Genomic DNA, 57,671 nt, shown 5'->3' on the forward strand with positions numbered 1-57,671 from the left:
TAAAAACTAAGTAGCCACCTAAAAGGCCCACTACCAGTGCAACAGCTGCTATCAAAATTGATTCTTTTTTCAATGTGCGTTACTCCTTCATTCTGATATGGAGGCGATCACGCCTTGGCACCCTTAAGTGCCCGGTTCTCAAGTAGCACAACGATGGGACTAGCGACAAACACAGAGGAATATGTCCCCACAGCTATACCAACGAGAAGAGCCAGAGAAAAATCGTGAATTACCTCTCCGCCGAAGAAAAAGAGAGAAGCAGCCGCTATGAATGTAGTCAGGGAAGTTATTATGGTTCGAGATAAAACCTCATTTATACTGGCATTAAAGATGTTATCCATGGCGCCTTTGAGATTTTTGTGAAGATTTTCACGTATTCGGTCAAACACAACCACTGTATCAGTCAAAGAGTAACCGGCTATTGTTAGAACCGCAGTAATGAAAAGAAGGTTGATCTCCTTGTTCAGCAAGAAAAAAACTGCAAACATTGCAAGAACATCATGAGTTGTAGCAGCTATGGCACCAATACCGAATTTGAAATCGAAACGCCATGCGATGTAGAGGATGATTCCCAGCAAGGAAATCAACACCGCTACGAGAGTATCCTTACGCAGTTTTTCTCCAATGGACGGACCAATTTCAGTAGAGCTTTCCACGGTAAAAGCATTGTCAGGAAAACCTTTTTTAAAAGCTACCTGAACCGCCTCAGCAGCTTTACCAAGAGCCACAGTTGTGTTTTTATCAATTTTCACCAGCAGTTTATTACTATCCTTGATCTCCTGCAGATCAACCTTGGCAATGCCATTTTTGTGCAGGGCAACTCGTGCTTCTGAGATCGGCACAGGTTTACTGAATCTGACCTGCATCGACGTCCCACCTGAGAAATCTATGCCCATATTGGCCGCACCACGCGTTATCTGAATAACTCCGATAATGCCGATAATGGAAATTATGGCCGAAATTATGAATGATATGTTGCGCTGTCCTATAAAATCTATGTTTGTCTTACCCAGAAGTTCCATAATCCCCCCTATATACTCAATTTTTTGACAGTTCCTTTATGCAGAAACATGTCGAAAATCACTTTTGTACCAATTAGTGAGGTAAACAGGTTGATGATGACACCCAAACTAAGGGAAACAGCGAATCCCTTGACTGGCCCTGTTCCGAACTGAAATAGCACGGCTGCGGTAATCAGCGTAGTGACATGAGAGTCCATGACTGTCAGAAAAGCTTTGTCGTAACCAGCATCCAGGGCTGCTCCCGGGCTCTTTCCGAGTTTGAGCTCCTCGCGGATTCGTTCAAAAATGATGACATTTGAATCAACTGACATCCCAACCAGCAGAACAATAGCTGCAATACCGGGTAGTGTCAGTGTAGCACCCAAAGCTGCAAGAGCCCCCATCAGGAACAGTATGTTCAAGACCATCCCGAAATCGGCGATCAATCCTGATAATTTGTAATAGATAGCCATAAAACCGATTACCAGAAGCACACCGATCATACCGGCCATCAAGCCTTTACTGATGGAATCCTGTCCAAGGGAGGGGCCGACGGTTTCGTTCTGAATAATTTTTACCGGTGCAGGAAGAGCTCCGGCTCTGAGTACGATGGCGAGGTCAGCAGCAGTTTTTTCGGTAAAGTTTCCTGATATCTGGGCGCTGCCGCCGGAAATGCGCTCCCGAATAACCGGTGCGGAATAGATGTTGTTGTCAAGTACTATGGCGAAACGCTTGCCAACATTTGCAGCTGTTACCTGATCAAACAGTTTGGCGCCAAGTGAACTGAAATCTATGGCAACGTAAGGCTGGTTGAACTGAGAATCAATCCGCACCTGGGCATCTGTCAGCAGGTCACCGGTGATGAGTGCTTTTTTCTGCAGCACCAAGGGTATCTCGTTTACAGCGCCAGTGGTGGGATCAACTGTTTTTTCCTTCAGGAGTTCAGCATCATCAGGAATGGTTGTTGAAGATGGAGGAATATCCTCCCTCACCATCTTGAATTCCAGACGTGCCGTCTTGCCAATCAGATCAATAGCACGTTGAGGGTCTTTGATACCGGGAAGTTGAACAACAATGTGATTGATCCCTTCACGTTGAATAACCGGTTCGGAAACACCAAATTGGTCAATCCTGTTGCGAATTGTCTCAAGTGCCTGGGCCACAGATTTGTCTTTGCGGTCCTGGGCATCTTTCTCATTTATGCGAAGATTAAAAGCAACGAAGCCTCCCTCATCAAAAACAGGGCTTTGTTCATAATCAGGATACTTTTCTTTGACCAGCTTTTGTACAGCATCAGCGGTACCTTTTTCGTATACCACCAAAGTGACTTTATCGCTGCCTGTGCGGGAGATGCGCTTAAAATGAAGATTTTTACCCGTCAAGGTATCTTCGAGATCGGTTGCGACAATATCCAGTGAGCCTTCTACAGCTTTCTGTGTATCAACTTCCAACACAAGATGGGTTCCACCCTGTAGATCAAGACCAAGGTGAATCTTGTCCTTAGGCAGAAGTCCTCCCCACCATGATGGTAGTTTAGTCGCGAGTGTGGGGGTCAGGTAAAGAAACGACAGCAGCACAAAGATACATATCAGACTGATACGCCAGCCAATTCCTTTCGGCATGGAATTCGACCTCCCTTCAAAGATGATTGCATACAATTTGTAATAGATTTTTTGCGATAACGGGACTGATGATCAATCTTTTTTTACGGAAGCGATGTATGGCTTGTTGATTTTCACCACCACACCAGTGGCAATTTCAAGATTTACTATACTATCTTCAACGGCAATTACCTTACCGTGAACACCGCCTGCAGTAATGACATTATCTCCTTTTTTAATGGCATCTAGCAGCGCCTTATGTTCTTTTGCTTTTTTCTGCTGTGGGCGGATCAGCAGGAAATAAAATATAGCAAACATGAATACCAGCGGTATGATCTGCCCGAAAGCTGCCATTCCCCCAGCAGGTCCACCTGCTCCTCCAGGAGCACCTGCCATTGCAAACGCTACTCCAAACATGATTAATCCTCCTTCAGTTTTTTTGATTATACACGCTTTTTTCAAAAAACGAGTGTCGGAAAGCGGTAAAGCTATTTTCCAGGATCGATTCTCTAATTCGTCGCATCAGATCAAGATAGAAATACAGGTTGTGATAGGTGTTTAGATTTGATGCTAGTATTTCTCCGCTACGGTAAAGATGACGCAAATATGCCCGTGAATAGGTGCGACAGACATGGCACCCACACTCAGGATCAAGTGGCCGTTCATCTTCCTCGTATATTTTTGCCTTTATGTTGATACGTCCCTGACTTGTAAACAGCATGCCGTTGCGTGCATTCCGGGTGGGCATGACACAATCGAACATATCATAACCATGCCAGACAGCTTCGACCAGATCTTCCGGAGCACCGATTCCCATGATGTAGCGAGGTTTATCCTTCGGCATCATCGAAGCACAGGCTTCCATCACGCCGTACATCTGTTCTTTGGTCTCACCAACGGAAAGTCCACCCAATGCGTAACCGTCAAACCCGATGGAACATATATCAGCAAGGCTGCGTGCCCTCAGATCATGATGCATTCCGCCTTGAATTATGCCAAAAAGCAGTTGGTCCTGGCGGGTGTGTGCATCTTTGCAGCGGCGCGCCCAGCGGGTGGTCATCTCAAGAGAGCGCACAACATAATTGTAATCAGCTGTGGCAGGCGGGCATTCATCAAAGCACATGATGATATCTGCACCAAGATCTTCCTGAATTTCAATGGCAAGTTCCGGTGTCAAAACATGGTATGACCCATCCAGGTGTGACTGAAACTTAACCCCATGCTCGCTGATTTTACGAAGATCTCCGAGGCTGAACACCTGAAAACCACCGCTATCGGTCAACATCGGCCGCTGCCAGTTCATAAAATTGTGCAGTCCACCCAGTTTCTTGACCAGCTTGTGGCCGGGCCTCAGATAGAGATGATAGGTATTGGCCAGTATAATTTGGGCATTTATTGCCAGTAGATCTTCAGGAGTCATGGCCTTGACCGTGGCATTGGTGCCAACTGGCATGAAGATAGGGGTTTCTATCATTCCATGGGCTGTTTTCAAAGAACCGAGACGCGCTCCGCAAGAGGTATCGCGATGTATGAGCGTAAAATGATCAGCAGACAAATTTCACCTTAATGTAGAACGTCGTATAATTCAAACAATCAGCATGGCATCGCCGTAGCTGTAAAACCGATAATGATCCTGGATTGCTTTACGATAGGCATCAAATACAAAATCTTTTCCTGCAAAGGCGGCTACCATCATAAGCAGTGTCGACTCGGGCAGGTGAAAGTTGGTTATCAGGGCATCTATTAATTTAAAACGGTAGCCGGGATAAATAAAGATATCTGCTTCGCCGCTGCCAGCCTTGACGTTACCTTCATTATCAGCTGCAAATTCCAAGGTGCGTGCGGTGGTAGTTCCCACTGCAACAACCCTTCCCCCTCGACTTTTGGTAGCACGTATGGCATCCGCAGTAGATTGAGGGACTGAATAACGTTCAACATGAATACGATGTTCCTGCACCTGTTCGACCCGCACCGGCTGAAATGTTCCTAACCCTGTGTGCAGTGTTAGGCGAGCCGTTTTAATACCTGCATTTTCTAATTCTGCCAAAAGAGAATGAGTGAAATGCAAACCAGCAGTTGGTGCGGCGACAGCGCCCGGTACGTTGGCAAAAACTGTTTGGTATCGCTCCCGGTCCATGTTACCTGCTGGCCGTTGAAAATAGGGAGGAAGCGGCATCTCTCCTTCCCTCTCCAGCCACTCTGCAAAAGGTTCTTTTCCGCTGAATTCAATTTCCCAGGTTTCAGAATCCTTCCTGCCACGAACCAGGGCTGTTATGCCCTCGGTAAGTGAGATCAGCATCCCTTCACGGATGCCCTTCGAACCTTTTATCAGACAGGACCAAATTTCTTTATCATCACCGGTGCGTCGAACGAGAAAAATTTCAATTTTTCCACCTGTGGGTTTCCGTCCAAAAAGCCTGGCCGGAATAACCCGCGTATCATTCATCACCAGCAGATCCAAAGGGGAAAGAAATTGGATGATATTCTTGAAAAGATGATCTCTAATCGTACTTTCCTGGCGATTCAGCACCATAAGCCTTGATGAATCTCGTTCCTGGGCAGGGAATCGGGCAATAAGATCTACCGGAAGAACATAATCAAAGTCTTTGACAAGCATTTAGCGTAACTCAGAATTTTTTTTCAACTCTGTTCCTGGATAGTAATAGGCGAGAATCTCCGTATACCCAAAACCGTCAAGCGCACGCTGTTTGGCTCCCCACTGACAGAGACCAACTCCATGACCATTGCCTGACCCGGAAAATAATGCTTCTCCGTTACCAATTTTGACAACGAAATTGGTACTTTTTATGATGCCGTAACCAATAATTTTACGGAATTGATCACCTGTTACAGAGACATCTCCCTTTGAAGATACAACTACAATATTTTTCCAGCGCCCGCGATCATTACGCGTTCCACCGTTGATATCTGTTATTCCTGCGATTTTGATGCCTGCAGCACGAAATTTTTCTTCGATTTCCCTGAGCCCAAGTTTCTGTTCCCATGCAGTTGAAGTAGCGGTAAGGCAGTACTTGCATTCCACCCCTTTCAGATATTGAAGTGAAGCTCCCCAGACGTTTTCTGCGGCTTCCGTTTTACCGCCACAACTCGAATGGTAGAAGGCCTGGATGATCCTGCGGTTATAGGTAAGTACTTCACCGGCAGTTTCCGAAACAGCACGTTTAGCACGACTGTCCTCGATCAGACAGCCATCATAAACCTGGTCCATTACCGAAGATTCCAAATGATAGAGAGCATTTTTTTTCGCTTCCTTGCGTATCAATGCGTAAGTTCTCGCAATTACGGCCTGGGCTTTAACACTCTCAATGGGCCATGCCGATGAAATCTCACAATTTATCAAACCAACCAGATAATCTTCCAACGGAAGCGAATTAACAACGAGCAAACCCTTATCAGCATAAAATATATCGGCAGCACCTCGGTAAGGTTTGCCGTTTACAATCACAGCCGTTGAAGCAGCAAAAGAAAGCCTGGTGTAGCCGACTCCGTTGACCAATAGACAGTCCTTCCCTGCCTTTACACTTACCGGAGAACTGAAAAGAACCGGTTCGCCGTTATCCCTGGTTGCCAATAAGCCATCTCCGTCAATCGTGACCGACGGACTATTTTTTAAAATGGCAATTCTTATGGTTTCATCGGGAGCAGCAGCGCCGGTTTCAACATGAGCCCATGAAAAAATAAGAAAAATTACCAGCAAAATCGGAATCAATATGTGAGTGTGTAATAGTCGCAAAACCTAGAGATAGAACCACAACTATTGATGATCTGTCAATTCATTTTGAAATTGTTCGATGGTTTAAAATTCGATGGCGATCCGATTTTGGCACGCTTACTGTATGATGAATACCTGTAAGACCCCTACCTGCAGCAAACCGCGTTATTAGATTACAATGTGATAAGACTAAGATGATTGGCGTTACAACTTAAATGCTTGAACAGCAGCGTTTTTATTAATGTAGCATTTCACTGAAAAGACCATGTTAAGAGAAAGTCGATTCATGCTTTAGAAACTTTTTACTTTTCAAATTCGTTATTTAACGTAATTGATCCCGGCAGACAGCGCAATTTCCAATGAAGTACATTCAATCGATGAAAAGGTTACTGTGATTTTAAATTCTCTAAAAATAAAGATAGTCGGAATGGTCGCTATCATTGTAATAGCAATGGTATCAATTACATTCATATATACTTTTCAGCATAAGAAGAAACTCATTGAAGATGTGGCCCTGCAGACCTCTGGAATACTAGTTGAGAGCATCGTCAGAAGCATTAACAATTCGATGAAATACGGCCATACATCAGGAATTAATGGAATTCTTTCCGGAGTTAAAAATCAGGAATATATAAAAGCAATACGTATCATAGACGACTCCGGAGTCGTACTTCACTCAGCAAATTCCGCAGAAGTCGGGATGACGATTTCCTCTGCCGAACTTCAGTCACTGGCAAAACAAAAGGAAGACAGGATTACTCTTTCTGCCGGATCTGACTTTTTTCACTCGTTTTCAAAAATCCCGAATACAAGCGAATGCAACGGCTGCCATTCCGCCTCATCTCCTAATATTGCGACACTTGAAACAGAACTTTCCCTCGTTCACCTCAATGCCCATATAAAAGATGATCAGCGCAGCTCCATTGTTTCTGCTGCAGTGCTCATACTGCTCATCATTGGCGTTACACTTGCGCTTCTGATCATGTACGTCGACAATCCGATTCGTATGCTGATTCAATCAATGCAGCAGATAGAACAAGGCAACTTTGATCTCGCCGTCCATATCGACAGCACCAACGAAATGAGCCTGCTTTCAAAGCAGTTCAACATGATGACCTGCAAGCTCAAAGATCTAATGTCAACGACCGTTATACACGAGCGTGAACTCGCGCGAGCCCAGGAGAAACTTGCTCACCACCACGAAACTCATCTAATGAATCAAAGGCTCGAGGAGCAACTCAAAGAAATCGAAAATCTTAATATTTCCCTTGAAGAGCGGATTGAAGAAGTAGAGCAGGCCAACTATACCATTGCCGATCTGGCCAGTGAACTTGAGCAGAAAAATATTAATCTTGGAAATGCAGTTTCTCGTCTATCCACACTTTACAAGGTTGGCTTGGCAATCAACTCAACCATGAACATAGACCGGCTTTTCAATTTGATTGTCCGTACAACCTCAACAACTCTCAAAGCCCACATTGGATACATAATCCTCTACGACGCCCACAACAACTGCATGAATGTAACCAACCTGATCGGGAATGGCAAACTCCTGTATGCCAAAACAATGATTCCCATGCAAGATTCAAGTGTATCATCTTGGGTGATCAGAAATCACCAACCGCTCCTAATAGCTGATATTAGCCAATCTCCCCAGTTCGCCCGGTTTAGCGACCTGGGATATGAAAGAAAAACTTTGATTTGCGTGCCTCTCATGGTTAAAGACGAGGTCATTGGCACTCTTAACGTAGTCAATAAATTAGATGACTCTCATTTCAATGCCGATGAGTTGGAAATGCTGACTACTATTGCTGCCCAGGCAGCGATAGCTATAAAAAATGCTACTCTCTATGAAGAACAGCAGCAAACATACCTGAACACCATTCAGGCCCTGGTATCCGCTATTGAAGCCAGCGATAGTTATACCAAAGGCCACTCAGAACGAGTTACCCGCTACAGCCTTGAAATCGGACGTCGCCTCAACCTGCCCCCTGACAGAATGCAAATCCTTGAAAGGGCCGCAATCCTTCATGATATCGGCAAAATAGGCATCGATTTAACCCTCCTGCACAAGGAAGGAAAATTGACTCCGGAAGATATCCGTGAATTGCAGCAACACCCGGTGATCGGCATGAAAATTCTGGAGCCAATAGATTTTCTTCAGGATGTACGCATTTGTATAGGACAACATCATGAGCGCTATGATGGTTTTGGTTATCCCAATAAAGCGAAAAAAGAGGACCTGCTGCTTGAATCCCGTATTCTTGCAGTGGCCGATTCTTTCGATGCCATGACTTCTGACCGGCCGTACCGGAAGGCTCTTGTCCTTGATAATGCACTCAGGGAGCTGTATGATAACAGCGGATCACAATTTGATCCCGCAATTGTATCAGCGTTCTCCGAGATTATTGAGGAAGGTATGTTCTCAAGAGTTCACGGTGCGGTACCAATCTACGCCGCCGCAGCTCCGCTCTGACACTTCCCGCCAGTATACAGCTATGAGGTCTTTTCGTGCCCCCTCTTCTGACCATAGATCGACTGCATACCTGTTTCCCTTTTCAGGATGGCGTTCAATGCGCTGTCAATGATCTTAGCCTCTCAATACACAAGGGGTCAACCGTTGCCCTGGTAGGAGAATCCGGATCAGGAAAGTCAATGACCGCCCTTTCAATAATGCGATTGGTGCCTTCACCAGGTTTTATTCGAGAGGGCAGCATCGTTCTTGATGGCACTGATCTTCTCGGCCTTTCTGAAGAATCAATGCGCAAAATTCGCGGCAGCCGGATATCAATGGTCTTTCAGGAACCTATGACATCACTCAACCCGGTCTTACGGATTGGGGATCAGATCATGGAACCGCTGATGTTGCACCGTAAGTTGCCCCGTAAGGATGCTGCTGAACGTGCGGCTGAACTTCTGCGTACTGTCGGCATGCCGGCGGCAGGAGACCGGCTGCGCGACTATCCTCACCAGTTGAGTGGCGGCATGCGCCAACGGGTGGTGATTGCCATGGCCCTGGCGTGCAATCCGGATCTGTTGATTGCCGACGAGCCAACTACCGCCCTGGATGTAACCATCCAGGCTCAGATACTTGAACTGATAGATTCGCTTCGTCGTAATAGTGACATGGGGATTTTGTTGGTCACCCATGACTTGGGAATCATAGCAGAACGATCGGATGTTACCTGCGTCATGTACGCAGGACGCATTGTTGAATCTGCCGCCAGCCCTGAATTGTTACATAATCCTGGTCATCCCTATACCAAAGCCCTGCTTGCCTCACTTCCTCAAAACGCGGAGCCGGGGAAACCACTGAATGCACTTACCGGACAACCTCCCGGACTGAACAGCAACCTGACAGGCTGCGGATTCTGCGAGCGTTGTCCAATTCCTCTGCCGGAATGCCGTCAGCAGGTTCCACCATTGACAGAAACGACTCCAGGACATTACGTACGCTGCTGGAACCGGATATGAAAGATACTACCGTCATTCTTAGCGCACATAATCTCTACAAGAGATTCACTCAGAAACGTTCCCCCACAAGTCCTTCAGGAGTGCTCACCGCTGTTGATAATGTAAACCTGGAGCTGGCGATAGGTGAAACAATGGGGATTGCCGGTGAGTCCGGCTGCGGAAAAACTACACTGGGCAAACTGATGGCGGGACTGATACAACCGGATGATGGAGAGATATGTTTTTCAGGTGAAAATATATCCGGCCTTTCACCGGATAGGTACAAAAAGTTTCGTCGCCAGACACAGATGATTTTTCAGGATCCTTTTTCTTCTCTCAATCCTCGCATGCGTATCGGCGACATCATAAGCGAACCACTTCTCATTTCCCAGGCAGGCTCTGCAGCTAATAGACGCAGTACGGTAGAAGCACTCATGGCAACAGTCGGGCTTCGTCCGGAGTTCTTCAATCGTTTTCCTCATGAATTTTCAGGAGGACAGCGTCAGCGTATCGGCATTGCCCGAGCTCTGGCCACAGCACCGGCAGTCATTGTTGCCGATGAGCCGGTTTCCGCACTGGACGTTTCAATCCAGGCCCAGATCATTAATCTGCTTCTGGAAATGAAGGCGACCTATAACCTTTCGCTGGTGTTCATCTCCCACGATCTCTCTGTATTGAAACATGTCTGCGACCGGGTCAGCATCATGTATCTTGGCAGCATTGTTGAAAGCGCCCCGGCACAACAACTGTTTCAGCGCTGCCTGCACCCGTATACCGAGGCTCTACTTGCCGCTGTTCCTCGCATCACCAACGATGCCGGGCCACGACCGATTGTCCTGAAAGATGATATACCCTCTCCCTTCGCCATTCCCTCCGGCTGTCGATTCCATACCCGCTGTCGTTATGCACGGGAAAAATGCATACATGAAGTGCCGGAACTGGAACTAAAGCATTCCGACCACCGCGCTGCGTGTCACTTCAGTGAAGAACTTTTTCTCTCCTGAAAAAAAGGATCATTACTACCTAATGGCGATTGCGGGCGCCTGGCGATGATATAAAAAACTTCATAGGTTGCGGGAATCTTCCCGTCATCCTGGAACCTGGAACTGTAAATACGCTGCATATTATGCAGAAAACCACGCCACCCCAACCCTCCGCCACTGTCGTTCACGGCAGCCGTAGCAGCCCCTACTCCCTTGATTGATCGCAGCAGATGTGAAACATCAGGGTGATACTCCATCTCAGTCTCACTGGCGACTACAGCCTGTTCAAAGTCTGTTGCCAACAATGCCGCATGCACCTCTTCCAGCTTTTTAAAATGCTGTAACCTTCTCAGTCTGCCATCAGACAAGGCGCAATTTCCCAGAGCCTGCCGATAGCTTTCTTGCAGCTCCCAGAGCGTATTACCTCCAAAAAAAGCCGCACAAAACAGACCACCTGGCACAAGAACCCTAAAGCATTCCTTGAGGCATGCATCCAGATCGCCGATCCACTGCAAAGTGGAGGCGGAAACCACCAACTCAAAAGAACTGTCACGATAAGGAAGTTGTTCGGCATCGCCATTAACAATCAATGCATCACTTCCAATTTTATTAGAGGATGATAGAGCCATATTGAAGGCAAGATCGAGACCATGCAGCCGGGAGAGAGGAAAGCGTTTCTGTAGCAAGGCAAGCAGGTTTCCTGTCCCACAACCGATATCCAGCAGCCGCTTAGGAGAAATTTCCAGATGAGCTTGGATCAGGCGTTCCAGGTGCTGAACAACACGTTTCTGAACCACAGCGTGCTGATCATATTGTCCTGCCTGGCGATGAAAGGCTTTTCCTATTCTGTTTCTAGTAGCAGCGACGGTCACTCACCCTCCTCCAAAAATTTTCAAGGCATGTATTGAATTTTTCAGAACGAACAAGAAACAAAGCATGCCCGCTTCCAGAAAAAACAGTATGGGAACTTCCAGGAATATGAGCAGCCATGTATGTAGAGGCCTCAGGCAGGCAGATCCTGTCCTGATCGCCATTGATCACGAGTACAGGCAGATCCAGAGTGGAAAGCAGATGACTCAGATCCGTTTCTGCGAGAGCATCAAGACTCTGCAGTGCGACCTCAGCTTCAGGAATTTGAACAGCAGCAAGGACATCAGCGGTAACACGGGCCACTGCCGGTTCGCGTAATTCGTCAGCAGTAAACATTAAGGCAGTAAAACCGGCCAGTGCTCGTTGTGTGCTGCGACGCACCTTCAGGGCCATCCCCTCAACATCTTTCAGCCCCAGGCCGTATGGGAATGATTCGGTTGCAGCGAAGCACGGGGTTCCCGAAATCAATACCAAGGCAATCAGACGCTCACGCAATTGTTGGTAAGCAGTAAGTACAATCTGAGCCCCCATCGACCATCCCGCCAAAAGAACATCCCGAAGATCCAGCTGCACAAAAAGTTGCACCAAATCAGCGGCAAAAGCTTCAAAACCATAGCCAGTAGATAGTTCAGACCTGCCATGACCAGCCAGATCCGGCATCACGACTCTAAACCTGGAGGAGAGGTCATCGGCCTGTAGACGCCAAACGGCAGATGACATGCACCAACCATGCAACAGAACAAGCACCGGTCCCTGCCCCTGTTCCTCATACCAAATTCGACGCCCCCCCCCTGCGAGTTCACACCACGGCATCAGATAATACCCAGACTTTTGCCGATGGCAGCGATACGCTCGGCAGCCCATGCAAGATCATCGGCAGAATGGGTTGCCATCACTGTACAACGGAGTCGAGAGGCTCCCTGCGGCACGGTTGGGGGCCGTATTCCCTGTACAAAGAGCCCTTCATCAAGCAGTTGACGAGAGAATTCCATGGTTACAGTGGCATCGCCGGTGATAATTGGTACGATTTGGGTGGTGCCATAGGTATGAAAACCTGCTTCCACCAGCAAGCCCCTGAACAAGGAGGCATTGGCATGAAGCTTCTTCCTGAGCTCCCTGCCCTCCTCTGTCCCAATAAGTTCAAGTGCAGCAAGGGAAGCAGCCACAACAGCCGGCGGCAATGACGTTGAAAAAATGAAGCTGCGGGCTCGATTAATCAGCAGTTCGCGCAGATCCAATGAAAGTGCTGCATATGCACCGTAACTGCCCAGGGCCTTGCCAAAGGTACCGACATGTATGTCGACATCCTTTATCACTCCGCACATTTCCGCACTGCCCTTCCCTCCTGTTCCCAGTACACCGCAGCCATGAGCATCATCAACCATCAGCAGCGCATCATGATGCTGCTTGAGTGAAATCAGCTCAGCATACAATGCAATATCTCCATCCATACTGAAAACACCATCTGTGACTATCAGGCAACGGCCTGTGCCGCGGTACTTATCCAGTAATCTGTCTAAAGCCTGAATGTCATTATGGGGATAACGCACCAGCTTGGCAGAAGAGAGCAAAATGCCGTCAACGATGCTGGCATGATTGAGACGGTCGGAAAAGACAACATCGCCTCGCCCCACAACGGCAGGAATGATGCCGCTGTTCGCAGCATATCCGCTATTAAAAATCAGGGCCGCTTCGGTTTGTTTAAAGGCCGAAACCGCTGATTCCAGCAGCTCGTGTATTTCCATGGTGCCAGAAACAAGACGTGAGGCTCCACTTGAAGTTCCAAGTCTTTCTACCGCGTCAACAGCAGCCCTTGCAAGTGCTGGATGGTCGGCCAAACCCAGATAATTGTTGGAACAGAGCAGCAGGGTTTCCCTTCCTGCCATCTCCACCTTTGCCGATTGCCGCCCCTGCACGCTTCGCAGGGAGCGATACAGCCCCTGCTCGCGAATGTGCTGTAGTTCATCAGGTATAGATTGCTGCACTCGAGACTCCACTGGTCAACCCACTTAATATACAAGGTTGACAATACTGGTAAAAAAAGTCCCTCTGTGACAGAGGGACTTTGATACAGGGGATTATAGTAATCCGGTCGAGCCGCTGTGGGATAGTTCCTCAACGATTTTTTTCACATCCTGAGCTCTCTCACGATCACACACCAGCAACGCATCAGGTGTTGAAACCACAATTAGGTTATGAACCCCAATGGTGGCTACCATGCGGCCATCAGAGTAGATCAGGCAGTCCGAAGAATCGAGGGCGATGTTGCCGGCAGCATTGATGCAGACGGTACCTTCGGCATCTGGCGCAACCACTTCGGGCAATGCGCTCCAGCTTCCCACATCACTCCATCCCATCTCAACCGGCATTACCTGCACATTCGTGGAACGTTCCATTATGCCGTAATCTATGGAGACACTATCCACACTGTCATATACTTTCTCAATCTGTCCTTCCAAATCAGAGAGTTCCCATACATCTTCTGAAAAGGAGATGGTTTTTAGTGCAGCGGACAGTTGCGGCATGTACTGGTTAATCTCTTCCAGGATCATGTCTGCACGCCAGATGAACATGCCGCTGTTCCAGAAATAGTTGCCTGCTTCGAGGTAATAGAGGGCCTGCTCGAGGGGAGGTTTTTCAACAAAGCGCTTGACCGGAAAAGGACCTTCGCCGCGCAGTTCCATTTCAGCTTCGATGTAGCCATAACCTGTCTCGGGTCGCGAGGGCATGATGCCAAGCGTCATCAGATAGCCTTTGCGGGCCGACTGTACTGCAGCCAACAGGGTATCACGCAAGGCATCCTCATCTTTAATAAAGTGATCAGCCGGTAGTACGATCATTACACCGGCAGGATCATGGGCAGCAATAATAGTGGCAGCCAGACCAATGGCCGGTGCTGTGTTGCGGCCTGCGGGCTCGGCGATCACATCGATGTGAACACCCCGATATCCGCTTACCTGGTGTTCGGTTTCTTCCGCCTGGAGTGCGTTGGTGATAATCAGGATCCGTTTTGGCTTGAGGGGCAGCACACGTTCCACAGTACGCTGAAGCATGGTCCTGTCACCGGTGATGGAGATAAGCTGCTTCGGTTTAGCGACCCGGGACAATGGCCAGAAGCGGGTACCGGAACCACCTGCAAGAATGACGATATACACGTTGCTCTCCTATTTGTACTGGATGCGATCGATGAAATCAGCTATCTCATGGGCAAGACGACCAATCCCTTCAGTGGTGTCAACGATATCCCAGAGGGTCTGTCGAAAATAGGCAACTTCAATCCCGGATTGGCCATCAGTTAGTGTTGCCTCGATAGAAATTCGGAACCGCCCCATCCTGGTGAATTTACCACTTAGAACGAGACTGGTGGCGGTGGGAACTTCAGTGCGCGAAACCGACTGATAGATGCGACGTGAGGTGACATAACGAAGAATTTGGCCGGACAATTGCGAAGGCACAGCGGCATAACGGCGCTGACGCTTATCCATACCAGCCTCGCTATCATCGATTGAAAACTCCGGTTTCACTTCAAAATCTCGTATAATCAGAGACTTATATACATTCATTGGCTTGATATTGGTTACGATTTCCTCGTCAATCACCGCAGTGGATGAAGAAGCGCAACCAGCAGCCAGAATGAATATCAACAGCGCCAGACTCCAACGAATATAATACAGTACGTTTTTCATTTAGCGCAGGTTAGTTCTGAGCATGAAGGGAACAACGATTATAGTCGTCATCAAATCTTACAATATCGTCCTCACCAAGGTACTCACCGCTCTGTACTTCGATGATCACCAGCGGAATTTTGCCTGGATTTTCCAACCGATGATTTTGACCAATGGGAATGAAAGTGGATTCATTGACATTAACGATAAATTCCTGACTACCACAGGTTACTCTCGCGCTGCCTGATACAACAATCCAGTGTTCACTGCGATGGTGATGTTTCTGCAAGGACAGACGCTGACCAGGCTTTACTTCTATTCGTTTGATCTTATAACTCGAATTTTCATCTAAAACTACGTATGAGCCCCAGGGGCGTTCTCCACGTTCCATGATGTCTCCTAATGTGCAGCTCGTGCTGATAAATATGAACGAAGCGCGTCGCGCCAAGGTTGAAGTCTAAATCCCGCATCTTGCTCCAGCTTGCTGCAATCGAGCGTGGAATAAAGCGGTCGGCGCGCAGGACGGTTCAGTTGTTCCGTAGTCATGCCGGTAACAGTTACAGACAGTCCGGCTTCCTCGAAAATGGAACGCGCAAATTCATTCCAGGAACAGAATCCTGAATTTGCTGCATGGTAGATACCCTGACATTTGCTCTCAATTAACGCAGCAATTGATCTGGCAAGATCGACAGTCCAGGTGGGTGATCCAATCTGATCGTCAACAACTGCCAGTGTATCTTTTTCTTTAGCCAATCCGAGCATGGTCTCCACAAAGTTTTTCCCATGCAAGCCATAGAGCCATTGCGTGCGAACTATCAGGTGATCAGGATTAAAAGCTGCATTCATTTCACCAGCCAGTTTGGATTCGCCATAAATATTCAAGGGCCGGGGGGCATCATCTTCGTGGTATGGGGTTCCCTTGCTGCCATCAAAAACATAATCAGTACTGACCTGCACCAAACGTGCGCCAATGCTGCGGGTCGCCATGGCAAGATAGCCCACACCCTCCCCATTGACCTGCATGGCGGTATCCGCATCGCTTTCACAATTATCCACATTGGTACATGCTGCACAATTTATTACCACAGAGGGGCGCAGGGTGGTCAGTACCCTTTCAGTCGACTCCATAGAAGTAATATCGATATCAGCAATATCAACACCGCGGGCACGATCTCCCAATAAGGCCATCATATCATGCCCCAACATGCCATTAGCACCTACCACCAGAATCATGCCTTGTCCCCGTATTGTGTAGTGTAGTACTCGCGATAGGCGCCGGATGTGACCTCCGCCACCCAGTCCTGATTGGCAAGATACCAGTCAATGGTTTCCTGGATGCCGGTCTCGAAGGTTCGGGCCGGTTCCCAATCCAGTTCGTTCTTCAGACGGGTGGCATCGATGGCATAGCGCCGGTCATGCCCTGGGCGATCCTTGACAAAGGTAATCAGTTCCCGGTTCTCGCCCGGCTTGCGCCCCAGCCGCACATCGAGGAGGTCGCAGACCAGATTGACGATATCGATGTTGTGCCACTCGTTGTTGCCGCCAATATTGTACACTGAACCAGACGCTGCCTTTTTAAGCACAACCTCAACGGCGGCGGCATGATCGCGCACGTGCAGCCAGTCGCGCACGTTGCGGCCATCACCGTAAACCGGCAATGGACGACAGTTGATGATATTGTGAATCATCAGAGGAATTAGTTTTTCGGGGAAGTGGTAAGGTCCATAGTTGTTCGAGCAGCGGGTATTGAGCGTCGGCATGCCGTAGGTCTCATGATAAGCCCGCACCAGCAGGTCGGCACCCGCCTTGCTGGCCGAATAAGGAGAATTGGCGGCCAGGGGAGTGGTCTCGGTGAAATAGCCGCTGTCCCCCAGACTGCCGTAGACCTCGTCTGTAGAGATCTGCAGAAAACGGAAATCCTCCACGGCACCGGACTGCCAGTGCTTGCGGCTCTCCTCCAGCAGTGTCTGGGTACCCAGCACGTTGGTACGGACGAATATTTCCGGGCCAGTGATAGAGCGATCCACATGGGATTCGGCGGCAAAATGCACCACGGCATCGATATTATGTTCCGCCAGCAGAGTGGCCACCAATCCGGCATCGCAAATATCACCTTTGACAAAGCTGTAGCCGGGGTGTTTTTCCACACCCTTGAGATTGTTCAGGTTGCCGGCGTAGGTCAGTGCATCGAGATTGATTATGCTGCAGGTGGGGTTGTTTGCTATGTAGGAATGGATAAAATTGGAACCAATGAAACCGGCACCGCCGGTCACCAGCAGAGAGCCGGGGATGAATGTCACGTGATAATACTCCTTTCTCAAATGGCTTTCCGTTTTCTTTTACCACATTTTTTGCTAGTGTGTTGAACCTTTTACAGTTTAGCAGCGGGAGGCGCAAACATGGAAAAAAACATTCAGTGCTCATGCCAGGGAAATCATCACGCACATATGTGCATGCTAAAAAGCAGCGGCAACCGGGAAGAAATCGAGAAAATCACCAGCGACCCCAAGTTTTACTGCTTTACCTGCGCTGCTGAAGCCAACTGCGCCGAGAACCTGTGCGCACCGGCACCGATCCAGTAGGTTTCAACCCACATCCACCCGGTCTTGTGTAGCAGAAGAGTTGGCAGGACTGGCTGCAAGCAGCATGCTGACAGCATCGAAGACCTCGTCCACACCAATCTCCTTCATACAGCGCGCCTCCTCCGGGCAGGCCGGCGTGGTGCCATAGGTTGTACAAGGGGAACAGGCTAGCCCCTTGTCGATGACAATATGTCCTGCTCCCCGTGGTGCCCACTTGTGCATCCTGCCCGGCCCGAACAGCGATACGGTCGGCACTCCCAGTCCCACCCCGATGTGAAGCACGCCAGAATCCCCGCTCAGCAAAAGAGAACAGCGCTGCAGTATCCCGGCAGTAACCGACAGGGAAGTGCTGCCTGCCAGATTGAGTCCCAGTCCACCGGCAACGATATAATCCCCCTGCTCTCGATCCCCCACTCCCCCCACCACCACAAGGGCCACACCCCTTTCCTTTAACAGTTCGGCTACACGTCTGAAGCGTTCCTGGCCCCATCTGCGTTCGGCTATGCTGGCGCCGGGAGACAGGACCACCAAGAGACGTCCCCTAAGGCGGGAAAGCAGGCGATCCGCCTCCGTTGCGGCTGCAGGCGGAACAGCAAGAAACGGCGCTTCGACTGACGCACCGCGTATTCCCAGTGGCTCCAATAGAGCCATAAAACTGGCTGTTTCATGGGTATCGTGGCTGTAGCGACAGCAGTGGGTAAACATACGGCTGCGCTGGTTGGTGGCAAAGCCGATCTTGAACGGAGCGCGGCACAGGCGCGCAACCACCGCTGAAAGCCGGTGCCACTGCTCTGTATCAATGACAACATCATAGGGAGTTCTCAGGACTTCAGCCAACCCGGCGGGACGATCATACAAAAAGACGCGGCGCACCCCGGGCGCGAGGTCAAAGGCGGCGGCATTGCGCCTTTCGGCAAGCACATCAACAGTTGCATTGGGATAGGCTGCGCTAAGGGCATTGATGGCAGGAATCAGATAGACTGCATCGCCTATGCCGCCAGGGCGGATGAGGAGGATGCTGCGTGGTGCCGCGGGCGCAGGGACAGCTGGTGGCGTCCGCAACAGTAGAGCTGCCAGGCGGCCGGCGACGGCATCCAGACTTTTGAGCAGACGGATGCGCATCAGCTGCCATTCACCGTACGTTCAGGTTTTCCAGCTAGTATGCGGTCAACCGCTTCCACCCCCTGCATGAAGGAGTGGTCCATGTTGCCGACTTCGTACTTCCAGGCACCGAAACGGCCGCGGGAGTAGACATTGCACGACTCAAGGAAGGGCTGAACCGTGGCCAACACCTGATCCCGCCCCAAAGTAGGCACCGGGTAGGAGTAGGGAATATCAATCAGATAACGGCTGGCGATGCTGGTCCGTTGGCCCTCAAAGAGTAGTCCGGTGTTAATCAGTCCCTGCACCGTTTCCTCAACGATATCCTCACGGGAGACCGGCTTGTGGGGCGAATAGGTCGTTTCGCACATCAGGGACGAGTAACGGTCCACAGCCCCATCAGGCACGTTGAAAGGGGAGTAGTTGTGAAAGTTGGTGACACGGTAGAAGGGAGAACTGTCCTCGGGGAAATACATCCAGCATTTGCTGTCGTCCCGGCGCTGCTCAAGCCCCAATCCCACGATCAGGCCACTGTTGTGCACCAGTCCTGCGGCAGCCCCCCTCACCTGATCCGGCACCCCAGTGCAGGCCCTTACCAGCAGGTCCAGCGGAACAGTGCTGATCAGCACATCGTATGACTCAACCCGCCCATTAGCGAAACGCACCTGCCTGGCATCCAGATCAATGGAGGTCATCTCATGGTTGAGGTGGATCCTGTCCCGGAAGCGATCGGCAATGGCTTCGTAAATGGCTCCGGTACCGCCACAGGAAGGAAACTTGAAGGTATTGTTCGGCCCCCAGCTCAGATCGTCACGCTGCTCGGCAATGTTGCGCTCTATGCGCGCCAGATCCACCACACTGACCCGCTCGGCGATCCACTCCTTGCTCATGATTTCCAGGGGCACACCCCACACCTTGCTGTTATAGGGCTCCATGAAATGTTTGACGATGCCGCTGCCGAAGACCGCATGCATCCAATCCCTGAAATTGGCCGAATCGCCCGGTGTACCAGAGAGTGAACGCAATCCTTCGACACACTCCCGAAGCGCCTCATCCGGCAGGTGGCGCACGTTGTTCTGGAAAGGATACGGCACCCAGCGTTGCAGGATGCGGACCCAGCTTTCCCGCTGGTGTTCGTACCAGGCATCCCCCAGCGCCTCGGCCATGGCCTTGTCGAAATAGTCATAATGGGAGAACAGTACGTGCCCTCCTACATCCCAGGTGAAACCCCTTTCATCGAGAAATGATGCGGAAAGGCCGCCAACATGGCTGTTGCATTCAAAGAGCAGCCAGTCAGAATGACCGAGCTTGTGGAGATGGCAGGCGGCACCAAGACCGGTGGGGCCAGCGCCGAGGATAAGGACTTTCACGAGGTCAACAACCTTCCTGACAACGATATGAAATCATAGTACGCACTTTTATCATAAAAAAAGCAGCAAACCGGCTCACTTGCAATTACTTAAAGCACTTATCTTAATGGCATTTTAATACCATCGATACAACTGTTAACACTGTCCCATATCTTCATTTTTGCAAAACGAAATATTCCGGTTCTCAGATAATAAAGTCTCAATATGCTCACCAGCGGTAACAAAAGAATGCGAACTGTGCAACTCGAGCGTATCCAACTCGCAAAAAACCAGCTTGATACCGTAGAGCGGCCTGCATATGAGTTCTTTGTCAAGTAGGTCAAAGCGCTCAACAAAGTAAATGGCTGAGCAACACAATGAACGGCATGTCCGGCCTGGTCTGCAGAAAACCTGAAATCACCGATTGCATCCGATTCCTCACGGGCAGGAAAAAAGAATAGCATTTTCAAAACATTTACTATCTGCGGTTTAACATGCTTCAAGTCAATACGATAACCATCTGGCAAATCAAGACATGATAAAAATGAACCTACTCCACATCGTATACTCTCAACGCGCTCGCAGTTCAACGGATGCTCCGGAACTCCAAAGACCGGTTCGAACTGCCCCAGCGCATTTAGCCGGTAACCATGCACCATCCCCTCTCGACCTGAACATAGAATTTCCATCAGAAGCCTGAATAAATGTTGAAATTTTGTAACATCCGGATTGTCATCCTGGTTAAAAACAAAACCGTATTTTCCGTTTGCGGGACTACCCGGCCGATCAACACCAAAGTAAAAACCAGAAATGCCGTCACTGCCCAGTTGGTCCCCAAAACAGTCATGGATCGCATCCTGAATGCTGCCGTGCCAACCGAGATCAACCAAGGCGAACCTCGTTCCATCAAACAGACCGGCCTGTTGCAAATAAGCATGCAGAGAACTAAAGGCATGACGACCGCTGTCACACAGCATTTGATGCAGAACATCATCGCTTATGAGGGCTGCACAAATCCTATCAAGCAATACCTTAGATACTTGCATATCAGGTCCATCAAGTACTATTCCGGCACGTTTAAGCTCATCCAGCAGATGTAAGACATTCAGTTTAAGCCTGTCGGCAATGATACGAGGTGTCAGGATGACATTATCTTCCTTCAACCATGTGAGGGAAGAAACCGCAGTTGCTTTTCCTAATAAGGCAGGGAAGACAGCAGTACGTGAAACATAGAGATACTGAAGGTCGACAGAAATCCCATAACGCTTCACTAGCTCACGGGCAACCTCCAACAAGATATCGCCATCACGGGAAAGAAAGTAAAGTCGTTTGATCCCGTCCTGGACAGCCTGTTGCAATGTCCAAAGCATAAATCCTACGACAATCGGACCAATCACATTACAACCAATTGTGTTCAAAGCGGAATGGACAGAATTATCAGCACGCCCCAGAGCCACTCTACCTGCCCGGCTTGCACCGGCAATAGAACTGCAATAAAGACATTGGCATGTTTCGCCCAATAACCTTTCATACCTGTTGTTTCTTGCAATTCTTACGGGAATAGATCGAATGCCACATTTCCAGCGAGGTATCAGGTAGTCACTCCAGAGATAATCTCCGAAATGAATCATTTGGTTTTGTTGAATATTCAAATCATGCAATACATGGTTAAATAGTGAACCAGTTGCTTTTTTTTTCCCAAGAGAACCGGAAACATAAAGACAGTCTTCCGGTTCAAACATATTAACTTTACGCAGCATCCGTTTAACGACATCATCTGGAAGATACATATCTGATACGAAAACTATTTTGCAGCCCGCATAACGAAGTTGCTTGATAAGAGTACCTATGGCGGCTATCGCTGACAAGGAGTGCAGCTCCTCATCAAGCTCCTCCTGATGCAGAGCAGACAATTCTTCCGATGATAATGACATTGACTCGGCGAGCACAACCCCAATTTGCCCCAAGGTAACCTCTTCACTGCCGGAAAGACGCTTTCTGGCCTCTTCTTCAGCTTCCATTCTGACTTTATGGAATGATTCACGAATATTGGAAGAGAACTGACGATTGCCTGCTAGTTTTTTTTGTAGCCGAAGGAACAGATCAGAAGGGTGATATACATTACGCGTGAAAACAGTGTCAAAGACATCGAAGGAAACAGCCTTGATAACTTGAGAATCAAGTAACGGCTGTTTCATGCTGACAACTTTTTCAGAACAACCTCGATTGAATATTCTCCGTCACTATGAATCTTCGGATCGGTGATAGTGTGACCTTCCGAACATTCCTTGGCATACACCACGTCGCAACCGCTCAGCGCCTTCTGGATAAGCTTCCGGATATCCTTCGTGTCGGGCGGAAACTCACGATCAAGGAGAAAGAAGTGCTTATGATCCCCATTCCACCTTGAAGGGAGCGTCTCCTTTTTTTCGTAGAGGTCACGATGAGGAATGTACAGGATAAGGTAACCAGACGGCTTTACCACACGCCACCAATTGCGCAGTGCAATGATGGGATCGACCATGTGTTCCAGCGTGTGTGAGGAATACACGAAATCGAATGAAGCGTCCTTCAGCCCTTGCAGAAGTTGGGCATCTCCATTTTCAATGTCCCACCCCTTGCAGTTTGGCACCAAGAGGTCACCGCCATAGCCGATATCGAGTCCTCTACCATTGCAATAGGCGGTAAAGAAACCTTCCATTTCTCTGCGTACTCTTGCCTTTGTCGATTCCAATTCCGTTTTGGGTCTGCCCCCTAGACGGTAGTAGAAGTAGAGAACTCGTCTCAGAACAAGCCTGATCGGCAATGGCAGATGGGATAACAGATTGATAATAGCATTCACAGTGTGACCCTTACCCTATTCAATGTAATGTGTTTTTCGAAAGCATATGGACAGTCGCATCGAAGACCGATTCCGGTTTTACTGCCTCCATGCAAGGAGGCGGGTAGACTGCAGTGAAACATCTGTCCTGACATCCGGAACATCCCTGTTCGTTCTTTACAACGAGATGATCTGTCCTGAACGGCCTGCAGTAATCAACGAGTCCGGCTCCGAATATGGCAACAACCGGTTTCTTCAGTGCAGCAGCGATGTGCATCACAGCGGTATCTGCAGTGATTACCAGATCGGCCAAGCTGGTAAGAGCAACCAGCTCATTGAGATTGAGTCGCCCGGTGGTGTTGACAGTGTGGGGGTCGGCAATCTTTTCAACCTCTTCAGCGACGACCTCATCGTCCTTGGTCCCGGTGAGCGCGATGGAGTAATTACCATGCTCCAACAGCCTGAGGATGAGTTTTCCGAAATTATCACTTCCCCAGCAACGCAGCTTATTTCCTGCGCCCACGTTCACCATGATAAACTTTTCGTCATGTCCTTTTTGGGCCAAGAGTTTTCTCATCCGTTCCCGTACTTCGTTCTGTACCAGCAGAACCGGCTTGATCGAATCCTCTGCTATGCCAAGCTTTTCGGAAGTCAGCGCAAGGAAATCGTTCATATGAGTGATCCTGCCCGAAGGGACTTCAACAGGATCACTTACGTACTTTCGGAGAAAGAGGGACAGGGGAAGCCGTGGGTCTATGGGAGCAAGCACCCTCTTCCCAAGGCACATCAAGGCGAAAAGAATCCCGGTACCAAAGTTTACCGGCTGAACGATGATGTCATAGTCTCTGCGCCACAACTCCGGAAGGCGATTCAGCATCTTACTCAATGCCTGCACACCCAGAGCGGTAGGTACCTCACGGTGCCATGGTGCATCCCATACCTCAAGATGATCATACAGTACACCTTGAGCGATGGCTGCCTGTTCCCTGAGGATGACGGCACCCTTGCTTGATGCCAGCACCGTCAACTCTGCATGGGGGTATTGCTTCTTTACCGCTGCTAGATACGGCATGGTAACGATCATATCGCCAAGGAGATCGAGCCTTAGAAACAGTATCTGTTTACGCTTGCTTACTGCGGATCCTGTCGCCGCACGAATTACTTTTCCCACCCTGATTATGCAACCGGCAAGGGCTCGTAGCAGGCATAACTTCAGCTCCTCCCAAGTGTTGCTCGAACGGATTCTGGAGAGCTTCTGACAGACAAGGTCATGATCATCAGATCCCGTAGCCAGGTAGCGGATCACACTCTCCTTGTTCCTGAGAAGAACGGTTGGCCCGGGAAAGAGCTCCCTTGTCGATGCGTACAGCAGTTCATCATGCACGGTGACGTTGTGATCGATAAAGACCAACAGTTCACGGAACGATAGCTGTTGTACATAACCCGCTGCCGCTGCCGGAGTCGGGAAGCAGTAGAACTCGTCGAAGGGCTTAACAACTAAAGGGATATTTTCGATACAAAACCGCGCAGCGGGGGACCCGCTAACTGCAAAAACACCGGCAATAATGCATGAACCGTAGTGCCTTCTTATCTCTTCGACTAATGGAGAGAAACGCTGGGCGAAGTCATGACAATACTCGGCGTATATGACAATTTTTCCGTCGCTCATGCGCCGCATCGTTTCAAGGCTCTTCCCTTTCACCACGAGGCGAGTCAACAATCAAGAAACCGTGCTTCCTGATTAAGCAGTTCTCGATCAGGAAGTTCATCAAGAAGTGATAAAGACGTATTCCTATTACGCCGCACAATATCCTGAAGCCGGTATTTATCCATCGCCTGTAGGTAGTTTTCTTGATGTCATCGGCTATGACATCCTGAACAAATTTCATGTGAGCGGAAGGTTTCTCAAGCAGACGCTTCCTTTTTAAAAGAGAGTGGTAGCTCTCTTCTCCAATGTCAAAAGGGTCGGTATAGTTCCCCGCAACAGCCGGGTATAGCCTTCTTGCGACCGGTCCGATCAGGGTCCCATCTTTGAAACGGCCGTACTTGTACCCTATTTGCTTGAGCTCCTCGTGCCCCTGCGCCAGCAGCAAGCCACGGTATTCCTGATATAAAAAAGCAAGATCGCCGCGGTTTTCGAGGGTGAAACGATTCTGGTACTTCGATATCAGATTAAGGTCATGGAGTGTAATGCCACTGAAGTGAAAAAACACCAACGGGACCGCGCCGTTGACCAAGCACCCATCGAGCCGCCTTTCATGGAGGTTCCAATAGGCCATGTTGTAGCCTTGATGACGCAAAACATGAACCGATGACCAGTAGGCGGTGACGAGATTGATCCACTTCTGGTCCACGAAAAGACCTGATTCGACTTCGCAATAGCAGGAAGTCAGACACTTCTCGCACCACCAGTCACAGAAACTGTTCGCATCTTTAGAAGCGGACAATGCCAGGAATCCGAGATTGTAGGTGCCGCTAGACAGGCAAGATTGCTCCGAGGGACTGCAGGAATCATTTACCGGCAGCGGCACGGTCATGTGCGGGGTAACGATGATCGAGTACTGGTCCAACAGGCGGAAAAGGTCCTGCAAGCCGTGGTAGAGAAGAATGTCCGGGTCAAAGTAAATAACTTTTTTGTAACCTTTCTGCAGGAAGAATCTGAAGGCGAAAGGCTTTACCGCCGTATTGAATTCGACGATGTCGTAGCGAAAGGCCATGCGCTGGAAATCGGGAATCCCGAGGGACCTTGCTTCAATAATCTCAAAAGGCTCTGCGCTGCCCTCCAGTTGTCCCTCTGACTCGTCGGCAAGGACAAGGTGCAGATCCACGTCATCGTGGTACTTCCGGATCGACTGCATCAGCACACGTGCATAGGCGAGGTAATTCGTGGAGGCTATGGTAAAGACGGCAATATCGTTCATCTGTTTGTCCAGGTGTTTTTCAGGGATCCATTGATTTCCGAGCCGGACAACAAAGTACCGCTCACTTCAACTGTCTTGAGCACTTGAGAGACCGATATAAGGGAAACTTTCCCTTGAGCCCTCAGCAAGGAGGCTCCGCTACCGTTCGCATACGCTCCGGAGTATGGAGTGTAGTTACGAAACAAAAGGTACTCACCAAGCAGGATGATGCCATAGGTTCCCACTGCATTGGCTAGATGGGCAGGTCCGCTGTCGATGCCGATGAAAAGAAGCGCTCTCTTGATCACCTCGGCGGATTCTAGTATGGAACATTCACCGCAGAGGTTTCGATACTGCACAGACTCCGGCCTATCGAGCGGTGATTCGGAGCCGATCTCAACCACGGTTACTCCGTAACGGGCGTGCAAAGTCTCAATGAGCTCGTTCCAGTGCGAGGGCGTCCAGTCGCGGCACGACTCGTTGGAGCAACAATGAATCACCACGATCGGCCCCTGCAGACCGAATCGATCCACAGACCTCACGACTGGATCCGGAACCAACAACTCCGGCCGGCCATCAAGAACAGGTAAACCGGCCGAGAGACAGAACGCCCCCAGTAAGGAGCCATAATTGTAATAGTTCTCCATGGTGACACGCAGATCGCCTTCTTTCTTGCGGAGCGGAATGCGGCAGGAGTGGCAGCTACGTCCGTTTATATGGAGATCTACTACCTTGTCAAAATGTGCCCATTTTCTCAGCGCGATCCAGGAGGTAAGGCAGCCGAGGTAGATGACTGCGTCGATTCCCCTGAACTGCCGGACGATCTCGCCATAGCTTTTTTTAGCGCACCAGAGGATGAGGGCGTTCGGCTCCTCGGCGCGAACATGATTTGCCACGGGCTCACAAGCTACGATGTCCCCCATGTGTTCGATGAGCGTGATGACAACGAGTCGTCTGCCGCTTCTACGGCTCTTAAGGTAATACCCATACCATCTAACAAAAGTCTGGCAGACATCCAGCAAAAGAATTATCAAATGCGCTCCCCTCATGTATAGTCTTTGTATGAGGATGGAGCTGCCTTTGAACGGACCGTCAACACGTATGATATTGATTACATCACGAAGAATACTCATCAACAAATTCCCGATGATTCTAATCAAACAAATGACTTTTCATTATGGGTGGTCGAATTTTAGAATACTCATGATTTGCGGGAAAACATCTTGATACCGCTGCATCCATATCCCGGTCAATGGCAACTGATATCCCAGCGGGCGATCGGTCGATATCCCCCGGAAACAGACTCGCGAAGCACAATTGACGAGGGTGTTACATCGCTGGGAGCAACGAAAATCTGGCCACAGGGAGATAGGTACTCTAAACCGAACGTATCGCCTGAGCGGGCGCCGACATCTAGAGTATAGGTGTCCGGAGCCAATTGGAACTCTTCCAGCGAAAACTTGGCCACTCCTCGCTCTCCACCATGCAAATTGAAACGTTTTCCGAGAGCGTCCGAGTCAATCGTCACCACTCTCGCACCATCTCGATTGCAGAGTCCGACGCCGAATGACACGTCAAAGACATCGGCGCGACAATCAAAGGTCATTTCCACTTCAAGTGGCTTCCCGTGCCAGATACCCATTCCTTGATTAAAGCAAAGACGCAAGATACGTAAATGACTGCCAAAGCTGCCAACTCTAGGAAGCGCTGCAAGATTAAAATCACAAGCATTTATGATTGCAACACCTTCCAGATAAGTATCAATGGTTGATGACACAGAACCTTGCATAGCAGTGCCCCCTCGCTCTAGCAGGATAGCACGACTACATAGGCTACGGACCGCCCCCATATTGTGACTCACAAACAAAACCGTCCGCCCTTCCTTAGCCGACACATCCTCCATCTTCCCCAGACACTTTTTCTGAAACTGTGCATCTCCCACAGCAAGCACTTCATCCACGATCAGGATCTCCGGTTCAAGGTGCGCAGCCACGGCAAAAGCCAGCCTCACATACATGCCAGAAGAATACCGTTTGACCGGGGTATCAAGAAACTTCTCAATCTCGGCAAAGTCTACAATCTCATCAAACTTCTTTTTGATCTCCGCCCGTCCCATGCCCAGGATAGCGCCGTTAAGGAAGATATTCTCACGGCCGGTCAATTCCGGATGAAACCCAGTACCCACCTCCAGCAGGCTGGCCACCCTCCCCTTTATCCTGACACTACCAGTGGTGGGCTCTGTAATACGACTGAGAATCTTTAAAAGTGTAGATTTACCGGCGCCGTTGCGGCCGATGATACCAATGCGGTCACCCTGCTTGACTTCGAAGGAAACATCTTTGAGTGCCCAGAATTCTTCAGAGGTTGGAGATTGATAACGTGCAAGTTTAGACTTGGGTATAAAAGGAGAGATTATTTTTTTGCCGAAGGAGGTGAAACCATTGGTGATGACATCACGCAGGGCCGTGTACGGCTCACGCTGCTGGTGGATAAGATTATATTTTTTCCCCAGATTTTCGACGGAAATGACAATTGACATTAATTATTATCAACAGACTGTTTTCTTGTCGTAATGATAAGATCAATCTGATTTTTCAGGACCGGCAACTTGTGCTGAACAAGATCCCAGACGACTTCACTATTGACGCCGAAATATTCGTGTGAAAGCACATTCCTTAGATCCTTCATGAGCCTCCAGGGAACCGCAGGATAAGCCTCTTTAATTGTTTTCGATATTTTATTGGCTGCCTCTTCGATGATCTCCAGTTCTCTAATTGTCGCAGACCTGGTTTTTCTATCGCTGGAAAAAGTGTCAATTTCATAACCACTGACAAATTCTATGGCAGCATCTATAGACTCAAGAATATCCTGGAGATACTGCAGGTCCGTACGATCATACATAAATGATCTCTTTCTGGATGTAAGACTTAATAAGGGGCTTGATATTCGATTCAATCCCCAGATCTATTCGCTTTTCAAAATTATCTTCGAGAAAATGAAGCAGTCCGAAATAACCATCAGCAGTATAGACAGCGAGTTCAATAACCACGTCTATGTCGGAATCCTCCCGGGCATCGCCACGGGCATAACTCCCGAACAGTCCGATTTTGGTCACACCGAACCGTTCAGTCATTTCCTGCCTATGCTGTTTAAGGAAGTTGAGTATTTGATCGCGTGTCATGAAATCTTCTCCAAGCCGACTATACCACATCGGCAAAGGATCTTTCCATATTCCTGAAGTACATCAAACCACTACCAAACATCAAAAAAGTGAGCATTAGAGAAAGCCCCAGACCGGGCCAGTTCACCGGGAATGCATCACCGAGCAGTGCCCAGCGGAAACCGTCTATGACACCGACCATGGGGTTGAGGAAATACAGGACACGCCACTCCTCGGGAACAATGGAACTGGAAAAGCCGACTGGTGAGATGTACAGCCCAAACTGGACGAGAAATGGCACCACATAGCGAAAGTCACGATATTTCACATTGAGCGCTGACAGCCACAAGCCTGCGCCGAAAGAGGCAAGAAAGGCCATCATGAAAAAAGCAGGCAGAAATAGAATTCGGATGTCAGGCAGAAAACGGTACCAGACCATCAGGCCGCCCAAAATAACTGCTGATATCAGAAAATCCACCATACTGACGATAACTGAGCCAGCGGGCACGATCAGGCGAGGGAAATAGACCTTGGTCAACAGATTAGAGTTGTCGATCAGAGAATTGCTGCTTTCTGTGAGGGAATTGGCAAAAAACTGCCAAGGCAGCATAGCGGCATAGACCATGATTGGATAGGGAACACCATTGGAGGGGAGTTTGGCCAGTTTGCCAAAAACGATGGTGAATACCAGCATGGTTGCGAGCGGACGTAATACACTCCAGGCTATGCCAATGGCGGTCTGTTTATAGCGCACTAAAATATCGCGCCAGGCCAAAAACAAGAACAGTTCGCGATATCGCCAGATATCGCGCCAATAATGCAGAGCTCCCATGCCGGGTTTTATAACAATCTCAGGCTGTTCCATAGCGTCAGTTATATCCGAAATCCTCTTGCCTACCTAGCGATGACAACACTCCAGCAATAAATCCTATTCCAAAACGTCCCATTTCGCGATAACGCCTGATTGGAAGCAGGTATAACGGTGCATGGCGAGAACAGTTAAGTAGAGCTATGGTCCAGATGGGCATAGGGTATTTTGATTTCAACAGATAAAAAGAATGTCCCACTGCTTTTGGTTTTCGAAAGTTCGGCACGAGTAACGGGGGATGAAAATAGTTAAGCTTGGCAACATTCATAGAGATTTTACCGGCCATCAAAAAGCGTATGACGAATTCCACATCTTCCTGACCGACAAAATGATTCATGAATCCGCCGAGCTCGATCAAGACCTTTCGCCGGTAGGCTGTACAGCGGCTGGTCATGAAATAGGAATCATGGAAATCATATCCGTTTACAAGAGAATAAGCAGCATGACCATGGGGAACTATTGCATCAACAGTAGAGTTATGGTTGAACATTTCATCAAGAACTTCAAGAAAATTTTGCTGCATTAAGACAGTGTCGTCATCAAGAAAGAGAACAATGTCACCACGTGAATGTGCCAGGCCATAGTTCCGTGAATACCCCATGCTGCCATGGTTTTTATCCAATGGAATATAGACCGTATTGAGACAGGTATAGAATTCTTCTGCTAACTGCTTTCCAGCTGCAGTGCCACCCTTGTCCTCCACCAAAACGACTTCAAAGCTTTCTCTGTCATACTTCTGTTGGGCTAGAGAGTGTAAAATTCCGGCCAACAGGTCCAAACGCCCATAAAAATTAATCACACATGAGACCCGAATGCCATCCCTTGCTGGAGGCACAACACAGTCTCCTTTTAAATCAAAAGGAAATACTCGGTACAACCATTTCAGAAGCCTCTGCCTCATGTTCCGTAGATCCCCCATCCGACCATGATCGCCCAAACCAGACCCGTCGCAAATAAAGGCCCGTCTTTCAGCAGTGACTCCGTAGGATCGCCACTGCTACCGGACTGAATCCTGATCATGTAGCGCATCAGACCAAAACAGCACAAAGGTACTGTATAAAGCAGCAGAGAAGAATTTTTCGAAATTGCGTACATGGCGTAGGTCACCAATACGGCAGCAGCGCTCATGCACATTAGTCCCTGCAGAAAGCCCCTTGGATACATGTCCAGTACCTTGCGATGCCTGACTGCAGTAGCACCGAGGCGTTTCTTTTCACTAAAACGCTTACCTGTACTCAAAAAAAACGAAAGCAGAAAAACTGTTAGAAACAGCCATTCCGAGATCGTAACATTGAACGCCACTCCACCGGCTTTAAGCCTCAGCATAAAACCTGACGAGATACAAAATAAATCAATCAGGGCATACTCTTTGAGCTTGAATGTGTAAGCCAATGAAATCAGTATATACAGAGCCAGGCAGAGCATAAAGCTGGCAGGAAGGTATGCTGAAGCTAGTGATATGCCACTGCTAATCAGACAGATGGCAAGCAGCAACGCGGCTGGAATAGACACACGGCCAGTAGGTAATGGTCGGTTGCATTTCTCAGGGTGATGGCTGTCATTACTGATGTCCAGGATATCGTTAATGATATAGATAGCACTGGAAACCATACAGAAGATTGCCAAGGGTAAGATGCCGGCAGCAATATTGGATTGCAGCAGAGTACCGCCAAGAAAGGGGGGAAAATACAGCATCAGATTTTTCAGCCACTGGCGCGGCCGCAGCAGCTGAATATAAGGGACAAAGCTATGCATGAGCAGTTAGATATCCATCCTCACAACAACAGCAAAGATCGTTATACTTCCTCATCCCTTGCCTCATCCATCAATGCCAATAGCTCGGCAATCTGAAAGTCGCTGATGCCCAATATCTCGGCTTCAAGAGTTCCTGCCAACTTCAGTTCCGGTTCATGTACAAGTCCGAACCCGTTACGGTGACATACCATGTTGATAAAACGCACAATGGCAAGCATCTTGTTATCGGTATCCCATGCATCCGCATGATGAGCGCTGATAACCTCACTGTACATGGCAGGAAAATTCCAGTGCTGTACCAGGCGCACTCCCTGTTCGACATGCATGACTTCAAAAATTTCCAGCACCAGTTCATCGTCAAACATGGAGTTAATCACACCCGCTTTGACCAGCCGTTCGACAGCCTTGAGCAGGTAGAGTTTGCCGACATCATGCAGCAGAGCGGCCAAATAGCTTTCATCTGCCGCACCGCGCATACCGCAGTTAAGCGCCAGCCATCGAGCCCCCAGAGCGCTGCAGTGACTATGTTGCCAAAGCGCCTTCATGCTGCTGTCAAGGGTAGGATTGTCGGATGCATGGGCAGCGGCCTGGGAGGCGGCAATGGCTATATTGATGACCGACTGGGCTCCAAGGCGAACAACGGCCTCTTTGATGGTAGCAACCTTGGTACGCCCCATGTACATGGGAGAGTTTGCCATTTTAAGCATCTGAATGGCAAGCGCCATATCCTCATTAGCAACACGGGCAACCTCATCAACTGTGAAATCATAGTTGGAAAGCATACGCTGGAGCTTGAGAGCAACAGGATGAAAAATAGGCAGCTCTATTGGTTGTGAGGCCAGCAGTTTACGCACAGTTTGCGGCAGTTCGGTCCCCATTACATTCTCCCTTCAGAAGCAACTGTAGATCATTCTTCTGGCGTGCCGACACAAGTTACACGAGGTCACACATGTTACGGCATTTGGGCAATACCGGCAAAAGAATAAATTTTTCAGGCTCCTAACCTTTTTCCAGACGCAGACGCCCTTCCAGATCATCGATGAACTGGCGGGCCGAGCGTCCACTTCTCCTGGCAGTGTACATGCACCATTTCAAGGCTTTATCACATAAAATTTCATCAGAAATATAAATCTTCCTCAACTTTGCATAGTGACGAACAATCGCGAGATATTCATTCTGATCGAATCTGTAAAATCCAAAACAGAGGCCGAAACGATCAGACAAGGCCAGCTTTTCACCAACCGCTTCCTCAGGATGAATTTCTTCATCGTTCAGGGAATCATGAGCCCGTTCCGGCATAAGGTGGCGTCTGTTCGATGTGGCGTAGATCAGAACATTTGCAGGTCTTTCTTCAATATCGCCATCCAGCAGGGTTTTAAGAGCGCGGAAATCTCCTTCCCCTTCATCAAAAGAAAGATCATCACAAAACAGTAAAAAATAGCAGGAAGAGTTCCGTAACTGAGCAACTATCTGTGGCAGGGACATTATGTCCCACCGCTTAAGTTCAACAATGCGCAGACCCTTTGGACCAAATGGCTTTAAGAGTCCCTTGACCAGAGAAGATTTGCCACAGCCCCTCTCCCCCCACAACAGGACATTGTTCGCGGGAAGACCGTTAACGAATTGAGCGGTATTGCGAACTACCTCTTCGCGGATGTCATTGATACCGACAAGCTCATTAAGATCGACCAGATGGGGATGAGCTACGGGAACAAGCCGGCCTGTCTCCCCTGCCCTTTCCCAGCGGAAGGCGTGGTAATGTTCGAAATCAGGAATCTCTGCCAACGGGGGAGTCAAGCGATCGACGAGCAGGTTGATTTTTTGAAGCAGAACCTCAAGTGCGGCATCAGAAACAGGCATGGAACCTTCTATTCATCTGGAATCTCAGCACCCACAACCGCAGTTATGGCAGACTTTTCGAAACTCGTTGGCAGGGGCAATGGTTTCAGGGGCAAAGGCAATGCGTTTGACAGCAATTTTCAGGTCTTCCAGGATATCAAGGTGTTCACTCTTGCCGATAATGTGCCCGATGCATTGATTGGTGTGGCCAGCCTCAGGCGAGGATATCTTCAGGGCATTTAACAAATCTGCGTAACTGTTGATGCAGATTTCAACCTCTCTGTTACGCAAAAGATGAAGTTTCACCCCGAGTTTTTCCATTTCATTGGCAAGATTCTCAAAACACAGCTTAAATTCCTGCCCATCGAAATCAAAAAACCAATCTTTACGAAGATGTTTTTGATTCAATATTGTCACAGTGACAGGTTTTAATGCCGTAAATGCCATTTCTCGGTCCGCCTTTTAGTATTATTCAGCCCTTAGTGGACATTCCGCTTCCCATGCAATATAGCCGTCACCATGGATAGCGAGAAAACTGTTTATCCGTTGCTGGTAGTAGTCGTTTTGATGCGCTTCATCCTCCATTACAGCCAACTCTTCGGACGAAATAAAATGTTCAAGATGAAGAAAACGATAAAAATGACTGATAGCTTCGAGGTGCCGAGCCAATACATTCATATCAGGATCGAGAGTATTGGTAATAAACCAGGTAGCAGCAAAACGTCTGACAATGCCAGGCTTGGGACACACTACATTCTGTCTGGCAAAATCAAGCAGGTAGTCGCGCAGATAAAGATCGGCACTATAGGCAAGGTCAGAGGCATGCTGAAGTTCCAAGCCACTGTCCTGAAGGTGCTGGTAAAATTGCTGCAACAGAGTCTGGCAGCGTTCATCTACACGGACTTCTTCTTCGATGGTGGCAAAATCAAAATCATCATGTTCGAATTCAACGATCGGTTTATGTACTTCTGTCATAAATACCTCTTTGCGGCCTTGAAATGTTATTCAGGATTCAATTCAAGCAGTTCATTGTGGACGAAAAATCCATTTTTCTGGATCAATACATCGTCAAACCAGATCTCTCCATCACTGAGTATCCTGACAAGGTCCCAGTGTACTGCGGAACGATTGCCGTTATCACATTCATCATATGCTTCGCCAGGCGTGAAGTGAATCGAGCCAAAGATTTTTTCATCGAAAAGGATGTTGCGCATGGGCTGGCGAATGCCGGGATTGATACCCAGTGAAAACTCACCTATGTAACGGGCCCCCTCATCAGTATCCAAAATCTGGTTGAGCATGGCAGTCATATCGCCCCCTGCACTGGCGTCCACTATTTTGCCATCCTTGAATTCAAAGCGAACAGAGTTGAATTCTTTACCCTGGTAGATGCTGGGACAGTTGTAGGTAATATGTCCTTGAACAGAATCTTTGACCGGCGCAGTGAAAACCTCACCGTCCGGCATATTAAAACGACCGTCACATTTTATTCCCGGCAATCCGGCAATACTAAAAGACAAGTCAGTGTCTGGAGCCACAATACGAACATGATTGGTTTCATCGATTAATTTCTTTAGTTTATCCTGCTTGCGGGATTCTTCATTCCAATCAATACAACAAGCGGAGAAAAGATAGTCCTCATATTCATCCAAGCTCATCCTTGCTTCCTGAGCCGCGGCATTGGTTGGAAAACGAGTCACCACCCAGCGCGTATGCTTGACACGCTGGTCCACCAGCGGCTTGGTAATTTTCTGGTAAGCCACCATGGCTTCTTGACGTGCATTGGCCATGACCATGGAGTTATTACCGGCAGAGATGCCTATATAAACGGTAACGGTTTTATAGAAATCCAACTTGTGCTGGGGAAAATAGCCCAACTGCTGATCACTGGCGTTATTGTAAAAATTCCGATCTATTTCAGGAACTGAAAAAGAATATTCCACATAGGCTGCACCGCGCTGCAGGCAAAGGGCATACAGCTCCTTGACCAATGGCATAGCTTCGAAACCAGCGGCGCTGATCAGAACTACGTCCCCCTCTTTTACACGAGTCGAGTAATCCACAAGAATTTGAGCAAACTGGACAACACGCTGATCTGTCATAATAGAGGCCCTCCTTGCAATCAGGTTTTACTTTGTATTTTAGCCCTGTTCAAGTATTCTGTCGCGCACTGGCAGGATATCATTTTGAAATTCGGGAATTTACATGAACAGTCATAAAATTGAAACCAAAATCATGAATCCTCTGATGGGCACAGCCATACCTCTACCAAGCTATGCGACTAACGGTTCCGCAGCTATGGATTTGCGCGCGTGCCTTGAGAGCTCCAGAACAATTCTTCCAGGAGAAACTGTTCTCATTCCCAGTGGCATTGCTATCAGCATTCATGACCCTGGGCTTGTGGCACTGCTGGTCCCACGCTCGGGGCTGGGCATCAGGCACGGTATCATACTGGCCAATTGTATCGGTGTAATTGATTCCGACTACCAGGGGGAGATTGGCGTTGGCATTTACAACCGTGGTACCGAACCCTATATCGTTGAGCCTGGTGAGCGTATCTGCCAGATGATGTTCATGCCGGTAACCCAGGCGGCATTGGAAGTGGTGCAGGAATTCAGCCAGGAAAGCGTGCGTGGTGCAGGGGGATTTGGTCACACAGGAAGAGATTGAAATCTACAGCTTCAGCATGTCAACATTCAGACCGAGACCTTTGGTCTTTCCCATTACTTCAAGATTAAGACAGGTACCATCAAACAATTCACTCCCCAACCGTTGAATATCGTCAGAAGTAACGGCATCAAACTCATCCAGAATTTCTTCCACCGATTGATGCCGCTGCAAGTATATCTCGTTCTTGGCCAGGCGCGTCATCAGGTTATCGCTGCTTTCCAGTGACATGAGCAGCTTTCCCTTTAACTGTTCCCTGGCAGAATCGAGCTCATCCTGGGGTACTTTTTCCAGTTTCAGTCGCGCCATTTCACTCAACGCGATGGCAACCACTTCACGGCACTGTTTCTGTTCAGAACCGGCATACACCACCAAAGAACCTGAATCGGCGTGTGAAATAACATAGGAATACACCGAATAGGCCAGACCTTTCTTTTCCCTGACCTCCTGAAAAAGCCGTGAACTCATGCCTCCACCAAGAATGGTATTGAGCAGGAACAGGGCAAAACGGTCAGGATGGTTTTGTGAAAGAGCGCGGGCCCCCAGACAGATCAGGGTTTGTTCCAGATCGCGTTCATAAAGATTTACTCGTTTTCCGTTATGTAAAACCTTTGGCTGCGACTGCGGTACCCATTCGGACGTCAAAAGTGAAAAAGCCTCTTCCACCAGGCCGACAAGTTCCTCGTGATGTACGTTGCCGGCAGCAGAGATGATAATATCTTCGGGACGGTAACGGCTCTGTTTGTAACTGATTATATCTTCACGGGTAAGAGCTCCAACCGTTTCCTCAGTTCCAAGAATTGAAAAGCCGAGAGGATGGCCTGCCCAGAAGTTCTGATGGTACTGGTCATGGATGTATTCATCCGGCGAGTCATCCCGCATCTTTATCTCCTGCAGGATAACATTGCGCTCCCGCTCCAATTCGTCGGCCGGAAAAGTGGAATGCAGAAAGATATCGGTTAGCAGGTCCGTAACGCGGGGCATGAACTTTGCCAATATTTTGGCATAGTAGCAGACATATTCATGGCTGGTGAAGGCATTCAGGATGCCTCCCATTGAATCAATTTCAAGAGAGATTTGCCGCGCGGTGCGTCGTTTGGTACCCTTGAACAGCATGTGTTCGATAAAATGAGCAACACCGTTATTTTCCGATGACTCGTTGCGGGTGCCGTTAGCCACCCAGATTCCGATGGAAACAGTATGCATGTAATGTATGTGGTGGGTAATGACGCGAACACCGTTGCTCATGACAGTTGAAGTTATCATGGTGTCGATAATACCTCGCTTTAAACAAAAAGCCAACCTTTGGAACTCTCCACGCGAAAAGTATAACTTGCAGTTCCCGATGTTAATTTGTTAAAAATGACCTTCGCTGATGTTGTTAACAGGAGCTTCCCATGACCATTACCCAAACCAGCATTCCTGAAGTTCTTGTTATTGAACCCAAAGTTTTCGGGGATGATCGCGGTTTCTTCTTTGAGAGCTTCAATGAACGTCTCTGGCACGAACTTACCGGCCTTACCGTCCGTTTTGTGCAGCATAACCACTCCCGCTCAGCGGGTGGAGTCCTGAGGGGACTACATTATCAGATCCAGCACCCCCAGGGAAAACTTGTACGAGTGATCAAGGGTGAAGTCTACGATGTAGCAGTGGACCTGCGCCGCAGTTCACCTACCTGCGGCCGTTGGTTTGGCACCACCCTCTCTGAAGCCAACAAGCGTCAAATGTGGGTTCCTCCCGGCTTCGGCCATGGATTTTGCGTTACCTCGGACGAGGCTGAATTTCTCTACTTGACCACCGATTTTTGGTCTCCTGAACATGAACGCTGCATTGCCTGGAATGATCCTGAGTTGGCCATCAACTGGCCATTATCAGGGGAACCGATATTGTCTGTCAAAGACCGTGTCGCACCTTTATTAAAGGAAGCAGAATTATTTCCATGAAGATCCATTCCTCAGCAACGACAACGCGGCCTCCTGTCGTATCTATCTAAAACAATCAAGAACAATATCCTTCCTCCACTGCTCATACCAACTGTTGATCCTGCTGATTTTCATCAATGGGCCTGCAATTCCTGATCTGGTATTTCATGGGATTATCTCTCTCCCACAATACTCGGCTGGGCATCGGACACATTTCGGGGATGGCAATCTTTGCCAGGGATTATAGGGAGAATGGGTATATTGGGCTGCCTTGGAGCCAGCGCACGTGCGGAGCCAATCTGCATGAAACTGCTGCTAGGGCTTTTGGAAAGCATCAAAATGGCATGCGTTCGCAAATAAAACTTGGTTAATTACTGCGTTTGGGATCCAGCAGATAACGCGCCAGGAAAGCACATCCGAAACACGCCAGATTGAGCAATACAACCGTTGCGCTGGTGGGGAGGTTGGTAACGAAGGAAACAAAGATGCCGGCAATAACAGAAGAACAGCCTTGAATGGCGGACATACAGACGCAGGCCTTGAAACTGCGGGCCAATTGCAGGGCCGAGGCAGCTGGCAGAATAAGCAGCGATGAGATCAACATGATTCCAACAAGTTTCATAGCCAGGACTACGGAGAGTGCGGTAAGCAATACCAGCACAGCGCTTATCAGATTGGTGCGTATGCCGGAGACGCGGGCCATCTCCTCACTCAGAGTCACAGCCAGTAATTCGTGGTAAAAAAGAAGCATTAAAACCATCACGATGCAAAAGAGGCCGGCAGCAATAAAGACCTCTTCCTGGGTAATGGAGAGGATGTTGCCGAACAGATAACTGAGCAGATCGACGTTATACCCTCCCCCAACGCTTGCCAGAATGATTCCTGCTGAAATCCCTACTGACGAAACAATACCGATTGCAGCATCCCCGCTCAGACGTGCTTTCTCTGTCAGCTTGAGAATTCCAAGGGATGAAAGCAGCACGATGGGAAGTGATACCAGAAGAGCAGAGGCGGAATAAAGTTTCAAGGCAAGGGCTATGGCTGCGCTGCCAAAGGTCACGTGAGCCAAACCATCACCGATCAGAGACATTCGCCGCAGCACCAGAAAAACTCCCAATACCGAGCAGAGCAGCGCAATCAGAGTACCGGCGACCAATGCGCGTTGAATAAAACCGTATGTAAGTATTTCCACGAGATCCATAATCAGTGCCGGTGACACATAATGTGTTGTGAATGCTCTCCAAACAGCTCGGACATCTCCGGTGACAAACAGAATTCATCGAAGCTGCCGAAAAACAGCAGGCGCTTGTCAAGATAGAGCATTTTGGAAGCGTGCTGACCAATGGCACCTGTGTCATGGGTTACCAGGAGAACTGTTACTCCGCGGGTACGGTTAATATCTGCAATAATGCGATAGAAACGCTCACGTGTTTCAGGATCAAGTGCAGCTGTCGGCTCATCGAGTATCAACAACTCCGGCTCATTGACCAATGCACGTGCCAGCAGGACCCGTTGCTGCTGCCCACCGGAAAGTTCTCCTATCAGCTTGCTTTTCAGGTCACTGACACCCAATTCTTCAAGCATACGTTCAACAGTTTCATGGTCATGACGGTTCAACCTGCGGGGAAACCGTTTACGTGAAAGCAGTCCGAGAGCGACTGTTTCAGCAACGGTGGCGGGAAATACCGGATTGTACATCCCAAGGTTCTGAGGGAGATATCCGATCCTGCCCCACTCGTCGAAGCGTGAGCAGGGAACACCGAACAGGGAAGCTGATCCGCTACAGATGGTGCACAGCCCGATCAAGGCACGCACCAGGGAACTTTTGCCGGATCCGTTAGGCCCCACAATGCCGACATAGTCACCGGCCTCAATCGAGAATGAGATATCCTCCAGGACCTGACCCACACGGTAACTGACGCCAAGACGTTCGACCCTGACTACTTCGTGCGACATGCCAGCCCCTTTTTCAGATTTGCCAGGTTCTCATCCATCAAACCGATGAATGTGGCTCCGCGCTGAAAATCCTCCCTGCTCAGGTTATGTGCACCATGCAATTTCAGGATAGCAACTCCCGCCTCGGCGGCCAGTATTTCTGTGATGCGCGGAGAAAGCAGTTCCTCTGCAAACAGATAATGGGCACCCGATTGGCGTATCAACCTCACCATGTTGGCCATTGCAGCAGCAGATGGCTCAGACTCGGAAGAAACTCCGCTCAGGGAGCGATAGGAGAGACCATAGCGGTGAGCAAGATATCCGAAGGTGAAATGCCCTCCATGCAGCAGAGTCCTTGTCTCGCACAAAGCCAGTCCTTCGCGGTAGCGTGTATCCAGGTCAAGGAGTGCTTTCTTCAGAGCAGTGGCATTCTTCACGTAATAACCTGCGTTGGCCGGGTCAGCTGACACACATCCCGCCAGAATTGAGTCAACCATGATGGCGGCATTGTCGAAATCAAGCCATATATGTGGGTCAATTTTTTCAGCTCCATCATGTGCATTATGGACATGGCCATCGCCATCGTTTGCGGCTTTCAGGTACTGAACTTTGGTTCCGGATTCAATCACTTCAAACTTCTTATGATCGACTCCCTTAATTATCCTTGCGGCCCAGGGTTCCATGGATGGATTGGTGTAAATAAACAAGGAAGACCGACCGATTCGCATGATGTCGTCCGGCTTGGGCTCGAAGCTGTGGGGATCACTGCCTGGCGGCAGCAGCAGAGAGACACCTCCACGGTTACCCACAATCGTTCTTGTGAAATCGTAGATCGGGAAGAGCGTAGCAACGACCTGCAGCTTTCCCTTGTCATTTTTGGCCTGGATGTCATTACTGCGTGAACATCCCTGTACAACAAGAAGCATGAGGGTAAAACAGATGAAATAGGTTGTAATTCTTTGAGAGTGGATGCCTGTCATTTTGCTGTCAGCTCTTTTCCTGGTGCGGCTTCTGCAGCCAGACTGCAGGCAGCACAGATACCGTTGATTTGAAGGATATGGGATGTAACCCGGGCTCCTGAACGCGCTGACAGATCACGGGCAACAGCATCAAAACCGCAGAGTTCAACATCCTCAACCTGCCGGCATGCTTCGCACACAAAGTGATGATGATGCTCCGGATTTGGACAGAGGAAATAGTACTGCTTACGGTCAGCCATGAATATTCTGGAAACAACCCCAGCTTCGGAGAGTTCATCGAGAATGCGGTACACGGTGGGAAGACCAATCTGCGACAATCGCGGCTTGAGACGATGCCATACCTGATCGGCTGAAAGAAAAGAGGGTTCGTCAGCCAAACATCCGATAACTTCAACACGTTTTGGAGTTATTTTCAGTTTCAAATCTTTCAGGATTTGATGCGCCTGCAACCTGTCCATCATCAGCCTTCCATGTAAACAGAAATATTTTTTATTTGTACAGTTTATCGCTGTTTTGGTCAAGTGCAATAGCTTCCTGCGTTTTAAACGACAGCGCGATGTTGTATATTCAAATCAACTGTGTAAGGGAAAGCTATGAATGAAACGACAATAAAAGAGTGCCGCAGCGACTGTGCGGCCTGCTGCATAGCACCATCAATTTCTTCATCAGTACCAGGCATGGAGAAGGGCAAACCGGCAGGAACACCATGCATCCAGCTGACACCAGATCTGCGGTGCAGTCTCTTCGGTGATCCTTCCCGCCCTTCAGTCTGCAGCAGCTTGTGTCCCAGTGAAGAGATGTGCGGCACTACCCGGCAGGACGCTTTGGAATATCTTGAAAGACTTGAAATACTGACCCGGCCATAATTATTGCACTAACAGGTTGTTGAAAAACGTCATGAGGAGGCCGAAATGCAAGGCGCAAGCCAGCGAAAAGCCGAGGCGTACTTGCTTGTACGTTGAGGTTTTGAGCGAGTGGCAACGCCGCAGATTGGCCCCGCAGTAGATTTTCAACAACCTGTTATTGAACTAAAAAGGCTGAAGGATTCTATTCCCCCAGCCTTACCACCTCACACGCCAGCAACTCGTTATCCGGTTATAAGCTTGACCTGACAAACGAAAGATTTTTCGAATAAGTCTCGCTTTGCGTTACCTCCAAAAATTTCTACCGATATATCTTCTGTTCCCAGCAATTTAAAGGTATAGACATCACCACTTCTATTGAGGTCAACCACTTCCACTAGGCCACTACGACGTCGATCAAGCCCGTCAGCCAGGCGTAAAATCCCCCCAAGACGATTGACGAGGAGACGATCCTTGTCATTCAACTGGCTGAACTCGGCATGTTTCTTTTTAGGTAACGCCTTGCGGTGGTAGCGGGCAATCTGGGCAATGATTTCGCGTTCTCGTGGGGTAAAGCCAAAAAGATCAGCGTGACGGATCAAATGGTACGAGTGTTTATGGTGACTGTTGTAGCTGATGAAATAACCGATATCATGCAGCAGTGCCGCAGCCTCAAGCATGCGGCGCTCACTCTTCTTAAGAACCGATTCCTCGGCCACCCGTTCAAATATCGCCAGGGCAAGATTGGCAACATGACGAGAATGAGATTCGTCATAATGGCAAGAGCGGGCAAACTCCAGTACCGAGGTACGCCAAGTGCGTTGGGAGCCATTCTGCATTATACCCATTCGTTTAATGGCTTTAAGTATCAAGCCTTCGCGGATGCCGCGTTCATTAACCTGCAGTAGATTGGCACCGAAAAATTTCATCAGTTCATCTACCACACCCAATCCGGCGACAATAATGTCAGCGCGTTCAGGATTGAGACCGGGCACGACTCGTCTGGCTTTGACATCTTTACGCATCAGCATGGCCAGAAGATGCACTACTTCAGATCGCAATACTTCATATCCATGCACGGAGGTGAAGTCCTGTTGCCTCATGTTCATGACCATTCCGCCGAGAGAAGTTATGGTCCCTCCGGAACCTATAAAACTCTGAACCACAACCCTTTCGCCGGTGAAAACCTTTTTGAGCTCGTTCCTGACATGGCGTCTGAAATCATCATAATCGCTCATTCTGATCGGGTCAGAAGTAAAGAATTGCTCAGTCATTAGCACAGCACCCAGATCGAGGGAAAAGTATTCTTCAATATGATTCCCTAGTGCAAATACGATCTCAACGCTACCGCCACCGATATCAATCATGGCATAACGCTTCCCGCTCATATCGAAGTTGTACAAAGCTGAAATGGCAGCCAGTTCGGCCTCTTCCTGACCTGAAATAACGTTTATCTCACGCCCAAGTCCCTGGCTCAGATCATCCACAAGAGCACGACCGTTGAGAGCATTTCGAATTGCACTGGTAGCAACAGCCACTACTTCATCAACATTAAAGCCTTCAATAAGCTTTTGAATCCGGCCGACTGCATCAACCGCCCTGCCGCAGGCCACTGGTGATATCAGGCCGCTTTTGCTCAGATTCTCCCCAAGGCGCACCGTAGCCTTTTCGTCATCCAGCACGGTAAATTTGCCTTGCGGATCAACTTCCACCACAATGCAGCGAATTGAATTTGTCCCAATATCGATAGCGGCCAGGCGGGTCTTTTTCATTATTTCCTCGCAAAATACTGATTTGGAAGAGGACTCAGACAACTCTAGATATTTTAACAGCTCTACAAAAAAAGGACCATGCATGCTTGCAGGTCCTTTTTTCGTTCAGAATTTTGTGACGCAACTATTTAACCAGAATATCAATGGATTTAAGAGTTTTGAGCAAAGCCGGAAGATCCGCAAGATCTATGGAATTGGGACCATCGCAGAGCGCTTTATCAGGGTTTTCATGAACTTCCATGAAGATGCCGTCAATCCCCGTGGCAACCGCCGCACGGGAAAGATATTCTACATATTCACGCTGGCCTCCCGAACTTCCTCCCTGGCCACCAGGAAGCTGCACACTATGAGTGGCGTCAAAAACAACCGGATAACCGGTAGAGCGCATAATCGGAAAACTACGCATATCCACGGCGAGGTTGTTATATCCAAAAGAGACGCCGCGTTCGGTGAGAATAATATTTTCATTACCGGTACCGGCTATCTTTGCGGCAACGTTCTTCATATCCCACGGTGCCAGAAACTGGCCTTTCTTGACATTGATAACTTTTCCACTTTTGGCGGCAGCTATAAGAAGATCGGTCTGACGACAGAGAAAAGCAGGAATCTGAAGCACGTCCAGAACTTCGGCTGCCGGCGCAACCTGTTCAATGGAGTGAATGTCCGAAATCACGGGCAGTCCGAGAGATTCCTTGACCTTGGCCAGGATCCGCAGCCCCTCCTCCATGCCCGGGCCACGAAAGGCGCCCAGAGAAGTACGGTTTGCCTTATCATAGGAGGCTTTGAAGATAAGAGGCATTGAGATGCCATTACATATCGTCATCAAACGTTCTGCATGACGCAGGGTAGCCTCTTCCGACTCAATGACACAGGGACCTGCAATCAGGACCAAAGGTTTGTTTGCACCAATCTTCACATTTCCTATTACTATTTCACGGGTCACGAATTACCTCGTATTGCGGTGGACAAGAGCGGCACCGACAAAATTTTTGAAAAGAGGATGTGGAACCAGCGGCTTTGATTTGAACTCGGGATGAAATTGGCAACCAAGGAACCAGGGGTGATCGGGAATTTCAACAACCTCGACCAGATCTTTATCCTTGTAAATACCCGACAGAACCAGACCGTTACTGGTAAGAATATCACGGTAGGCATTATTGAATTCATAACGGTGACGATGACGCTCGGAAATTTCCAGCGTATTATAAGCATCATGGGCAAGGGTCCCTTTGCTCAAAGTGCAAGGATTTGCTCCCAAGCGCATGGTGCCCCCCTTCTTGCTGACCGATTTTTGCTCCTCCATCAGGTGAATTACCGGCTCACCACCATCCTTGCGGAACTCGCTGGAGCAAGCTTCCTTCAGGCCGCAGACATTACGGGCATATTCCAGCACCGCCATCTGCATCCCCAGACAGATACCAAAGAAAGGTATCTTGTGAGTGCGAGCAAATTCGATTGCCTGGACCTTTCCTTCGGTTCCACGCTCTCCGAAACCACCAGGGACCAACACACCGTCAACATCGTCCAGGTGTCCGTCAATACCATCCCGTTCGATTTTTTCAGAATCGATGTACTTGAGGTACACCCGGCAGTCATTGGCAATACCACCATGGGTAAGCGCCTCGGCCAGAGACTTGTAGGATTCTGTCAGATCTACGTATTTACCAACAACGGCGATGCGTACTTCACCATGGCCGGGATGACGCAGCGTTTCGACCACATCATGCCAATGTGTCAGGTCAGGCGCCTTTGTCCAGATATTGAGCTTCTCAACAACCTGCTCATCCAGCTTTTCCTTGTTCAGCGCCAGCGGCACTGCATAGATATGTTCTGCATCCACACAGGGGATGACATTTTTTTCTTCTACATTACAGAACAGCGAAATCTTCTTCCTCATTTCCTGAGGCAGTTCACGTTCACAGCGACAAATCAGAATATCGGGCTGAATACCGATCTTACGCAGTTCCATAACCGAATGTTGTGTCGGCTTGGTTTTTAATTCACCGGCGGTGCGGATGTACGGCACCAGCGTAACATGCACATATAAAGTGTTGCCATGTCCGAGATCGAAACGGAACTGTCGAATGGCTTCAAGAAAAGGAAGCGACTCGATATCGCCCACTGTGCCACCTACCTCGACGATAGCCACGTCCGCACCCTTGGCATTCTCGATAATTTTTGACTTCATCTCATCAGTGATATGAGGAATGACCTGAACGGTCCCCCCCAAATAATCGCCGCGACGTTCCTTTTCAATTACGGAAAAATAGACCTGGCCAGTGGTAAAATTGCTTTTCTTGGAAAGCTTTGCACTGGTATATCGCTCATAATGGCCTAGATCGAGGTCGGTCTCGGCCCCGTCATCGGTGACAAAAACTTCACCATGCTGAAATGGAGACATGGTTCCGGGATCGACATTGATGTAAGGGTCAAGTTTCTGCATGGTAACACGCAGGCCACGTGCTTCCAGTAAAGCGCCCAGAGATGCGGCCGCAAGTCCTTTGCCGATGGAGGACACAACTCCGCCGGTGATGAAGATAAATTTTGTTTTCATTGCTGACTGCTCCTGTCGGGAGGGTAAATCGTGGTTAAGGTAAGTGTTTGAAGCGCTCTCTGGCTTTGGCCAGATCATCGGGCGTATCTACGCCGATAGATTCGAATTCGGTCTCAACTACACGAATACGAACTCCATTCTCGACTGCACGCAGCTGCTCCAGTTTCTCGGAGGTTTCCAGAAATGTCGGGGCCATGGCGGCAAATTCAATAAGAAAATCACGCCGATAAACATACAGACCGACATGTTTGTAGCAGAGGAGTTTACCGCTTGCAAATGACTCGTCCTTAAGATCCTGCCATTTGTCCCTGAAAAATGGGAGCGGAGATCGGGAAAAGTACAAGGCATTTGAATCTCGATCGGTTACAACTTTGACTACATTAGGGCTGAGGAAGTCATGCAGACACTTAATGCGCGTCTTGAGTGTCCCCATACGCAGGGTTGAATCATCCAGTAACGGCCTGATGGCCTGATCAACCATTGCCGGCACAATCAGGGGCTCGTCACCTTGGACATTAACTATGATGTCGGTATCAAGTCCAGCAGCAACTTCAGCCAGACGATCCGTGCCGGTTTCATGACCAACCCGTGTCATGCAGCATTTTCCGCCAAAGGCTTTCACCGCATGCTGAATTCGTTCATCATCCGTAGCAACAATGACGGTACTAACCAGCGATGCACATGCTGTACGTTCATATACATGCTGAATCATCGGCTTTCCGCCTATTTCGGCCAAAGCCTTGCCCGGAAAACGCATGGAAGCGTAGCGTGCTGGAATGACTGCAGTGATGTTCATGTGGAAAGTACCTGTGAAAAAAGGCGTTGAAGCAACGAATTTTGGTGTCCTATGGTAGGACGTGTAAGGCTACATCAAAAGGTTGAGGGTGTCAAGGGGACATGGCCCAGCTGTTCATATCAATCTTCCATTATAGTTGCGCGCCAGTTGAATGCCTCCAGCTGTGCACTAAATAACTGATCAAGAGTGATCCCGCACTGACTGAGCAGTGGCTTGACGGCGTCAAAATCAGTCAGTTCGATACGTTCTACAAGATTTAACAGACACCCAAGCTGGCCCTGCCGGTCGAGCAGCGCATTGCTGACATCATCGGTCAGATTAAGACTCTGAACAATCTCGCTCATCTCCATTTCAAAAAGCACGTCCAATAGAGAAAGGATGCCGGTCATAAAGGCCTCTTCGGCCTGTTCATTGGAGAGACCTTTCTGTACAACCAGCAACTCCATCAATATTCCACGAACCGCCGCCATTTCCAGCAAGGGGTTGTTAATTCCACGGGTATCATTACCTGCGAATAAGGAAAGCTGAACCCAACGTCGCAGGTGATTCATTCCCAGGATTACAATGGCATGCCGCAGTGTCTTAATCTTCTCCCGTATCCCCAGCGCTACGGAATTAACCAGGCGCAGCAGGTTATAGGAAAGACCCGGATTTTCTTTAAAGGTCTGTTCTATTTCAGTGAAACTGGCTTCTACGGATAGTTGCTGCAGAAGTTTTAGCATTGCAATGCCTGACACATCAATACGACGTTTATTAAGCACAACTGGCCGTGCAAAAAAATAACCCTGAAAAAGATCGAATCCCATCGAGAAACAGTTTTGAAATTGTTCAACTGTCTCGACCTTCTCAGCGAGGATCTTTACCGGCCACCGCCTTAATTCTTTAACAATCGTCGGCAGTTGTGCGGCATCGGTCTGAAGGATATCTATCTTGACAATATCTACAATTTTATAAATTTCGACATGGTCGGGATTGTAGATGTGATCGTCCAAGGCGAGCTGAAATCCAAGTTTTTTCAGCTCCCGGCAACGCTCGACAACCTCCTGGTCCAGCTCAATAACTTCAAGCAGTTCAAGAACGGTATGTTCCAGCGGAAGCAGTTCCAGTACCTCAGACAAAAGCAGATTGAGATGGATATTGATAAAACCAAATTTGCCCCCCAAAAGCTCATGAATACCGAAAGTTGACAGCGCATTGGTAATAACGCTGGCACTAGCGTGGGAATAGCTTTCAAAATCAGCATGATCAATGTCAGCCGACCGGAACAGCAGCTCAAACCCTACGATTTCCTGGTTGCGGTCTAGAATCGGCTGACGGCCAAGAAAAAAGTTCTCCTGTGGAGTTTCCATGGTGTTTCCTAACACGGCACGTCCTGTACGACATATTCATTCAAATGTGCTGTTAACTTAGTCACTAGAATTGCGGTGCCTTGTGTAAAAGGAGCCAAAGTTAAAAGCATCTGCTGTTTTTTATTTTTTGTAATCATCAATGGTGGATATTACAAATTGACGTTGACTTGCATCCTTTTGATGACATCCAAAGCAGGTGGTTACTGGATCCAGGCCACTTGGCTTTCCGTCCGCACCATATCCGGCAAATAACCACCCTCCAGTTTCCTGCTTCTTCTTATCCTTACGCATCATCACAACCATATTTTTAGGACCATCGACGGAAGCATTTTCTTTGATATTAAAAAACTCAACAACAATTGTACTTCCTTCGACAAAACGGTTGCCGGCTCGGTACCCCTGCATAGCCTTAGAATCAGCATACATGTAGTGGATTCCGTAAAAAAGAGAACTTTTATCAGTCACTACCTTACGCTGGCTTTTTTGCCAGGTGGTATATTTTTTAGGTAGAGGAGGAGCGGTAGCGGCAGCAGCCATCAATGGAAGAAACAGCAAAATCAACACAACACCAGCCAGGACTTTCTTTGTTTTCATAGCATCTTCTCCTAAAAAGTGTATTTCTTGAACATGTTCTTACTGAGGCAGGATCACTTTCCGTCTGAAGTTGTATTCCTTCACAAATGCACGTTCGATATCTACTGCTTTAACATCCAAACAGGTCATGGAAAGGAATCGCAACCCACCCTCAATGGTATCCTCAATTGCCGTAAAAGGTCCTTTTCGTTCGTCAAGCTTCTGCTTCCCCTCTAAGCTGAGGCACAAATATGTATTATCATACATCATTGCTTTTACGTTGACTTTTGGATTGGATCTCTCATCAGTATACTTCTTGAGTGCCATGAGTCTATCCGACAGTTGTGCTCTTTCTTTACGAAGAATTTCCATATCTTGAAAAGAGCCGGCTTGCTTGGTTTGTTCGCTGTTCTTCTCAAGATCTTTCAAAAGGCAGGAAAATTCAGCCAGAGTTCGGTAATCAATACCCGCTCGAAGTATTGTTTTGATTGATGAAGCAGAACCGGCTTTTTTTGTTTCTATCCCTCCTAAGGCAGTACAACTTCCCCCGGCAATAGCTCCTTTGTTAACAATAATCCTGCCCAGGGATTGAATATGACAGTTATGAATTTCAAAATCAGCCATAACATCGCCAGCACATTCCACAGCACAATCATGCAAGAAGTTGGCTTTAATGGAGCCACCACAGGTGATGGTACCCTTCTCCTGCCCATCCATCCCGCACAACGAGACATCTCCATCGCTTTTAATGATACAGGCACCGATATTGCCGTTAACCCTCAATCCTTTAGCTGCATACACATTAAAACCATCCAATATATCTCCACGAACTTCAACGAATCCGTTGAAGATTATAGATCCGACTCTAAAATCAACATCTCCGGAGACTATGTACTCCTCTGCTATAGAGATTTCCCCAGAAATCATACATATGCGACCCGCAGCTTCAGCCAGCAGCACATTACCATTCTCACCGCAAACACGAATGTATTGTCCTATTTTTAAATTCAGCGGTTTGCCTGGTTGCGGCGGAATTACCTGGCCAAGGACATTTTTTCCAGCGGTGCCCGGCTCAGGAGAAATAATAGTCCCTATTTCCTCTCCGGGAGTAATGTTCATAAATGACTGCACATTATGAAAGTCGATGTCTGCGGTTTCATCAATATCATGCACAACGACTATCGACGGGCTGACCTTATATGACAGCCACCCATCCTGGCCAGCAATCGGCGGCGTGCCAACTGCAACCGTGACCATGCTCAAAGTCTTACCAGCCGCTGCCATAACCGCAAAAGCATCAATCACCTCTTGAAGAATACCTTCCCTTACGCTGGACAGGGCCAGATAATTCATCAAATCGTCGCGGGTCATCATGCTGCCCTGCTCCCTGGGCACATAACTGCACCGACATTCAAGATTATCTTCAGATATCCAGACGTAAAAACTGTAACCCAGCTTTTTGTATTCCTTACCCGCTGGAGAGGCATCGCACACACCAGAAACCGTTGTTTGAGCAATTACTGTGTCCATTTAAAAGTACTCCCTGCAAGAGTTGGAAACCATGTAAAGGATTTTCGGCATATTAACATGACCAACATAAGGATTAAAAAAGAAAAAATCTATTCTCTTTGATGAACAGATCAGTACTTCTGCACAGGGCCTGCAGCATGGATTGAATTGATTGAAAGAGATCCTTATCATTGAGTATTTTGACGGCACAGAGGTGCAATGTTTAAGACCAGCATATGAGTTGACCTAATGTAGATATTGAGGTAGTTTATCCAATTATTCTATCTGGAGAAACAGATATGCAACGTCCATCATGGGACCAGTATTTCATGGATATAACACACCTGGTAGCCACCCGCTCCTCATGCCTTCGCAGGCAGGTTGGTGCTGTGCTTGTCAAGGAGCGTAATATCCTCGCGACCGGTTATAACGGTGTCCCTTCCGGAATCACCCACTGTAACAGCACCGGATGTCTGCGTGAACGTCTCAATGTTCCTTCCGGTGAACGACACGAACTCTGCAGGGGATTGCACGCTGAACAGAATGCAATCATTCAGGCAGCCAAACATGGCACGAATATAAATGGCGCAACCCTCTATTGCACTACCATGCCGTGCATAATCTGCTCAAAAATGATCATCAACGCCGGAATAACCAAAGTAGTGTACGGCGAAGGATACGCCGATGAGCTGGCCCGTGAAATGATCAACGAAGCCTCAATAGAAGTAATCCACTTCTCAGCTGATAAGAAAGGCGCAACGCCATGAAATGTCCGTTCTGCGGCAATCCAGACAGCAAAGTTGTGGACTCTCGCCCCGACAAAGGGGGCACAGCAATTCGTCGACGGCGGGAATGCGAACAGTGCGCAAAACGCTTTACTACACATGAACGCATAGAAGAAATGTTGCCACAGGTCTGCAAGAAAGATGGTCGCCGCGAACCTTTTGATCGCATGAAGATCATTGCCGGAATAAAAAAGGCTTGCGAAAAAAGACCAATCTCGGTGGAAGAGATCGAGCGGATGGTTGATCGACTTGAAACAAGATTGCAGGAATCAACAGAAAAAGAGATTTCCACCACACTTATTGGTGAGTGGCTCATGAAAGAACTGCACAACATGGATGAAGTCGCCTATGTTAGGTTCGCATCGGTCTATCGTTCTTTCAGAGACATCAATGAGTTCATGCAGGAGTTACAGGATTTGTTGAAAAAATAGAGAGCCCGCCTGTTTTTATTTTCATAGGAAAAGAAGAATGTCCATACCAGATTTAAAGCATATGAAGCGTGCCCTTTCCCTCGCCCGCAAAGGAATGGGGAAAACATCTCCCAATCCTGCAGTGGGATGTGTGATCGTCAAGGATGGGGTTGTCATCGGTGAGGGATGGCATAAAAAAGCCGGTGGCCCCCACGCAGAAATATTTGCCCTTGAAATGGCCGGCACAGCAGCACGAAATGCAGATGTGTATGTAACATTAGAACCTTGCTGCCACAGCGGCAAAACGCCTCCGTGCAGTGAGGCCCTCATAGCTGCCGGAGTCAAGCGAGTCTTCGCCGCAATGGCGGATCCAAATTCCAAGGTAAATGGCAATGGGTTTCGAGCTCTTGAAAAAGCTGGAATTATCACTGAATGCGGTTTGATGGAAGATGAAGCTCGTGCTCTCAATTTGGCATTCATCAAGCATGTCACAACTGGTTTACCTTATGTAATTTACAAATGTGCCATGACACTGGATGGCAAAATCGCCACTTTCACCGGAGAATCCCGCTGGATATCGGGAGCAGAATCACGCCGGTTTGTCCACCGCCTGCGCTCCCGCTGTGATGGTGTCATGGTAGGTGTTGACACCATTATTGCCGATGACCCCCAATTAACTGTTCGACACGTCAGAGGTAAAAATCCGTGGCGCATAATAGTTGACAGCACGCTGCGTACTCCGGAAAGCGTTAATGTGTTGAGCGAGTCACTTGCACAAAAAACCATTATTGCCACCACAGAACAGAATCCTCGGGTCCACCTCCGCTATCTCCAGCGAGGCGTTTCCATCCTGGTTTGTAGAGAGAGGAACGGTAAAGTGGATATGGAAGACATGTTAAAGCAGCTGGGAGAAAGGAATATTCAGTCAATCCTGCTGGAAGGTGGCAGTCGAGTGGCAGGTGAAGCCTTGAAACAGGGGTTGATAGACGAGTGTATCTTCTTTTATGCACCCAAGGTGATTGGCAGCGACGGATTCTCACCACTGGCCATTACGGGAATCAGCAGCATGGATAAGGCATTGATTTTTACCGACGTCTCCGTACAGAAAGCAGGACCCGACATTATAATCACAGCACGGCCGGAGCAGCCATGTTTACAGGCCTGATCGAAGACATCGGCAGGATATCTGCCTTCGAGCGACGTGCTGGCGCAGGCATTTTACGGGTTGAAACCACCCTCCCCCTTGCAGAAATCGCGCTTGGGGATTCAGTTGCAGTTAATGGTGCCTGCTTGACCGTGACGGGCAAAACCAGTTCCATTCTCACGTTCGATGTTTCACCAGAATCTCTCGCCGGAACTACCCTTGGCACTCTTGGAAGTGGAAGCCGGGTAAATCTGGAACGAGCTTTACGATTGGGAGACCGCATGGGGGGCCACATTGTTACCGGTCATATTGATTGCATTGGCCAACTTTCCCGACTGCAGACGGTTTCCGGCAACAGGATTCTCGAATTTAGCCTGCCCGCTTCATCATTACGTTATCTGGTGACGAAAGGATCCGTCGCTATTGACGGAATCAGTCTGACCGTCAACACTGTTTCCACCGAGAGTTTCTCCGTCAACATCATTCCGCATACCTTTTCATGCACTACCCTTGCAACTGTCACAACTGGCCAGTCGGTAAACATTGAAACTGATATAATCGGAAAATACGTAGAGCAATTAGTGCAACCTTGGAAGTCAGGTGGTGGACTTAGCATCCAGACACTAGCCGAAAACGGATTTTTATAGCATCACAAGTCAAAGTTAAAACGGAAAGGAAGATCATGTCGGTAGCAAGCATAGAAGAAGCGATTGAGGATATTCGCCAAGGTAAAATGATCATTCTCGTGGACGATGAGGACCGAGAAAACGAGGGTGACCTGACCATGGCCGCCGATGCTGCAACCCCTGAAGCGATTAACTTCATGGCCCGATACGGTCGTGGACTAATCTGCCTGACTTTGACTCCCGAGAAATGCGATCAACTCGTGTTAAGACCGATGGTAAGGGACAACACCTCCCCTTTTGAGACTGCCTTTACCGTTTCCATCGAAGCCAAGCACGGTGTCACTACAGGCATTTCCGCCGCCGATCGTTCTCACACCATACTTACTGCTGTTGCAGACGATGCGGGCCCCCAGGATCTTGTAAGTCCGGGACACATTTTCCCATTACGCGCCAAAACAGGTGGTGTTCTGGTTAGGACAGGACAAACGGAGGGTTCTGTAGATCTTGCGCGCTTGGCGGGACGTAAACCAGCAGGTGTGATCTGTGAGATTATGAACGATGACGGCACCATGTCACGCATGCCGGAACTCAAAGTTTTTGCACAGGAGCATGGCATCAAGATCTGCACAATTGCTGATCTTGTTGCCTACCGTCTTAAAAATGAACGATTGGTGCGCGTAGTAGCAGATGCCCACCTCCCTTCACGTTATGGCGGTGACTGGCGGGCCATTGCCTTTGAAAATGATGTCGACAAACAGGATCATTTAGCACTGATAAAAGGGGATATCAGCGGAGACGAACCGGTTCTAGTACGGGTTCATTCCGAGTGTCTGACAGGAGACGTCCTTGGCAGCCAGCGCTGCGACTGCGGCGAGCAGCTGCATCGTGCCATGGCTATGATTGATCGGGAGGGTCGGGGAGTTATTCTCTATATGCGCCAGGAAGGGCGCGGTATTGGCTTGATCAATAAGCTAAAGGCATATGAGCTACAGGACAAGGGGCGGGATACGGTGGAAGCGAATCTGGAGCTTGGATTCAAAGCAGATCTTCGCGACTATGGTATTGGCGCTCAAATTCTCAGTTCTCTCGGGGTTCGAAAAATGCGCCTCCTTACTAACAATCCCAAAAAGCTGATAGGCCTTCAGGGATACGGCATTGATGTAGTTGAGCGTGTTGCCATTGAAGCGATAGCCACTCAAAGCAACAAGGGGTATCTGAAAACAAAACGGGACAAGCTGGGGCACATGTTGGAGAACCTATAAATGAAGATACTGATGCATACCTGTTGCGGGCCATGCAGCATTTATCCGTTGCATGTTTTGCGCACTTCAGGGCACGACGTTACTGGTTTCTTCTACAACCACAATATTCACCCGGCGCAGGAGTACCTACGTCGCCTCGAAGCTGTTAAACAAATGGCTGAACATGAAAAACTGCACATGATCATCAAGGACGACTATGACCTGGAAGCTTTCCTGACTAGTGTGGCAGCCAAACCGTCCGAACGGTGCAGCTATTGTTATTCTTCCCGACTGCGCATGGCAGCGGCAGCTGCAGTTGAACATGGTTTCGAAGCCTTTACCAGCTCACTGCTTTACAGCAGATATCAGCGCCACGATGAAATAAGAAGACTTGGAGAGCAGATAGCACAGGAATATGGAATTGTGTTTTTCTACCAGGATTTCCGTCCAGGCTGGCAGGAGGGGATCAGACTGTCCAAGGAAATACAGCTCTACCGGCAGCAGTATTGCGGTTGTGTTTACAGCGAAAAGGAACGATATTATTCCACTCCCAAGGCACCTAAATTATGAATGGCCTTGGACGCTCTCTTGTCACCATTGGCGTGGTGCTTGTAGTAGTTGGCCTCATTATTTCCCTGGGACCACGTATTCCCTGGATAGGCAAGCTGCCGGGAGATATTTACATTAAAAAAGAAAATTTCAGTTTCTATTTTCCCATTGGCACTTGCATTCTGATTTCACTGCTGCTTTCGTTTGTATTATGGTTGTTACGCCGATAAACATAAAAATATTACAAAAAAAGCCCGTCTAATAGACGGGCTTTTTTTGTAATGCGTGCATCACAACGCCTTATTAGGCATGGATTGCAGACACGGGACAGGTATCCACGCAGGCGCCGCAGTCAATACAGGTATCAGCGTCAATTACACGCTTGCTACCCTGTTCGCTGATAGCGTTTACCGGACATGAATCTTCACATGCCGCGCAGTTTGTGCATTCGTCAGTAATGGAATGGGACACGGTTTCACCTCCTTCTAAAATTGGTTTTCACAAGGAAAACTCTTTTTTTATTTATCACACCTGATTTTCAAAGTCCATACAAGAATAAGACAAGCAGCAAGCCGTTTTACAAAATGTATTGAATTAAGGTATACTCTATTGTATAAAACAAAAAATAGTTTTATTTCAGCCGGTTGTTTTAGTTTAGGTGATGATTTTTTATTGAAATTGTAAATAAATCTCTGTTTATTTTACAGGAGGCCCCATGATTATAATGGCATTGAACTGTGGTAGTTCATCAGTCAAGTATCAGCTTTTCGATTGGGAAAAAAAGGTGGTTGTGGCTAAAGGTATGGTTGAAAGGGTCATTATTGGTGATTCTTTTATAATGCATGAAGTACCCGGGCATGAGACCTATCACCATGAACATGATTGTCCTAATCACCAGGCTGCCATAGATCTGTTAATCAGGACCGTTACTGATCCTGGACATGGTGTCATCAAAAGCGTTGATGAAATTTCGGCTGTGGGCCACAGGGTTGTGCACGGAGGAGAAAAGTTTACCTGCTCCGTCCTTATCAATGACAATGTTCTTGACGCTGTGAAAGAGGTTCAGCACCTTGCGCCGTTACACAACCCGCCCAATATTGAAGGCATTGAGGCTGCACAGGCGCTCATGCCGCATGTACCGCACATTGCAATCTTCGATACCGCCTTTCATCAAACCATGCCTGAACATGCTTACATCTATCCTCTCCCTTATGAGTGGTACGAAAAACATCAGGTGCGTCGTTATGGTTTTCATGGCACCTCACACCTCTACGTATCCAAACGAGCAGCTGTCCTGTTGGGCAAAAAAGCTACAGATTGCAATATAGTCACTATGCATATAGGTAATGGGGTCTCCCATTGCGCCATCAAAAACGGGAAATCAGTCGATACAACCATGGGATTGACCCCTCTTGAGGGTGCTGTAATGGGAACCCGTTGTGGCGATATAGATCCAGCTATCCCTGCCTTTATGATGCAGAAGGAAAATCTTTCGGCAAAAGAAATAGACAGCATCCTTAACAAAAAGAGTGGTGTTATCGGTATTACAGGTCGGTTTACAGACCGGCGTGATGTTATTGAAAATGCGTTATCGGGCGATAAACGCTGCCAATTATCACTAGAGATAGAAGCATACAGGTTGAAGAAATATATTGGTTCTTATATGGCTGCTGTCGGCAAACTGGACGCTGTGGTATTTACTGCCGGCGTGGGCGAAATGGGCGCGGCAATCAGGGAAAAAGCTATCGAAGGCTTAGAGCATATCGGTATCAAGCTTGATCGCGAGCGCAATAAAGGAGCCATGACTCGTAAACGGGAAACCTTAATCACTACCGATGATTCACCGGTCAAAGTGTATGTGATTCCTACAGATGAAGAACTTGTTTTTACTGAAGATGTGGTTGCCATATTAAATGGCACATACACCGATCACATGCATTTCGAATATTCTTTTGCCCGTCCTGATTTCGTAAGAAAGTAAGTTTTTTACATCTGCTAACAGAAAAGCCGGCAAAAGCCGGCTTTTCTGTTTTGGTAATGTCACAGCCACCTAAGCTTTTAGTTCTTCTTTCAAACCTTCAATGACAGCTTTAACTTCTGCAATCATTTCCGCTGCCTGCGAAGATTTTTCATATTTAAGATACTTCTCGTAATATTTCACCGCATCCTGAAGATGCTCCTGGTCCATACAGATACTGCCAAGTGTAAGATAGGCCATACTGAAAGTTGGATCTAACCTGACCGCCTCACTGCATTCGTCCTCAGCCTCTTCCAGTTCATCCATATCATAGTACAACTCACCAAGATTAAAATGTGCAGCCGGATCATCTGGATCT

At 48.4% G+C, this 57,671-nt stretch carries 62 protein-coding genes (2 of these 62 running past the window's edge); 15 read left to right on the top strand and 47 right to left on the bottom strand.

The window, feature by feature from the left end; translation table 11 throughout:
* The 7 genes from KJB30_RS08045 to KJB30_RS08075 all read right to left on the bottom strand — a co-directional run.
* Positions 1-73: the 5' portion of a tetratricopeptide repeat protein gene (locus KJB30_RS08045; RefSeq protein WP_214297814.1), read on the bottom strand. 500 nt of this gene lie to the left of the window's left edge; the window shows 73 of its 573 coding nt (coding positions 1-73); its start codon is at positions 71-73; its stop codon lies beyond the left edge, outside the window.
* 34 nt (positions 74-107) lie between these two features.
* Positions 108-1,022: a protein translocase subunit SecF gene (gene secF, locus KJB30_RS08050; RefSeq protein WP_214297816.1), complete on the bottom strand. Its 915-nt coding sequence runs from the start codon at positions 1,020-1,022 to the stop codon at positions 108-110.
* Positions 1,023-1,030: 8 nt separating this feature from the next.
* Positions 1,031-2,623, bottom strand: coding sequence for a protein translocase subunit SecD (gene secD, locus KJB30_RS08055; protein ID WP_214297818.1), 1,593 nt, complete (start codon positions 2,621-2,623; stop codon positions 1,031-1,033).
* A gap of 72 nt (positions 2,624-2,695) precedes the next feature.
* Positions 2,696-3,019 carry a preprotein translocase subunit YajC gene (gene yajC / locus KJB30_RS08060; protein WP_214297820.1) on the bottom strand — a complete coding sequence of 108 codons (324 nt, stop codon included), beginning with the start codon at positions 3,017-3,019 and terminating at the stop codon, positions 2,696-2,698.
* 13 nt (positions 3,020-3,032) lie between these two features.
* The gene (gene tgt, locus KJB30_RS08065) at positions 3,033-4,157 is read right to left on the bottom strand and encodes a tRNA guanosine(34) transglycosylase Tgt (protein ID WP_214297822.1); all 1,125 of its coding nucleotides are present in this window, start codon (positions 4,155-4,157) and stop codon (positions 3,033-3,035) included.
* A gap of 30 nt (positions 4,158-4,187) precedes the next feature.
* Positions 4,188-5,219, bottom strand: coding sequence for a tRNA preQ1(34) S-adenosylmethionine ribosyltransferase-isomerase QueA (queA, locus tag KJB30_RS08070; RefSeq protein WP_214297824.1), 1,032 nt, complete (start codon positions 5,217-5,219; stop codon positions 4,188-4,190).
* Positions 5,220-6,194 (bottom strand): SpoIID/LytB domain-containing protein, encoded by a 975-nt coding sequence (locus KJB30_RS08075; RefSeq protein ID WP_246545577.1) that lies wholly within the window; start codon positions 6,192-6,194, stop codon positions 5,220-5,222.
* 568 nt (positions 6,195-6,762) lie between these two features.
* On the opposite strand from KJB30_RS08075, the gene KJB30_RS08080 reads away from it, so the two are divergent.
* The 3 genes from KJB30_RS08080 to KJB30_RS08090 are packed head-to-tail and all read left to right on the top strand — an operon-like array spanning position 6,763 to position 10,792.
* On the top strand, positions 6,763-8,811 hold the full coding sequence (locus KJB30_RS08080; RefSeq protein ID WP_246545578.1) for an HD domain-containing phosphohydrolase: 2,049 nt from the start codon (positions 6,763-6,765) through the stop codon (positions 8,809-8,811).
* A 35-nt stretch (positions 8,812-8,846) separates the two neighbouring features.
* Positions 8,847-9,809 carry an ABC transporter ATP-binding protein gene (locus tag KJB30_RS08085; protein ID WP_214297828.1) on the top strand — a complete coding sequence of 321 codons (963 nt, stop codon included), beginning with the start codon at positions 8,847-8,849 and terminating at the stop codon, positions 9,807-9,809.
* On the top strand, positions 9,806-10,792 hold the full coding sequence (locus tag KJB30_RS08090) for an ABC transporter ATP-binding protein (RefSeq protein WP_214297830.1): 987 nt from the start codon (positions 9,806-9,808) through the stop codon (positions 10,790-10,792). The genes KJB30_RS08085 and KJB30_RS08090 overlap by 4 nt, the downstream gene beginning before the upstream one ends.
* On the opposite strand, the gene bioC is transcribed toward KJB30_RS08090, so the two are convergent.
* The 8 genes from bioC to rfbB form a co-directional block, all read right to left on the bottom strand.
* Positions 10,762-11,643 (bottom strand): malonyl-ACP O-methyltransferase BioC, encoded by an 882-nt coding sequence (gene bioC / locus KJB30_RS08095; protein WP_214297832.1) that lies wholly within the window; start codon positions 11,641-11,643, stop codon positions 10,762-10,764. The two genes, KJB30_RS08090 and bioC, sit on opposite strands and share 31 nt — an antisense overlap.
* Positions 11,624-12,505, bottom strand: a complete 882-nt coding sequence (locus tag KJB30_RS08100; protein WP_367618949.1) for an alpha/beta fold hydrolase — start codon at positions 12,503-12,505, stop codon at positions 11,624-11,626. Before KJB30_RS08100 ends, bioC begins: the two co-directional genes overlap by 20 nt.
* Positions 12,454-13,626, bottom strand: coding sequence for an 8-amino-7-oxononanoate synthase (gene bioF, locus KJB30_RS08105; protein WP_214297835.1), 1,173 nt, complete (start codon positions 13,624-13,626; stop codon positions 12,454-12,456). The genes KJB30_RS08100 and bioF overlap by 52 nt, the downstream gene beginning before the upstream one ends.
* Before the next feature lie 93 nt (positions 13,627-13,719).
* Positions 13,720-14,796: a mannose-1-phosphate guanylyltransferase gene (locus KJB30_RS08110; RefSeq protein WP_214297839.1), complete on the bottom strand. Its 1,077-nt coding sequence runs from the start codon at positions 14,794-14,796 to the stop codon at positions 13,720-13,722.
* 9 nt (positions 14,797-14,805) lie between these two features.
* A complete protein-coding gene (locus tag KJB30_RS08115; RefSeq protein WP_214297840.1) occupies positions 14,806-15,327 on the bottom strand; it encodes a hypothetical protein in 522 nt (173 codons plus the stop codon).
* Between the two features lie 10 nt (positions 15,328-15,337).
* Positions 15,338-15,697, bottom strand: a complete 360-nt coding sequence (locus KJB30_RS08120; RefSeq protein WP_214297843.1) for a cupin domain-containing protein — start codon at positions 15,695-15,697, stop codon at positions 15,338-15,340.
* Positions 15,698-15,705: 8 nt separating this feature from the next.
* Positions 15,706-16,539 carry a dTDP-4-dehydrorhamnose reductase gene (gene rfbD / locus KJB30_RS08125; protein ID WP_214297845.1) on the bottom strand — a complete coding sequence of 278 codons (834 nt, stop codon included), beginning with the start codon at positions 16,537-16,539 and terminating at the stop codon, positions 15,706-15,708.
* Positions 16,536-17,606: a dTDP-glucose 4,6-dehydratase gene (gene rfbB, locus KJB30_RS08130; protein WP_214297847.1), complete on the bottom strand. Its 1,071-nt coding sequence runs from the start codon at positions 17,604-17,606 to the stop codon at positions 16,536-16,538. Before rfbB ends, rfbD begins: the two co-directional genes overlap by 4 nt.
* Before the next feature lie 99 nt (positions 17,607-17,705).
* Between rfbB and KJB30_RS08135 the strand changes: the two genes are divergently transcribed.
* Positions 17,706-17,888: a hypothetical protein gene (locus tag KJB30_RS08135; RefSeq protein ID WP_214297849.1), complete on the top strand. Its 183-nt coding sequence runs from the start codon at positions 17,706-17,708 to the stop codon at positions 17,886-17,888.
* A 3-nt stretch (positions 17,889-17,891) separates the two neighbouring features.
* Here KJB30_RS08135 and KJB30_RS08140 read toward each other — a convergent pair whose 3' ends face one another.
* The 18 genes from KJB30_RS08140 to KJB30_RS08225 form a co-directional block, all read right to left on the bottom strand.
* Positions 17,892-19,010 (bottom strand): glycosyltransferase family 9 protein, encoded by a 1,119-nt coding sequence (locus tag KJB30_RS08140; RefSeq protein ID WP_214297851.1) that lies wholly within the window; start codon positions 19,008-19,010, stop codon positions 17,892-17,894.
* Positions 19,010-20,359, bottom strand: a complete 1,350-nt coding sequence (locus KJB30_RS08145) for a protoporphyrinogen/coproporphyrinogen oxidase (protein WP_214297853.1) — start codon at positions 20,357-20,359, stop codon at positions 19,010-19,012. The genes KJB30_RS08140 and KJB30_RS08145 overlap by 1 nt, the downstream gene beginning before the upstream one ends.
* 98 nt (positions 20,360-20,457) lie before the next feature.
* Positions 20,458-22,536, bottom strand: coding sequence for an HAD family hydrolase (locus tag KJB30_RS08150; protein WP_214297855.1), 2,079 nt, complete (start codon positions 22,534-22,536; stop codon positions 20,458-20,460).
* Positions 22,533-23,180 carry a class I SAM-dependent methyltransferase gene (locus KJB30_RS08155; RefSeq protein WP_214297857.1) on the bottom strand — a complete coding sequence of 216 codons (648 nt, stop codon included), beginning with the start codon at positions 23,178-23,180 and terminating at the stop codon, positions 22,533-22,535. The genes KJB30_RS08150 and KJB30_RS08155 overlap by 4 nt, the downstream gene beginning before the upstream one ends.
* Before the next feature lie 19 nt (positions 23,181-23,199).
* Positions 23,200-24,828 carry a glycosyltransferase family 9 protein gene (locus tag KJB30_RS08160; RefSeq protein ID WP_214297859.1) on the bottom strand — a complete coding sequence of 543 codons (1,629 nt, stop codon included), beginning with the start codon at positions 24,826-24,828 and terminating at the stop codon, positions 23,200-23,202.
* 13 nt (positions 24,829-24,841) lie between these two features.
* Complete coding sequence (locus tag KJB30_RS08165; protein WP_214297861.1) at positions 24,842-26,080, bottom strand: glycosyltransferase family protein; 1,239 nt, start codon at positions 26,078-26,080, stop codon at positions 24,842-24,844.
* Positions 26,077-27,192 (bottom strand): glycosyltransferase family 9 protein, encoded by a 1,116-nt coding sequence (locus KJB30_RS08170; protein WP_214297863.1) that lies wholly within the window; start codon positions 27,190-27,192, stop codon positions 26,077-26,079. Before KJB30_RS08170 ends, KJB30_RS08165 begins: the two co-directional genes overlap by 4 nt.
* A gap of 116 nt (positions 27,193-27,308) precedes the next feature.
* A complete protein-coding gene (locus tag KJB30_RS08175; protein ID WP_214297865.1) occupies positions 27,309-28,598 on the bottom strand; it encodes an ABC transporter ATP-binding protein in 1,290 nt (429 codons plus the stop codon).
* A complete protein-coding gene (locus KJB30_RS08180; protein ID WP_214297867.1) occupies positions 28,598-28,960 on the bottom strand; it encodes a HepT-like ribonuclease domain-containing protein in 363 nt (120 codons plus the stop codon). The genes KJB30_RS08175 and KJB30_RS08180 overlap by 1 nt, the downstream gene beginning before the upstream one ends.
* Positions 28,953-29,240, bottom strand: coding sequence for a nucleotidyltransferase family protein (locus KJB30_RS08185; RefSeq protein ID WP_214297869.1), 288 nt, complete (start codon positions 29,238-29,240; stop codon positions 28,953-28,955). The genes KJB30_RS08180 and KJB30_RS08185 overlap by 8 nt, the downstream gene beginning before the upstream one ends.
* Before the next feature lie 19 nt (positions 29,241-29,259).
* Positions 29,260-30,084, bottom strand: coding sequence for an ABC transporter permease (locus KJB30_RS08190; protein ID WP_214297871.1), 825 nt, complete (start codon positions 30,082-30,084; stop codon positions 29,260-29,262).
* Between the two features lie 4 nt (positions 30,085-30,088).
* Positions 30,089-30,922, bottom strand: coding sequence for a glycosyltransferase family 2 protein (locus KJB30_RS08195; protein ID WP_367618950.1), 834 nt, complete (start codon positions 30,920-30,922; stop codon positions 30,089-30,091).
* 62 nt (positions 30,923-30,984) lie between these two features.
* Complete coding sequence (locus KJB30_RS08200; RefSeq protein WP_214297875.1) at positions 30,985-31,842, bottom strand: decaprenyl-phosphate phosphoribosyltransferase; 858 nt, start codon at positions 31,840-31,842, stop codon at positions 30,985-30,987.
* Positions 31,843-31,883: 41 nt separating this feature from the next.
* Positions 31,884-32,720 (bottom strand): HDOD domain-containing protein, encoded by an 837-nt coding sequence (locus tag KJB30_RS08205; RefSeq protein ID WP_214297877.1) that lies wholly within the window; start codon positions 32,718-32,720, stop codon positions 31,884-31,886.
* 121 nt (positions 32,721-32,841) lie between these two features.
* Positions 32,842-33,702, bottom strand: a complete 861-nt coding sequence (locus KJB30_RS08210; protein ID WP_214297879.1) for an ATP-binding protein — start codon at positions 33,700-33,702, stop codon at positions 32,842-32,844.
* 24 nt (positions 33,703-33,726) lie between these two features.
* A complete protein-coding gene (locus KJB30_RS08215; protein ID WP_214297881.1) occupies positions 33,727-34,128 on the bottom strand; it encodes a hypothetical protein in 402 nt (133 codons plus the stop codon).
* Between the two features lie 21 nt (positions 34,129-34,149).
* The gene (locus KJB30_RS08220; protein WP_214297883.1) at positions 34,150-34,656 is read right to left on the bottom strand and encodes a hypothetical protein; all 507 of its coding nucleotides are present in this window, start codon (positions 34,654-34,656) and stop codon (positions 34,150-34,152) included.
* Between the two features lie 26 nt (positions 34,657-34,682).
* Complete coding sequence (locus KJB30_RS08225) at positions 34,683-35,783, bottom strand: aminopeptidase (RefSeq protein ID WP_214297885.1); 1,101 nt, start codon at positions 35,781-35,783, stop codon at positions 34,683-34,685.
* A 103-nt stretch (positions 35,784-35,886) separates the two neighbouring features.
* Between KJB30_RS08225 and dut the strand changes: the two genes are divergently transcribed.
* On the top strand, positions 35,887-36,351 hold the full coding sequence (gene dut, locus KJB30_RS08230; RefSeq protein WP_214297887.1) for a dUTP diphosphatase: 465 nt from the start codon (positions 35,887-35,889) through the stop codon (positions 36,349-36,351).
* Between the two features lie 3 nt (positions 36,352-36,354).
* Here dut and KJB30_RS08235 read toward each other — a convergent pair whose 3' ends face one another.
* Positions 36,355-37,614, bottom strand: a complete 1,260-nt coding sequence (locus tag KJB30_RS08235; RefSeq protein ID WP_214297889.1) for a M16 family metallopeptidase — start codon at positions 37,612-37,614, stop codon at positions 36,355-36,357.
* 131 nt (positions 37,615-37,745) lie between these two features.
* Here KJB30_RS08235 and rfbC point away from each other — a divergent pair, with 131 nt between their 5' ends.
* Entirely contained in the window at positions 37,746-38,291 is a 546-nt protein-coding gene (gene rfbC, locus KJB30_RS08240; RefSeq protein ID WP_214297891.1) for a dTDP-4-dehydrorhamnose 3,5-epimerase, read from the top strand.
* A 346-nt stretch (positions 38,292-38,637) separates the two neighbouring features.
* Here rfbC and KJB30_RS08245 read toward each other — a convergent pair whose 3' ends face one another.
* The 4 genes from KJB30_RS08245 to KJB30_RS08260 are packed head-to-tail and all read right to left on the bottom strand — an operon-like array spanning position 38,638 to position 41,646.
* Positions 38,638-39,471 (bottom strand): metal ABC transporter permease, encoded by an 834-nt coding sequence (locus KJB30_RS08245; RefSeq protein ID WP_214297893.1) that lies wholly within the window; start codon positions 39,469-39,471, stop codon positions 38,638-38,640.
* Between the two features lie 2 nt (positions 39,472-39,473).
* Complete coding sequence (locus KJB30_RS08250) at positions 39,474-40,226, bottom strand: metal ABC transporter ATP-binding protein (protein ID WP_214297895.1); 753 nt, start codon at positions 40,224-40,226, stop codon at positions 39,474-39,476.
* Entirely contained in the window at positions 40,211-41,185 is a 975-nt protein-coding gene (locus KJB30_RS08255; RefSeq protein ID WP_214297897.1) for a metal ABC transporter solute-binding protein, Zn/Mn family, read from the bottom strand. Before KJB30_RS08255 ends, KJB30_RS08250 begins: the two co-directional genes overlap by 16 nt.
* On the bottom strand, positions 41,182-41,646 hold the full coding sequence (locus KJB30_RS08260; RefSeq protein ID WP_214297899.1) for a Fur family transcriptional regulator: 465 nt from the start codon (positions 41,644-41,646) through the stop codon (positions 41,182-41,184). The genes KJB30_RS08255 and KJB30_RS08260 overlap by 4 nt, the downstream gene beginning before the upstream one ends.
* A 132-nt stretch (positions 41,647-41,778) precedes the next feature.
* Here KJB30_RS08260 and KJB30_RS08265 point away from each other — a divergent pair, with 132 nt between their 5' ends.
* Positions 41,779-42,051, top strand: coding sequence for a YkgJ family cysteine cluster protein (locus KJB30_RS08265; protein WP_214297901.1), 273 nt, complete (start codon positions 41,779-41,781; stop codon positions 42,049-42,051).
* A gap of 221 nt (positions 42,052-42,272) precedes the next feature.
* Here KJB30_RS08265 and KJB30_RS08270 read toward each other — a convergent pair whose 3' ends face one another.
* From KJB30_RS08270 to KJB30_RS08300, 7 genes are all read right to left on the bottom strand, one after another.
* On the bottom strand, positions 42,273-43,799 hold the full coding sequence (locus KJB30_RS08270) for a Ppx/GppA phosphatase family protein (RefSeq protein ID WP_214297903.1): 1,527 nt from the start codon (positions 43,797-43,799) through the stop codon (positions 42,273-42,275).
* 124 nt (positions 43,800-43,923) lie between these two features.
* On the bottom strand, positions 43,924-44,742 hold the full coding sequence (kdsA, locus tag KJB30_RS08275; RefSeq protein WP_214297905.1) for a 3-deoxy-8-phosphooctulonate synthase: 819 nt from the start codon (positions 44,740-44,742) through the stop codon (positions 43,924-43,926).
* Positions 44,743-44,745: 3 nt separating this feature from the next.
* Complete coding sequence (gene pyrG, locus KJB30_RS08280) at positions 44,746-46,353, bottom strand: CTP synthase (protein WP_214297907.1); 1,608 nt, start codon at positions 46,351-46,353, stop codon at positions 44,746-44,748.
* 34 nt (positions 46,354-46,387) lie between these two features.
* Positions 46,388-47,149 carry a 3-deoxy-manno-octulosonate cytidylyltransferase gene (gene kdsB / locus KJB30_RS08285; RefSeq protein WP_214297909.1) on the bottom strand — a complete coding sequence of 254 codons (762 nt, stop codon included), beginning with the start codon at positions 47,147-47,149 and terminating at the stop codon, positions 46,388-46,390.
* Between the two features lie 119 nt (positions 47,150-47,268).
* On the bottom strand, positions 47,269-48,498 hold the full coding sequence (locus KJB30_RS08290; protein ID WP_214297911.1) for an EAL and HDOD domain-containing protein: 1,230 nt from the start codon (positions 48,496-48,498) through the stop codon (positions 47,269-47,271).
* Positions 48,499-48,618: 120 nt separating this feature from the next.
* Positions 48,619-49,092 carry a cytochrome P460 family protein gene (locus KJB30_RS08295; protein ID WP_214297913.1) on the bottom strand — a complete coding sequence of 158 codons (474 nt, stop codon included), beginning with the start codon at positions 49,090-49,092 and terminating at the stop codon, positions 48,619-48,621.
* A gap of 39 nt (positions 49,093-49,131) precedes the next feature.
* The gene (locus KJB30_RS08300) at positions 49,132-50,601 is read right to left on the bottom strand and encodes a flagellar assembly protein A (protein WP_214297915.1); all 1,470 of its coding nucleotides are present in this window, start codon (positions 50,599-50,601) and stop codon (positions 49,132-49,134) included.
* A gap of 278 nt (positions 50,602-50,879) precedes the next feature.
* Between KJB30_RS08300 and KJB30_RS08305 the strand changes: the two genes are divergently transcribed.
* Genes KJB30_RS08305 through KJB30_RS08335 form a run of 7 tightly spaced genes read left to right on the top strand, consistent with a single transcriptional unit; the run spans position 50,880 to position 55,565 of the window.
* Positions 50,880-51,347: a deoxycytidylate deaminase gene (locus KJB30_RS08305; RefSeq protein WP_214297917.1), complete on the top strand. Its 468-nt coding sequence runs from the start codon at positions 50,880-50,882 to the stop codon at positions 51,345-51,347.
* Positions 51,344-51,796, top strand: coding sequence for a transcriptional regulator NrdR (nrdR, locus tag KJB30_RS08310; protein ID WP_214297925.1), 453 nt, complete (start codon positions 51,344-51,346; stop codon positions 51,794-51,796). Before KJB30_RS08305 ends, nrdR begins: the two co-directional genes overlap by 4 nt.
* A gap of 37 nt (positions 51,797-51,833) precedes the next feature.
* Positions 51,834-52,940, top strand: a complete 1,107-nt coding sequence (ribD, locus tag KJB30_RS08315) for a bifunctional diaminohydroxyphosphoribosylaminopyrimidine deaminase/5-amino-6-(5-phosphoribosylamino)uracil reductase RibD (RefSeq protein ID WP_214297927.1) — start codon at positions 51,834-51,836, stop codon at positions 52,938-52,940.
* On the top strand, positions 52,925-53,566 hold the full coding sequence (locus KJB30_RS08320; protein ID WP_214297929.1) for a riboflavin synthase: 642 nt from the start codon (positions 52,925-52,927) through the stop codon (positions 53,564-53,566). The genes ribD and KJB30_RS08320 overlap by 16 nt, the downstream gene beginning before the upstream one ends.
* 35 nt (positions 53,567-53,601) lie before the next feature.
* Complete coding sequence (locus KJB30_RS08325; RefSeq protein WP_214297931.1) at positions 53,602-54,807, top strand: bifunctional 3,4-dihydroxy-2-butanone-4-phosphate synthase/GTP cyclohydrolase II; 1,206 nt, start codon at positions 53,602-53,604, stop codon at positions 54,805-54,807.
* Positions 54,808-55,356, top strand: a complete 549-nt coding sequence (locus tag KJB30_RS08330) for an epoxyqueuosine reductase QueH (protein WP_214297933.1) — start codon at positions 54,808-54,810, stop codon at positions 55,354-55,356.
* Positions 55,353-55,565, top strand: coding sequence for a DUF2905 domain-containing protein (locus tag KJB30_RS08335; protein ID WP_214297935.1), 213 nt, complete (start codon positions 55,353-55,355; stop codon positions 55,563-55,565). The genes KJB30_RS08330 and KJB30_RS08335 overlap by 4 nt, the downstream gene beginning before the upstream one ends.
* Positions 55,566-55,638: 73 nt before the next feature.
* On the opposite strand, the gene fdxA is transcribed toward KJB30_RS08335, so the two are convergent.
* On the bottom strand, positions 55,639-55,806 hold the full coding sequence (gene fdxA / locus KJB30_RS08340; RefSeq protein WP_214297937.1) for a 4Fe-4S ferredoxin: 168 nt from the start codon (positions 55,804-55,806) through the stop codon (positions 55,639-55,641).
* Positions 55,807-56,050: 244 nt separating this feature from the next.
* Here fdxA and KJB30_RS08345 point away from each other — a divergent pair, with 244 nt between their 5' ends.
* Positions 56,051-57,316 (top strand): acetate kinase, encoded by a 1,266-nt coding sequence (locus KJB30_RS08345; RefSeq protein ID WP_214297939.1) that lies wholly within the window; start codon positions 56,051-56,053, stop codon positions 57,314-57,316.
* A 69-nt stretch (positions 57,317-57,385) separates the two neighbouring features.
* On the opposite strand, the gene KJB30_RS08350 is transcribed toward KJB30_RS08345, so the two are convergent.
* Positions 57,386-57,671, bottom strand: the final stretch of a protein-coding gene (locus KJB30_RS08350; RefSeq protein WP_214297941.1) for a tetratricopeptide repeat protein. It continues 512 nt past the right edge of the window; the window shows 286 of its 798 coding nt (coding positions 513-798); its start codon lies beyond the right edge, outside the window; its stop codon occupies positions 57,386-57,388.

The organism is Pelotalea chapellei (assembly GCF_018531195.1).
GTDB classification, from domain to species: Bacteria; Desulfobacterota; Desulfuromonadia; order Geobacterales; family Pseudopelobacteraceae; genus Pelotalea; species Pelotalea chapellei.

Coding starts and splice junctions, on each gene's coding strand:
- secF (WP_214297816.1), bottom strand. CDS start 1,022: ATGGAACTTCTGGGTAAGACAAACATAGATTTTATAGGACAGCGCAAC.
- secD (WP_214297818.1), bottom strand. CDS start 2,623: ATGCCGAAAGGAATTGGCTGGCGTATCAGTCTGATATGTATCTTTGTG.
- yajC (WP_214297820.1), bottom strand. CDS start 3,019: ATGTTTGGAGTAGCGTTTGCAATGGCAGGTGCTCCTGGAGGAGCAGGT.
- queA (WP_214297824.1), bottom strand. CDS start 5,219: ATGCTTGTCAAAGACTTTGATTATGTTCTTCCGGTAGATCTTATTGCC.
- KJB30_RS08080 (WP_246545578.1), top strand. CDS start 6,763: ATGGTCGCTATCATTGTAATAGCAATGGTATCAATTACATTCATATAT.
- KJB30_RS08090 (WP_214297830.1), top strand. CDS start 9,806: ATGAAAGATACTACCGTCATTCTTAGCGCACATAATCTCTACAAGAGA.
- KJB30_RS08100 (WP_367618949.1), bottom strand. CDS start 12,505: ATGGGCTGCCGAGCGTATCGCTGCCATCGGCAAAAGTCTGGGTATTAT.
- KJB30_RS08115 (WP_214297840.1), bottom strand. CDS start 15,327: ATGAAAAACGTACTGTATTATATTCGTTGGAGTCTGGCGCTGTTGATA.
- KJB30_RS08120 (WP_214297843.1), bottom strand. CDS start 15,697: ATGGAACGTGGAGAACGCCCCTGGGGCTCATACGTAGTTTTAGATGAA.
- rfbD (WP_214297845.1), bottom strand. CDS start 16,539: ATGATTCTGGTGGTAGGTGCTAATGGCATGTTGGGGCATGATATGATG.
- KJB30_RS08135 (WP_214297849.1), top strand. CDS start 17,706: ATGGAAAAAAACATTCAGTGCTCATGCCAGGGAAATCATCACGCACAT.
- KJB30_RS08140 (WP_214297851.1), bottom strand. CDS start 19,010: ATGCGCATCCGTCTGCTCAAAAGTCTGGATGCCGTCGCCGGCCGCCTG.
- KJB30_RS08150 (WP_214297855.1), bottom strand. CDS start 22,536: ATGAAACAGCCGTTACTTGATTCTCAAGTTATCAAGGCTGTTTCCTTC.
- KJB30_RS08160 (WP_214297859.1), bottom strand. CDS start 24,828: ATGAGCGACGGAAAAATTGTCATATACGCCGAGTATTGTCATGACTTC.
- KJB30_RS08165 (WP_214297861.1), bottom strand. CDS start 26,080: ATGAACGATATTGCCGTCTTTACCATAGCCTCCACGAATTACCTCGCC.
- KJB30_RS08170 (WP_214297863.1), bottom strand. CDS start 27,192: ATGAGTATTCTTCGTGATGTAATCAATATCATACGTGTTGACGGTCCG.
- KJB30_RS08175 (WP_214297865.1), bottom strand. CDS start 28,598: ATGTCAATTGTCATTTCCGTCGAAAATCTGGGGAAAAAATATAATCTT.
- KJB30_RS08180 (WP_214297867.1), bottom strand. CDS start 28,960: ATGTATGATCGTACGGACCTGCAGTATCTCCAGGATATTCTTGAGTCT.
- KJB30_RS08185 (WP_214297869.1), bottom strand. CDS start 29,240: ATGACACGCGATCAAATACTCAACTTCCTTAAACAGCATAGGCAGGAA.
- KJB30_RS08190 (WP_214297871.1), bottom strand. CDS start 30,084: ATGGAACAGCCTGAGATTGTTATAAAACCCGGCATGGGAGCTCTGCAT.
- KJB30_RS08200 (WP_214297875.1), bottom strand. CDS start 31,842: ATGCATAGCTTTGTCCCTTATATTCAGCTGCTGCGGCCGCGCCAGTGG.
- KJB30_RS08205 (WP_214297877.1), bottom strand. CDS start 32,720: ATGGGGACCGAACTGCCGCAAACTGTGCGTAAACTGCTGGCCTCACAA.
- KJB30_RS08210 (WP_214297879.1), bottom strand. CDS start 33,702: ATGCCTGTTTCTGATGCCGCACTTGAGGTTCTGCTTCAAAAAATCAAC.
- KJB30_RS08215 (WP_214297881.1), bottom strand. CDS start 34,128: ATGGCATTTACGGCATTAAAACCTGTCACTGTGACAATATTGAATCAA.
- KJB30_RS08220 (WP_214297883.1), bottom strand. CDS start 34,656: ATGACAGAAGTACATAAACCGATCGTTGAATTCGAACATGATGATTTT.
- KJB30_RS08225 (WP_214297885.1), bottom strand. CDS start 35,783: ATGACAGATCAGCGTGTTGTCCAGTTTGCTCAAATTCTTGTGGATTAC.
- dut (WP_214297887.1), top strand. CDS start 35,887: ATGAACAGTCATAAAATTGAAACCAAAATCATGAATCCTCTGATGGGC.
- KJB30_RS08235 (WP_214297889.1), bottom strand. CDS start 37,614: ATGATAACTTCAACTGTCATGAGCAACGGTGTTCGCGTCATTACCCAC.
- rfbC (WP_214297891.1), top strand. CDS start 37,746: ATGACCATTACCCAAACCAGCATTCCTGAAGTTCTTGTTATTGAACCC.
- KJB30_RS08245 (WP_214297893.1), bottom strand. CDS start 39,471: ATGGATCTCGTGGAAATACTTACATACGGTTTTATTCAACGCGCATTG.
- KJB30_RS08250 (WP_214297895.1), bottom strand. CDS start 40,226: ATGTCGCACGAAGTAGTCAGGGTCGAACGTCTTGGCGTCAGTTACCGT.
- KJB30_RS08255 (WP_214297897.1), bottom strand. CDS start 41,185: ATGACAGGCATCCACTCTCAAAGAATTACAACCTATTTCATCTGTTTT.
- KJB30_RS08260 (WP_214297899.1), bottom strand. CDS start 41,646: ATGATGGACAGGTTGCAGGCGCATCAAATCCTGAAAGATTTGAAACTG.
- KJB30_RS08265 (WP_214297901.1), top strand. CDS start 41,779: ATGAATGAAACGACAATAAAAGAGTGCCGCAGCGACTGTGCGGCCTGC.
- KJB30_RS08270 (WP_214297903.1), bottom strand. CDS start 43,799: ATGAAAAAGACCCGCCTGGCCGCTATCGATATTGGGACAAATTCAATT.
- pyrG (WP_214297907.1), bottom strand. CDS start 46,353: ATGAAAACAAAATTTATCTTCATCACCGGCGGAGTTGTGTCCTCCATC.
- kdsB (WP_214297909.1), bottom strand. CDS start 47,149: ATGAACATCACTGCAGTCATTCCAGCACGCTACGCTTCCATGCGTTTT.
- KJB30_RS08290 (WP_214297911.1), bottom strand. CDS start 48,498: ATGGAAACTCCACAGGAGAACTTTTTTCTTGGCCGTCAGCCGATTCTA.
- KJB30_RS08295 (WP_214297913.1), bottom strand. CDS start 49,092: ATGAAAACAAAGAAAGTCCTGGCTGGTGTTGTGTTGATTTTGCTGTTT.
- KJB30_RS08300 (WP_214297915.1), bottom strand. CDS start 50,601: ATGGACACAGTAATTGCTCAAACAACGGTTTCTGGTGTGTGCGATGCC.
- KJB30_RS08305 (WP_214297917.1), top strand. CDS start 50,880: ATGCAACGTCCATCATGGGACCAGTATTTCATGGATATAACACACCTG.
- nrdR (WP_214297925.1), top strand. CDS start 51,344: ATGAAATGTCCGTTCTGCGGCAATCCAGACAGCAAAGTTGTGGACTCT.
- ribD (WP_214297927.1), top strand. CDS start 51,834: ATGTCCATACCAGATTTAAAGCATATGAAGCGTGCCCTTTCCCTCGCC.
- KJB30_RS08320 (WP_214297929.1), top strand. CDS start 52,925: ATGTTTACAGGCCTGATCGAAGACATCGGCAGGATATCTGCCTTCGAG.
- KJB30_RS08325 (WP_214297931.1), top strand. CDS start 53,602: ATGTCGGTAGCAAGCATAGAAGAAGCGATTGAGGATATTCGCCAAGGT.
- KJB30_RS08330 (WP_214297933.1), top strand. CDS start 54,808: ATGAAGATACTGATGCATACCTGTTGCGGGCCATGCAGCATTTATCCG.
- KJB30_RS08335 (WP_214297935.1), top strand. CDS start 55,353: ATGAATGGCCTTGGACGCTCTCTTGTCACCATTGGCGTGGTGCTTGTA.
- KJB30_RS08345 (WP_214297939.1), top strand. CDS start 56,051: ATGATTATAATGGCATTGAACTGTGGTAGTTCATCAGTCAAGTATCAG.